Raw genomic sequence first — 56,359 nt, 5'->3', positions numbered from 1 at the left:
GTCGGGCAGGTGGGTGATCTCCGCGTCGGGGTGGGCCGCCGCCGTCTCCGCGTAGTCGCCGAACGCCACGACCAGGCCGTCGGAGATCACCAGCAGGCCGTCGGCGAAGAACCGCGTCGCCTCCGTCTCGGCGCCGACGTGCGTCCACGGATCGTCGACGAAATCGAGAAAGGTGCCCCGTACAGCTGTCTTCGCCACTGCTTCTCCTCAGGTCGGTGGTCCGCCGGCTGCACACCGGGGCGACGGACGGCACGGCCCCCGCGTCCGACGGCATGATCGCAGGCGCAGCGTCACGCCCCCGTGCGGACGGTCACCGCCCGCGCCCGCGGCCGCTCACCCCGCGCTCGGCCGCCGCACTCGACGGACCGAGGTCACACCAGCGCGGGCTCGGGCTCCGTCCGATCCGACGGTCGCCGCCGGGTCATGGAGGCGGCGGCGAGAACGGCCGCGATGAGGGCGGCCACCGCCGCGCCGGCCACGCCCGCCGCGGCCCCGGCCAGCAGGACCGCGGCCAGGGCGAGCAGGACGACCGTCGCGCGCACCGTCCACGGCGCGGCCACGGCCAGCGCGGCGTGCAGGCGCCGCAGGCGGTGGGGATCGGTGGCCCGGCAGCTGAGCAGGACCGCGGCGCCGCGAGCGGCGCCGAAGCCGGCTCCCAGGGCCAGCGCGGTCGGCACCGACCCGGTCAACGCCCCGTACACCGGCACCAGGTAGGTCGCCGCGGTCATGATGTACGTGGCGAACCCGGTGCCGATCTGCGCGCCGAACCCGGCGGCGTAGACCCACCGGCGGTAGCCGGCCATCCACCGCTCGTTGACCTGGCGGGGGTGCAGCGGCAGCCGGAAGGCCAGCCCCGGGAGGTCCGCGGCCAGGGCGACCAGCGCGCACACCGATGCCAGGGCCAGAACCGGCGGCCCACCGAAGGTCTCGTCGTCCACCAGCCGGCCGAGCAGTGCGCCCGCCCCGCCGAGACCGCCGAGCAGGAGGCCACCGCCGACGGCGCCGGCGACGAACCAGGCCGCCGTCCAGCCGTAGGCGTTGCCGCGCGCCCGCTCCGAGAACGGGGTGATGGCCGAGATCATCGACAGCCCGCACGGGGAGAACACCCCCCGGACGGCCGCGGCCACCACGAGCACCGCGGCCACCACGACCAGCAGCGTCATCGGACGTCCACCGTCAGCGAGCCGATGACGGGGTTCCCCGCGGCCGCGCCCACGTTGATGGCGAAGACGGTGAACGTGTGCCGACCGGGAGCGGTGGGCACGGTGACCACGAATCCGTGCCGCCCGCCGATGCCGAAGGCGGAGTTGACGTCGGGGCGCTCCCCGCCGGTGGGGAACCAGGCGATGCCGGTGTCGTCGCGGTAGACCGCGACCTGGATCGCGTCGTCGGGGCGGTCGGGGTCGTAGGCCCAGCCGGCCAGCCGGACGGCACCGCCGGTGTCCACCGCCGAGTCCAGGCTGCCGCGCGGGGAGCCGGTGCCGCGGACGGTGCGGACACCCAGCAGGCTGTTCCCCGCCCGGCCGTCGTCGTCGATGCCGAACACGGCGATCTCGTGGTCGCCCGGCGGCACGGTCAGCGTGACGGCGAAGCCGTGGCGGCCCCCGACGCCCAGCGCGGCGTTGACGTCGGGCCGGTCGCCGCCGGTGGGGAACCAGGCCACGCCCTGCCCGTTCCGGTACACCGCGACCGGGATCGCCGTGGCGGGGGCGTCCGGGTCGACGGCCCATCCGGTGACCCGCACCGTGCCGTCCGGTCCGGGCGTGACCCCGTCCAGGTTGCCGATGGGCGACCGGACGGCGGGCGGGCCGGCCGTGGCCGTCCGGGTCCCCAGCAGCGGGTTGGTCGCCCCGCCGCCCACGTTGATGGCGTACACGGCAACCCGGTGCTGGCCCGGGTCGGCCGGGACGACGACGTCGAAGCCATGATTGCCCGGGACCCGGTAGGCCGCGGCCACGTCGGAGCGCGGCACCCCGGTCGGGAACCAGCCCCGGCCACCGTCGTCGACGTACACCGCGATCTGGATCTCGGTGCCGCCCTGGTCCTGGTCGAGCGCCCACCCGGAGAGCCGGATACCACCGGGGACCGGGGTGACGCCGTCCAGCGCCCCGACCGGGTCCTGGCCGTTGCAGGGAGCAGAGTGCGTGGCCGTCCGGTTGTCGGTGGCGCTGGAGGCGGTGCAGACGCCGGCGTACTGCTGCCACGGCGGGGTGCACGAGACCATCCGGCAGACCACCGGGCCGCTCGCCGACTGCGGGACCTCCAGGCTGCACTGCCCGTAACGGAACTGGTTGCAGGCCACCCGGCGCTCGTCGCAGGTCCCGCTGGCGCACCGGCACTGCCAGGCGCCGTCGCCCTTGTAGGCGTTGCAGTCGATGTAGTAGCGGGCCGAGCCCCCGCAGAACGAGGAGTTGTCGGCCTTCCACCAGCCGCCGATGAAGGAGTTGGGCGGGCAGCTGTTGGCACCGCCGTTGATCGTGCAGCAGAACACCGAGTAGCCGTCGTTGCAGCCCGCGTCCAGACCGCACACGGTGTCGTAGGCGCTCGCCGGGCGGACCAGGTACCCCCACGGGTTGACGGCCAGCGCGGCGCCGGTCAGGGCGGCGCCGCCCAGGAAGCCCCGCCGGGAGGCCTGGGGGCGGCGGCCGGCGCGCCGGGTGAGCCGGCTGACCACCCGTTCGGACAGGGTCGTGGTCACGCGTCCACCTCGAGTCCGGCCAGCAGGGCGTTGACCCGGGCAGCGGCCGCTGCGGCCCGGCGGGCGTCGCCGATCACCACGTACAGGCACCAGGCCCGGGACGCTGCGGTGAAGAACAGTTGGCAGCCGGCCTGACCGGCCAGGCGGCGTTGCAACGCCTGCGGATCGAACGAGCCGGCGCGCACGGTGGGCAGCCCCACCGTGCGGAACAGGGCCGAGCCCAGGCATTCGGGCCCGAACTCCAGCAGGGCCACGAAGACATCGGCCGGGCCCATGATCTCCACCGCGCCGGACCCGTAGTCGCCGCGCTGGGCGGGCAGGGCGAAGGTGGCCAGGTGCATGACGGGGTGGGTCTGCTCCCCCGCCCAGCCGTCGGTGCCCCGGCCGTCGGGGGTGGCGGCGCGGGACCGCGGGGCGAAGGCGGCGGACGGCTCCGCCCGCCGGTAGATGCGGCCCTCCCACTCGTCCGGCAGGGTGGCGGCCAGGCCGAACCCGCTCAGGGTGGCCGCCGGCGGGGCGGGGACCGGCGTGGTCACCGGGACCCGCTGATGTCGTGCAGGTGCAGGTGTTCGGCCTGGGGCGGAGCGCCGTACAGGCTGGGGTGGCCGGGCGTGATGCCGGCGGCCAGGAGGGCATCGTCGACGTCGGACTCGCGTTCCACGTCCGCCCGCGGCTTGCCGGGCATCCGGGGCAGGTCGAGCCCGGCGGCACCGTCGCCCACGGCCTGCCGGATCAGGGTGGCGACCTGCCGCAGCGAGGAGCCCGAGCCCTCGCCGACCACCCGGCCGCGGCGGCCGTCCACCACCATGACGTACGGCGACCCCGGCACGGCGTAGTCCTCCCAGGCCCGGGTGGACAGCACCAGGTCGACGCCGGGCGGGCACAGCTCGCGCAGCAGCGAGACCGACTCCTCGTGCGCGTCGTGGGCGACGACGAGCAGCCGGGCCGACGGGGGCAGGGCGACGGTGCGGGCGGCGAGATCGGCGAAGAACACCGCGCACCCGGCGCAGCCGGACGACAGGAACAGCAGCACGGTGTCCCGCGGCACCCCCAGTACCCGGACGGACAGGATCTCCCCGTCGAGCCCGACACCGGAGACGTCGTGTCCCACCGGCCATTCCGCGTCGTCGCGGCCCGCGCCGGCGGGCGGGGCGGGCACCGTGTCCACCGTGCGGAACGGCGGCGGGGTGTTCGCGGCCACGGGGGCGCTGCCGCCGTCCAACTGGTGCAGGCGCTGCAGCACGGTGGCGTAGGCCCGCAGCAGACCGACCACCAGGACGGCGAGGACGGCCACCACCACGCACAGCAGGATCAACACGATCGTCATCAGGGGGTGGCCACCTTCGCTCGGGCCGACATCAGGGCGGGCAGGGCGGTCATCAGGGCGCCGAGCAGGGCGGCGAGCACCCCGACCACGATCACCAGCGCGACCCCGGCCGTGACCCCGGCCGAGGTCGTAGCTGAGGCCACGGCTGCGGTGAACGCGGGTTGTGGCGCGAGGACGGCGGCCACCCCGACCAGCGCACAGGCCCCGTTCACCACCACGTGCAGCCGGCTGACCGGCTCCCGGGCGGTGCCGAAGCAGCCGCAGTCGCTGTCCGGGGCGACGGTGAGCAGCCGCACGGCGACGGCGGTGAGCAGCAGGTAGGCCAGGGCGAGCGCGGCGGCGGCCCGGGCCCCGCCGCCGGCCAGCACACTCACCGCGACGACGATCTCCAGCCCGCCGAGCAGGCGGACGGACAGGTGCCCGGAGAGGCGGTCGGCGATGGCCAGGTCCAGGGCCCGGGCGGCCCGGGCGGTGGGGGCGGGGCGCAGCACCTTCGCCACCCCGGCGGCACCGAGCAGCAGCGCGCAGGCACCCAGCAGACCGATCACGCCACTCCCTGTCACCCAATGTGCGGGAAAGATGGCTGACCGTACCCACGGCGGGACGAACGGGACAAGGGTTCAGCGGGAACGGATGTCACCGATCGGACGAACCGACGGGCCGCCCGGCCTCACTCCCCGGGGGCGAGGGCAGCCGCCCGGGTGAGCACGTCGTCGAGCATGGCCGGGGTGAGCCGCCCGGTGAAGGTGTTCTGCTGGCTGACGTGGTAGCTGCCCAGCACGGTCAGGCGGCGGCCGTCGGGGTGGCCGACGGCCACCTCGGCGCCGTGGCCGAAGACCGGGCGGGGGCGGGGCACCGACCAGCCGAGCTCGGTCATGGTGATCATCAGCGCCTGCCAACCGAACCCGCCGAGCACCACGGCCACCCGCAGGGTCGGGCCGAGCAGGGCCAGCTCCCGTTCCAGGAACGCCGAGCAGGTCCGCCGCTCCTCCGGGGTGGGCTTGTTGTCCGGCGGGGCGCAGTGCACCGGCGCCGTCATCCGCAGACCGGTGAGCCGTTGCCCGTCGCCCTGGTGCGTGGACGTCGGCCGGGCGGCGAACCCGGTGCGGTGCAGGGACGCGAACAGCACGTCGCCGCTGCGGTCACCGGTGAACATCCGGCCGGTCCGGTTGCCGCCGTGCGCGGCGGGCGCCAACCCGACCACCAGCACCCGGGCCGCCTCGTCACCGAAGGCGGGAACAGGCCGGGCCCAATAGGTCTCGTCGCGGTAGGAGGCGCGTCTGACCCGGCCCGCCTCCTCCCGCCAGGCGACCAGCCGCGGGCAGGCCGCGCAGTCGGCGACCATCAGGTCGAGTTCGCCGAGGGTGCGGGCGGCGGCCGCCCGGGCGGGCATCTGCGCGTCCATCACCCCAGCGTGCCAGCAGGCCGGCGGACCCGTTCGCGCGCACCGTCTCCGGGCCGCGAACGGGTCCGCCGCGTCAGACCTGCTGGGTCTTGAGCGAGGCGATGATGTGCTCGGCCTGCCGGATGGCCAGCGCCACGATGGTCAACGTCGGGTTGGCCGCCGCACCGGTGGTGAACACCGACCCGTCGGAGACGAACAGGTTGGGCACGTCGTGGGCCCGGCCGAACGCGTTCGTCACCCCGTCGTCGGGGCGCGCACTCATCCGCGCGGTCCCCATGTTGTGCGTGGACGGGTAGGGCGGGGTGCGGTGCACGCTGGTCGCGCCGACCGCCTCGTACAGCAGGGTGGCCTGCTGGTAACCGTGCTCCCGCATGGCGATGTCGTTCGGGTGGTCGTCGAAGTGCACGTTGGGCACCGGGAGACCGTGCTTGTCCGTCACCGAGGCGTTCAGGGTGATCCGGTTCGTCTCCTGCGGCATGTCCTCGCCGATGACCCACAGCCCCGCGGTGTGCGCGTAGCCCTCGAGGATCGAGGTGAACGCCGGCCCCCAGGCGCCCGGGTCGGCGAACGCGGCCAGGAAGGGCACCCCGAGCGAGATGGTCTCCATGTAGTAGCCGCCGGCGAACCCGCGGGACGGGTCGTGCCGCGACTCGTCGGCGACCAGACCGGCCATCGTCTCGCCGCGGTGCATGTTCACCGCCCCGTCGAACTGGGCGTACACCGAGCCGGTGGTGTGCCGCATGTAGTTGCGACCCACCTGGCCCGAGGAGTTGGCCAGCCCGTCGGGGAACATCGCGCTGGCCGACATCAGCAGCAACCGCGGCGTCTCGATGGCGTTGCCGGCCACGCAGACGATGCGGGCCTTCTGCCGCTGCAGGTTGCCGTCGGCGTCCAGGTAGAGGACGGCGTCCGCGCGGCCCTGCTTGTCGTGGGTGATCTGCACGGCATGACAGCTCGGACGCAGCTCCAGGTGGCCGGTGGCCAGGGCCCGGGGGATCTCCCGGACCAGGGTGCTCCACTTGGACTTGTTCTTGTCGCCCTGGAAGTTGAAGCCGTCCTGGATGCTGGCCGGTCGCCCGTCGTAGGGCTCGGCGTTCGTGCCGTACGGGCCGGTGGCGTAGAACCGGTAGCCGATCCGCTCGGCCCCGTTGGCCAGCACCTTGTAGTTGTTGTTGGCCGGCAACGGTTTCCGCCCACCGCGGTGGGTGCTGCCGATGTTGTTCTCGGCCATCGTGTAGTACGGCGCGAGGTCGTCCAACGTGATCGGCCAGTCCAGCAGGTTGGCACCGTCGACGTTCCCGTAGGAGCGCGCGGTGCCGAACTCGTGGGCGTGGAACCGGGGGGTCGCGCCGGACCAGTGGGTGGTGGTGCCGCCGACGGCCTTGACGATCCACGCCGGCAGGTTGGGGAAGTCCTTGGCGATGCGCCAGCTGCCCGTGGTGGTGCGCGGGTCGAGCCAGGCCATCTGGTTGAAGGCCTCCCACTCGTTGTTGACGTACTCCTCGTGGGTGATGTGCCGGCCCGCTTCGAGGACGACGACGTCCAGCCCGGCCGCGGTGAGCTGATCGGCCATGGTGCCGCCGCCGGCTCCGGACCCGATGACCACGACGACCTCGTCGTCGTGCCCGAAGGTGGTGCCGCTCATCGGACGCCCGCCGTCTCGGTCGAGCGGCCGGCCTGGGCCGCACCCTGGTGCGGGCCCTGCTCGGCGGACAGCGTGGCCCGCATCTCCCCGTCGACCTGGTCGGGCACCCCCGTCGGTGGCTCGGCCGGTTGGGTGCTGTCCGGGACGTCGGTGTCCGTCGGCAGCGCGACGATCGGGTCGCCCGGCTTCTCGGCGAAGGCCACGAACTCCTCCGGGCCGTCGTACTCCTCGATTCGGGGATCGGGCAGCCAGTCCAGGTCGTCGAATCCGCGGTGCAGGTAGCCGCCGTGCTCGAAGGAGGAGCCCTGGTATCCCAGCGCCGCCCACACCTCCGGGTCGTCGTAGAAGTTCAGCACCGTGGTGCGGCGGATGAAGCCGAAGAAGTCGGTGGACTCGATGTCCTTCAGCACCGCGTACGCGCGCTCGTCGTCCAGGTGGCAGAAGTCGCCGTCGGCCAGGTCGTCGAGGGAGTTCAGGCCCTGCGTCATCGACACCCGGAACCAGTTGGACGCCTTGGCCTCGGAGAGGATGAAGTCGGCGGTGCGCTCGTACGGCGCGTCGGGCACCTTGGCGTGCGGGAAGGCCACGCGGATGACCCGGATCAGCACGGTGCGGGCGCGGTCGGTGAACGAGGTCTCGTTCAGCGAGGGGAACTTCGCGGGAAACGTCATTGTTCGGCCCCTGTTCGTCGGTCCCACGTGTCGGTCTCACGTGGTCGGTCGCGCGGTGGAGGTGCAGGCACCAGGGACGGACCACACGGGCGAACCGACGACCCGACACTGGGCGCTGGACGATGACCTCGGTCACGTCCGGTACCGACGGTACAGCGGGCCCCGGACCCCGGCAGGGGAATCGCCGGTGGAGTCGGTGGACCTCGCACCAAGATCAGTTCGGCATCACCGGCGCATCATCGCGGCAGGGCCGCCTCCAGCGCGGCGATGATCTCCGGGGCGTCCGGTTCGGTGGACGGCCGGAACCGGTGCACCTCGCCCTGCGGGGTGACGAGGAACTTCTCGAAGTTCCACTTGACCCGCCCGGCCTTGCCCGACGCGTCCGGGGTGCGCTTGAGCTCGGTGTAGAGCGGATGCTCCGACCGGCCGTTGATCTTGATCTTCGCCAGCACCGGGAAGGTCACCCCGTACGTCGCGGAGCAGAACTGCGCGATGGCCTCATCGCTGCCCAGCTCCTGGAAGAACTGGTTGCTGGGGAAGCCGAGCACGGTGAATCCGCGCTCCCCGTACTGCTTCTGCAGCGTCTCGAGCTTGGCGTACTGCGGGGTGAGCCCGCAGCGCGAGGCGACGTTGACCACCAGCACCACCTGACCGGCGTAGTCCGCCAGGGAAGCCTGCTCTCCGGCCATGGTGGTGAACGGGATGTCCTGCAGGGTCGTCATCGGCCCAGATTAGGCGGCAGCTCCGGGGCCAGCGGTGGGAGCACCGGCATCCGGCGGCCCGGCAGCCGGCGCCGGGCCGCCGTGCCGATCGCCGGGCCCAGGCACAACGCCAGCAGGGCGACCGCCCCGCCGATCAGCCCCCAGCCCTGGACGCCCAGCACCAACCCGACCACCGGGAAGATCAACACCATGGCGACCACGGCGGCCAGCGCACCGTCCCGCCACATCGACCGGCCGGGCGCGAGGTGCACCGGGAAGAAGAAGCCCAGGGCGGTCATCAACACGCCCACCAGGAACACGAAACCGAGCATGGGACCTTCCTCAGCACTGTGGAGCCCTGGGCTCGACAGTAGCCACGTCCCGAGGGGGACCCGATGCTCAGGTCCGGCCGGTGTCGGGACGGCGGCGGCCTCACCGATGATGGTCCGGTGAACCCCGCACCTCTCGCCCAGTCCGTGCTGATCGTCATCCCCGCCTACGGCTCCGCCGCCCTGACCGACGCCGTGCTCGGCGACCTCGTCCGCGACGACCGCGACCTGCTGCCGCACAGCCGGATCGTGGTCGTGGACAACCGGGGTGACTACGAACCGGCCGTGACCGACGACCGGGTGTCGGTGTACCGGTCCGGGGAGAACCTGCGCTGGATCGGGTCGACGAACTGGGCGTTGGCCGATGCCGCGGAGCGCGGCGAAGACGTGTGCCTCGTCCTGAACAACGACACCCGCCTGTCGGCCGACCTGCCGTACTGGGTGAGCCTGGGCCTGGCCGAGTGTGACGGGGCTGCGGTGGCGGCGCCCTGCTACGACGACTTCTGGTTGCACCAGCGGCTGCGCCCGCCGGTGGACGACCCGGCGGACTTCGCCCCGGCCCGCGCCTACCGGGACGTGCCGTTCTGCGACGGAACCGGTCTTGCGTTCTCGATCGCCGCCTATCGGGAACTCGGCCCGCTGGACACCGTCGCCTTCCCGCGGCACGGCTACGGCGCCGACATCGACTACTCGCTGCGGGCCCGGGACGCCGGCATGCGGGCGGTCATCACCGAGTCCGCCTACCTCACGCACCTGCGGCGCGGCACCATGAACGGCCTGCCGGAGGAGACCCGGGAACGCGCCCGGCTGGAAATCGTCGACGGCATGGACGCCAAGTGGGGCGCCGACTGGCGGGCCCGGGCCGGGCTCAGCGAACACGCCTTCCCGCCCCACAACTTCGGCAGTGCCGGGAGCTGGTACCGCAGCGGCTGACGCCTCACCGCGCCTCGAACGACACCCGGTGCGGGATGGCCCGCACCAGCTGGACGTCGGCGGACCCCGCCGTGACCCCCGGTCCGCACTCGGCGACCACGACGCCGGTGACGAGCAGGGCCAGACCGGCGAGCAGGCAGGTTGCGTCGCGGCGGGTCCGGGTGATCGTGCTGCGCATCGGGTCCTCCTCGTCGGCGGCGCCCCGGTCGGGCGTCCCTCGACCCTCCCGCGGCCGCGGCGGCGAGGAGGTCCACCGATCGACGGACCGGCCGGGGGAACGTGAACTCCCCCCATCGGCGGCGCGGCGCGGGGCCGGCCCGTCCTGCTCAGCCCTCCGGGTGCCCGGGCGGCGTCCCGGGACGATCGCCCGGCACGCCCACCGGGAGGGGCCGTCGGTGACGTCGGCGGGACGCTCGCGCGGGGACCTCCGCCCGGAGCTCGGCGAGGATGCGGGTGGACAGCTCGACGGCGTCCTCCCCGGGCCGCGGACCACCGCCGGTCGGGGAGAAGAAGCGCACCCGGAGCCGGGGCCGCCGCGGGAAGGCGACCATGTCCGTGGTGCCCTCCACGGTCGCGCAGACGATCCGGGACGCGGGCTCCCCCAGCACGAGCCGGCCGGCGCCGCTGCGGGCGCGCAGGATCCTGCCGTGGGTCACCGTGCCCTCGGGGAAGATGCCGATGCATCCGCCGTCGGTGAGCACCTGGACCGCGGCGTCCATGGCCGACGCGTCCTTCTGGCCCCGCCGGACCGGGATCTGCCCCATGCCGTCCAGCACCTGCGCCAGCACCGGGATGCGCCACAGCGACGCCTTGGCCAGCGCCCGGATCTGCCGCCGGTGTCCCGCCGCCACGGCGATGGTCAGCGGGTCCCACATGCTGTCGTGGTTGGCGAAGATCACCACCGGCCCCGACCCGGGCAGCACGTCCAGTCCCTCCACGGTCAGCCGACCCCAGCCTCGGACGATCGGCCGGGCGCACGCCACGACGATGCGGTAGGTGCGGCTCGAGCGCTCGGCGGGCCCGCTCGACGGTTCTGGGGGCGGGGGCAGCTGATCCATCGGGTCTCCGTCCCTGTGACCCGGGGGCGTCCGCGGGCACCACATTTTCGCACCCGTGCGGCCCGGGCCCATCCGGTGCCGCCGACCCGGGGTTGCTCAACGGATCACGCCGGGAGTGCGACGGGTCCTGCATGCCACCCTCAGCCCTGCCGACACCGTCCGCTCAGGACAGGCGTCCCTCCCGTGCCCCCCGGCGGGGTCGGGACAGGACAGCGGCGGCCAGCACCACGCAGGCAACCCCCAGACCGACGACGACACCGGCGATGACCCGCTGGCCAGACGAGTCCCCGGTGACGACCCGGACGACACCGAACCCGGCCTCCAGCACTCCCAGCAGCACCACGCAGGCGAGACCGATCCGATCCTGGGCGGCGGCGAGTCCCTTCGAAGTGCGTCTGCGCAGGGGGCTGGCGAAGAAGGGCAGCGTGGCCAGGAACGCCTGCGGGAGCCCGGACCCCAGGACGGCTCCTCCGCCGATCAGCGCGTCCAGGGCGGTGCCCAGTGCAGCGCCCAGGACGCCGGCCATGACCAGCCGCAGGAAAGGGCGATGCCAGAACATCAGAGTGACCTCCTCATCGGCGGTGGTGGTGTGGTGGTGGTGGTGGTGGTGGACCCTGCCACAGGTCAATGAGGCCCCGGGCGGTCGATCCCCGAAGATCATGACCCTTGCCCCGCGAACGACCGGGCCCGATACTCCGGACCACCCGCACTCCATGGACGTCAACTCCACGAACACCCAGGACGGGAGTACCGAGATGACCCTGCAACCGCCCCGATTGACTCCGGCCGGCCTGTGGTGGTGGGGGCTGGGGCTCACCGCGGTGGCGATCGCCATGTCCTGGCTGTACTTCCCGGTCGTGGACACCCTGCCGCGCTCGACCCAGGCGTACGCCTTCCTCACGCAGGCCTACCTGTCCCCGTTGTTGACGGTCGGGCTGCTCGTCGGGCCCATCCTGATCGCGGCCGGCCTGGTCCTGCGCGCCGTGCTCCCGGCCGAGCGGTCCCCGCGCCCGAGCGACGAGGACCGCCTGCCGACGGTGTTCTGATCCGTCGCCAGGAGGCGCGTGTGCGTCGGCCCGGGGCACGCCGGTGGCCGAACGCAGAACTGCCCCGCCTCACGGCGGGGCAGTTCGGGAGCAGCGGGATTGTGGAGCTGCGGGGAATCGAACCCCGGACCTCTTCGATGCGAACGAAGCGCGCTACCAACTGCGCTACAGCCCCGACACCGCAGCATGCTGCGACCGGATGACAATAGCAGTGTGGGGCGCCCCGGCCGAAACCGGGACGCCCCACGGGGTCTGCTGGTGCCGACTACTGGCCGACGGCCCGCCGGTACTCGATGGGCTCGTAGTGGACGAGATCGTCGAAGGCCGGATCGTCGTCGTCCACGGCCACGATCTGCCGGGTGCGGTGCAGGTTGACCGGGGACGCCGGGCCGGGGATCGGGCCGAGATCGGTGCGTGCGCCGGCGGTGTGCTCCGGGCGGATCTGCCGGGCCCGCTGCAGGCGGGCCATCCGGCGCTGGCGGACGGCGTCCTCGATGCGCACCTGGCGGCGCAGGTAGACCAGGTACCCGACGAGGAGCACCCCGGCCAGCGCGCTGCCGATCCAGGCCACCGGGGTGAGGATCAGGGCGATCGCGGCCAGGGCCACGGTGGCGATGAGCAGGGTGAAGGCGACCCGACGGCGTCGGCTGTAGCGGAAGGCCTGGGCCACGGCGGCGGCATCGGGATCGAACCCGCCCCGACCGGCACGCCGCGGGATGGGGCGCATCTGCTCGTCGGCAACGTGCTCGTCGGTCTCCGGGCGCTGCTCGTCGTCCCCACCCCACTGCTCGGCGTCCGCGTCCTCGTACATGTCGGGCGCAGCCTCCGGCGCCTCGTCGAGCCCGGTCTCCAGCTCGGCCGGGGCGGCCGGGTGGGATCCGCGACGGATGCGGCCGAAGCGCGCGAAGCGACCCTGGGGCTGCTCCTGCTCGTCCTGGGTGACCTCGGGCTCCGGGGTCCGCCGCCGGGCGGCCTCGGCCTGCGCGGCCTGCCACTCCTCTGCCGCGTCCGCGGGGTGCTGCTGGTCGAATCCTGACCCGACGCTCACCGGTACTGCCTCCTCGCGCATGGAACGATCGCCTCTCACGGAATTGAAGCTGCCGACAGCGGCCGACGGGACCGCGCCCGCGACACGCGTTCGACGACGGGCCGACACCGAGCGGCCGTCACGGGCCAGCACGCGGTGCCCCTCGCCCTCGTACCGCATCTGCGGGACCCGGGCCCGACTGCGGGACACCATGGGCACCAGGACCACGAGCCAGGCGACGACGAGCCCGACCACGAGCAGTGACGTCAGGATGTTCACGCGGCCTCCCAGGACCCGATGGTGCGAGAGACCAGCCGACCGCCGGTTGATCCCAGCAGTCACGGTAGCCACGCGGGCACCCCGAACAGCGCAGACACGCGCAGTTCGACGCAACACCAGCCCCCGAACGGGTGGTGGCCGCTCGATCGGTCGTCGAGGGTTGCGCGACGCACCCGGCGGCACCCCTTCAGGGGGCGCTCACCGCCGCCCGGTTCCGCCCCCCGTGTCGCGCCAACGGGCGAGCAACTGCTCCAGCCCGTGCGGGAGTTCCTCGGCCGTCACCGCGAAGAGCAGGTGGTCCCGCCAGGCCCCGGCGATGTCGAGATACCGCTCCAGCAGGCCTTCCTCGCGGAATCCGAGGTGTCGGACGACGGCCTGGCTGGCCAGGTTGTCCGGGGCGATGGTGGCCTCGATGCGGTGCAGACCGACGGGCCCGAGCGCGTGCGCGACCGCGAGGGCGACGGCGGCGGTGGCCACCCCCTGGCGGTGCACGGCCGAGTCGACCCAGTACCCGACCCATCCGGAGCGCAGCGCGCCCCGCTGGATCCCGCCCAGGGTCACCTGGCCCACGAACCTGTCGCCCACGGTGATCGCGAAGGGCACCACCTCGCCCCGCCGGGCGCCGCCGGCCAGCAGGAAGCGGTGCGAGCGCCAGAGTGCACCGCTGTGCCGGTCGGCCCAGCTCAGATCACTGGACGCGTCGAACGGTTCGATGAGCGCGCGGTCCCGCAGCCGGAGGGCGCGCCAGGCGCGTCCGTCCGATCGCCGCAGCGGGCGCAGCTCCACCGGGCCCGCCGCGCACTGCACCGGGCCCAGTCGCGCCGGCCAGCCCGGGTGGCGACTGCTCGATCCGCCGGGACCGGCCGTCGGCGCCACCGATCAGGCCCGCTGGGCCAGGAAGGAGACGTCGACCTCGGATCCCACCGGCACATCGGTGGTCGCCTCGTCGATCAGCACCAGACAGTTCGCCTCGGCCAGGGAGGCCAGCAGATGGGTGCCACCGCCACCGAGGATGTGCACCAGGTAGTGGTCGTCGTCGTCGCGCAGCAACTGGCCGCGCAGGAACTGCCGACGTCCGGCCGGCGACGCGATCGGCTCCAGGGTGCGGGCGGTCACTGTGCGGCGGTAGGGATTCCGCCGTCCCAGCATCACGCGCAGCACCGGGCGGACCATCACCTCGAACACGACGAGCGCCGACACGGGGTTCGCCGGCAGCAGGAAGGTCGGCACACGGTCCTGACCCAGCAGGCCGAAGCCCTGGGCCGACCCCGGCTGCATGGCCACTCGGGTCTGGTCGATGGTGCCGAACTCCGCCAGGGCCTCCACGACGACCTCGGCGTGGTGGCCGCCGGCTGCGCCGGCCAGCACCACGGCCTCGGACACCAGCAGGCGCGACTCGACGAGGTCGCGCAGCCGCCGCGCGTCACCGGGGGCGATGCCCACCCGCGTCACGTCGGCGCCGGCGTCACGGGCCGCGGCGGCCAGGGCGAAGGAGTTGACGTCGTAGACCTGGCCCGGGCCCGGAGTGCGGGCCACGTCGACCAGCTCGTCGCCGAGAGAGATGACGGACAACCGCGGTCGCGGGTGCACCAGCACCTTGCTGCGGCCCACCGCGGCGAGCAGGCCGACCTGCGCGGCGCCGATGAAGGCACCGGACCGGACGGCCACGTCACCGGGCTGCACGTCCTCCCCGGTGCGCCGCACATAGGAACCGGACGGCACGGGGCGGGTGATGGTGATCCGCGCCCCGCCGCCGGCCACAGCGGACCGCGGCACCACCGTGTCGGCGACCGTGGGCAGCGGAGCCCCGGTGGCCACGAACACCGCCTGCTGCGGTTGGAGACGGTGGGGGGTGCGCACTCCCGCCTCGATCTCGCCGACCACGGGCATCACCACCGGGTTGTCCGACGAGGCGCGGACCACGTCGACCGAACGGACCGCGTAGCCGTCCACCGCCGCCTGGTCGAAGGACGGTAGCGCCGCGCTGGCCACCACTTCCTCGGCGCACAGCAGACCCTGCGCCTCGGAGATGGCCACCCGGACGGGCGGCGGGGTGAGCGCGGAGGCCAACAACCGGTCGAGGTGTTCGGCGACGGACCTCATCGACCGACCCGCCACGCGACGATCTCCGTGCTGCGGCGCGCCGCCGGGACGGATGTCTGCGCATTCATGCGGGCCACGCTAGTGCCTGACCGCGCTCCGTCGCCGCGACCGGCCCGGCACACAACGTGCGTCACGGGACGAAACACCCCCACCGACGGGGGGCGCCGGACACCTGCGGACGCGCCGCACGGACCCGATCCTCACCCTGCGGTACGACGCCGGGACCGCCGGACCGTTCCTCACCCGGGTGCCTACGCTCGCGGGATGGACCCGGTGGCCGAGAAGATCGCGCTCCGCACCGCCCTCCTGGCGGGGCGGCGAGGACGGTCCACCGTCGATCGGGTCGCCGCGCAGGACGCCCTCGACGCCCATCTGCGGGACCTCACGCGCGGCCGGTCCGCCCTCGCCCTCTTCCTGCCGCTGCCGACCGAACCGGTGTCCCGCCGCACCGTCGACGCACTGGCCGGGACGCACCGCGTCCTGCTCCCCGTCGCCACGGCCGGCCGGCCGCTCGACTGGGCGGAGGCGGGCGGCGGTGTGCGGCGGGGGGCCTTCGGCATCGACGAACCGGCCGGCCCGACGGCCGGACCGGACGCCCTGGAACGGGTGGATCTTGTGCTCGTCCCCGCGCTGGCCGTGGACCGGTCCGGGCGCCGGTTGGGTCGGGGCGGCGGCCACTACGACCGCACCCTCGCCCTGCTCGCCGGCCTGCCCGTCCGCCCGATGATCGTCGCCGTCGTCTTCGACGCCGAGGTCCTGGACTCCATCCCGGTGGAGGAGACCGACCGGGTCGTCGACGCCGTCCTGACCCCGACGGGCGGCCTGTCCCCCACTCCGCACCACACCCCGTGAGACCGTCCTGAGCAGGGCGGTTGCGCTCCTTCTGACCGCCGGAGCATCATCGTCCTGGCAGTCTCCCCCGGGGAGTGCCAGTCATCGTCGTCCCATGTGCCCGTCCGACGCCCTTCCACGGCGTCGCCGGACACACCGCGGGCCGCCCGACGGGTGCCAGACATCCGCCGCCGGCCCGTCCCTCTCGGAGGAACCGTGCCCACGTATCAGTACGCCTGCACCGAGTGCGATCACCGCTTCGAGGCCGTGCAGGCCTTCAGTGACGCCTCGCTGACCACCTGCCCGGTGTGCGGCGGCAAGCTCCGCAAGGTCTACGGGTCCGTCGGTGTGGTGTTCAAGGGCAGCGGCTTCTACCGCACCGACTCCCGTTCGGGTGCGGTCGACGCCGCGGCCAAGTCTGACAAGGCCGACGCGGCGAAGTCCGACGCACCCGCCAAGAAGACCGAGGCCACCCCGGACAAGAGCGCGGACAAGGCGTCCTCGACCCCGGCGGCGAGCAGCTCCGGTGGCTCGTCGGGCTCGGGCAGCAGCACCGGCGGAACGGGCAAGGCCGCCTCCTGATCGGATCCGGGTGACCCGCCCGGACCCACCGGATCCCCACACGCCGTCGGCACACTGGGCTGATGCCGACACTCCGTCTCCGCTCAGGCCCGGCCGCCGGACTGCTCACCGCTCTGCTCCTGGGTACCGCCGCGTGCTCCGGGGACCCGACCCCGATCGCGTCGTCCGCCGGCTCGACCGCGGCATCCGCCAGCTCGGCCTCGGCCTCCACCGTGGCGCCGACCTCGACGGTGACCACCGGGTCGACCTCCGGGTCCTCCGCAGCCCCGTCGTCCTCGTCGCTGTCCCCGACGGGCAGCCCGGCCGCCCCGTCCGGAGTGATCTCCGTCCCGGCCGCGCTGGACGTCGCCGAGCTCTCCACCGGGCTCACCGCACCGTGGGGGCTGGGCTTCCTGCCCGACGGCTCCGCGCTGGTCACCGAGCGCGACTCGGCGCAGCTCCTGGCCGTCCCGGCCGGCGGCGGCGCAGCCACCGTGCTGGGCACGGTCGACGGGGTCGTCCCCGGCGGCGAGGGCGGCCTGCTCGGCCTGGCCGTCTCCCCCGGGTACGCCCAGGACGGTCGGGTGTTCGTCATGTACACCGCCGCCGACGACAACCGCATCTCGGCCCTGACCCTCTCCGGTGGTGCGATCACCGACCAGCAGACCGTGCTGGAGGGGCTCCCCAAGGGACAGACGCACAACGGCGGGCGGCTGGCGTTCGGACCGGACGGGTCGCTGTACGCCGGGACCGGGGACAGCGGAAACCGTGACCTGGCGCAGGATCTCGGTTCGCTCGGCGGCAAGATCCTCCGGATGCAGCCGGACGGCAGTCCGGTCGCCGACGCCCCGTTCCCCGAGGCCCCGCTCGTGTTCTCCCTGGGCCACCGCAACGTGCAGGGCCTGGCGTTCGACGACCGGGGTCGGCTGTGGGCGGCGGAGTTCGGGCAGAACACCTGGGACGAGCTGAACCAGGTCGTGGCGGGCAGCAACTACGGCTGGCCGGTGGTCGAGGGACCCAGCGACAACCCGTCCTACGCCCTGCCCGAGCGGACGTGGCCGACCGACGAAGCCTCCCCGAGCGGGATCGCCATCGCCGGCGGTTCGGTGTTCATGGCGGGCCTGCGCGGCGAGCGACTGTGGCAGATCCCGATCACCGCCGACGGCACCGACGAGCCCGTCGCCCTGCTGACCGGCGAGTACGGCCGGCTGCGCACCGTGCAGACCGCGCCGGACGGCGGCCTCTGGCTGATCACCTCCAACACCGACGGGCGGGGGTCCGCCGCGGACGAGGACGACCGCATCCTGCGGTTGACCCTGACCTGACCTCCCTGCGGGACGGGTTGTCCCCATCCGCTGATCCATCCACACCCCTCGCACGGGCCGGGAGCGAGCGGACCGACGGTCCTACCGTCGCCCCATGCCGCCGCGTCCCGACCCCCTGCAGGCCCCGTGGCCGCAACGGGTGGTGGCGGCCGTGCACTCCCGGACCCGGGGTGGGCGGCGGTGGCGGTCGGTCCGCCGACTGACGGCCGCCGCGTTGATCGTGCTGGCCGGGGCGTTGGCGATGGCCCCACCGCCGGCCGACGGCCGCTCGCCCGGTCTGGTCCTGCTGCGGGACCTCCCGCTCGGGACGACGCTCACCGAGGCCGATGTCCGGCTCGCCGCGGTGGCCGACCCACCCGACGGGGTGTTGGTCGACCCGGCGACGGCCGTCGGTCAGGTGCTCGGGTCGGCCGCCCGCCGGGGCGAGGTGCTCACCGACCGCCGGTTGACCTCGGCCCTGTGGGATCCCGGGGACGGACGGGTCGCCGTCCCGGTCCGGCCGGCCGACGCGGGCGCGATCGCCCTGCTCGCGCCCGGTTCCGTGGTCGCCGTCGTGGCGGTCGACGAGGCCGGCGCGGCGCGCACGCTCACCGATCGCGCCGTGGTGCTGGCGCTGCCGGCCCCGGCGCAGGGTCAGCAGCCGCTGGTGGTGCTGGCCGTTCCGCTCGACCAGGCCGACGCGGTCGCCGCGGCCGGGCTCACCGACGCCCTGGCCTTCCGGTCCGCCCGGTGATCCGTCGGGCCGTCGAGCCGTCGGGCCGTCGAGCCGTCGAGCCGTCGAGCCATCGGGCCATCGGGCCATCGGGCAGCAGACGATCTTCGTCGGGAGCGGCGCGGGGACCGGCGCCGGCCTCCCGGCGCGCGGTGAGGATCACCCGACAGATGCATCCGGCAGCCCGGGATGGTGCAATGGCCCCGCGCGCCGACGTCGTCGAGCACCATCGGCACTCTTTCGTGGGGAGACATCATGCTCAAGGGGTTCAAGGACTTCATCCTGCGCGGCAACGTGGTCAGCCTGGCCATCGCCGTGGTCATCGGCGCGGCGTTCACCGCGGTCGTCGGCGCCTTCACCGCCGCCATCATCGAGCCGTTGCTGGCTGCGGTCGGTGGCGTGAACGCGGACGGGTTGGGCTTCTCCATCCGGTCGGACAACCCGACGGCGACCTTCGTCAACATCGGTGCCCTGATCACCGCGATCATCACGTTCCTGATCACCGCCGCCGTCGTGTACTTCGTCTTCGTGGCGCCGATGAACGCCATCAACGAGCGGATGAACGCCCGGAAGACCCCGGTCAAGGCCGACCCCACCGAGATCGAGCTGCTCGTGGAGATCCGCGACCTGCTCAAGCACGGCGAGAGCGTCACCTCCAAGAGCGAGGTGGCCGCCCTCACCGACGACCCGACGACCGTGGACTCGTCGGGCATCAGCAGCACGAAGGCCTGACACCGGCCGGGAACGGGCCGACGCGGGTCAGCCGCCGTGGTGCGGCGGCCGGTTGGCCCGGTACCACTCCTCGCCGAACCCCTCGCTCCGTCCGGGGTCCCGCTCGTCGCTGCTCGCCGCGGACGATCGACCGAACACCTCGTCCAGGCGGCGGGACGCAGCTCGGCGGCCGGCTCCGTCATCCCGTCGCGGGGCCTCGACGCGCTGTCCGGCCGGGACCTCGGGTGCGGGTGCGGCCGCCTCCGGCGATCGGTCCTCGACCTGGTCCGTACCCCGGTCGTCCTGCGGGTCGTCCTGCTGGTCCGGACCGTTCACCGTCATGGCGCCAGTTTTCCATCCGCCGACCCGCTGCCGCCCACCGCACGACCAGGTCGGTCATCATCGGAGCGGGGACAGAACCGGCCCACTGTCGCCGCTCCCCCACACCCTGCATCCGCCCGCCCCGGGCTCGACCGGAAGGACCCCCATGAGTGCGATCGACCAGGCCCTGGACAAGGTCAAGGACGTGGCCGGAGAGGTCTCCGGGAAGGTCCGCGAGGTCGTCGCGGACGTCACCCATCAGGTCGCCGAGGTGACCGAACCGGCTTGGGAGAAGACCAGGGACCTGGCCGGGGCGGTCACCCAGCAGGTCGGCTCGGCCGCGGGACCGGCCTGGGACAAGGTGTCCGACGTGGCCGAGACCGTCACGGCCCGGGTCGGTGGGTTGGCCGGCGAGGTCAAGGAACGGGTCTTCGGCGCCGCGGAGCACGCAGCGGATCGAGCCGATGATGTTCGTGACGGCGTCGCGGACGCGGCCGACACGGCGGGCGATGCCGTCGCCGACGCGGCCGGGTCGGCCGCCGAGGCAGTGCGGGACGGTGTCGACGAGGCGTCATCGACCGCCGAGGCCGAGGCGAGCGAGAGCGAGTCCGCACCGACCGACGGGTCGATCACCGAGAAGAGCTGACCGCCGACCGGGCCGTCGGCAGCTCGCGGGGTCACCCGCGCTGTCCGACACCCGGGGCCGAACCCGGACGGGTCAGACCTCGGGGTCGGAGAGCTCCTCGATGACGTGGATGGCCAGCGGGTTGAGGGTGGCCAGGCCGTCGCGGATGGCCTGCCGGCTACCGGAGATGTTGGCGACCAGGGTCGAACCGGACACGCCGACCAGCCCGCGGGAGACCACGGCGTCGACGACCCCGGCGGCCATCCCCGACCAGCGCAGGGCCTGGGAGATGCCCGGCAGCTCGCGGTCGATCACCTCGGCGGTGACGTCCGGGGTGACATCGCGCGGGGAGACGCCGGTACCGCCGACGGTGACGACCAGGTCCACCCCACCGATGACGGCGGTGTTCAGGGCCGTGCGGATGGCGACCTCGTCGGACGGCACCACCACCGTGCCGTCGACCACGAACCCGGCCTCGGCGAGCAGTTCGGTGACCAGTGCGCCGGCTCCGCCGTCGTCCTCACCGTGCAGCAGGTGATCGGTGATGCTGACGATGAGCGCGCGGCCGGCATGGGTAGGGGTCGTCACGGTGTGGCCTCCTGGTTCGGGGCACCGCCGGGTAACCGCCCGAGCGGGGCAGACCTAGGGTAGAGCCCTCCCGGGCGCCGCACGGACCCACCGGCCCCCACCCGCTCCCCGACCGCCCCGGCGCGCCGCGCCGTCCGCCGCCCGAAGGACCCCCGATGGCCTCCCGCCGCACCACCGCCCGCGATCTCGCCCAGATCGCGATCTTCGCCGCCCTCATCGCCGCGCTCGGCCTGCCCGGCCGACTCGACCTCGGCGGCAGCAGCGGCGTGCCGATCACCTTCCAGACCCTCGGGGTGATGCTCGCCGGCGCCGTCCTGGGTGCGCGCAAGGGGTTCCTGGCCGTCCTGGTCTTCGAGGTGCTCACGCTGATCGGGCTGCCCCTGCTCGCCGGCGGGCGGGGCGGGCCGGCGGTCTGGGCGTCGCCGACCGGTGGCTACCTCGTCGGGTTCCTCCTCGGCGTGGTGGTCATCGGCCTGCTCACCCGTCCTTTGCTGCCCCGCTACCCGCTGTGGGCCGGCATCCTCGCCACCGCCGTCGGCGGCATCGTCGTCATCTACGCCGTCGGCATCCCGTGGACCGCCTGGCGGACGGGCCTGCCCCTGAGCACCGCCGCGTCCGGCGCGGCCGTCTTCCTGCCCGGTGACGTGATCAAGGCCGTTGTCACCGCCCTGGTCGCCCGCCAGGTCCACCGGGCGTACCCCGGCCTGATCACCGGTCGGCGGGCGACCGACCCCGCCCGCCGCCGCGCGGGCACCGCGGCCTGAGCACGCCGCGGCCCGTGCGCATCGTCCCGGGTGGCCGCCCCGACGACCCGGCCCTCACCGTCGACGGGCACACCTGGGACCACGCGCGGCTGGCGCGGGAGATCGACCGCCGGGCCGCTGATCCCGGCAACCAGCTCGACGCCCGCGGGTCGTTTCTCGCCGCTGCTCTGGTCAACGTGTTCGCCGCGGCCGCGAGTGGACGCCCGGTGCTCGTCGGGCCCGCCGGTCCACCCCCGGCAGCACCGATCCCGCCGGGGGCGTGGCTGGTGGCCACGACCTCCGGATCGACCGGGCGGCCCCGCTGGGTCGTGCGGTCCGAACGGTCCTGGGCGGACTCGCTGCCCGCGTTCACCGCGCTCACCGGCCTCGGGCCGACCGACACCGTGGCCCTGACCGGACCGGTGTCGACCACGCTGCACCTGTTCGCCGCGGTCCACACGCTGTGCCTGGGCGCGCACCTCACCGACCGACCCGAGGCGGCCACCGCGGTCCACGCCGTCCCGACCGTGCTGAGGTCGCTGCTGGACCTGCCGACGGACGCGCCGCTGCGTCGCGTGGTGACCGCCGGCGCCGGCCTGCCGGCGGACCTGACGCACCGGATCCACACCCGCGGGTGGGATCTGGTCGAGTACTACGGCGCCGCCGAACTGTCCTTCGTGGCCGCCGGACGGCCCCCCGGTCCCCTGCGCGCCTTCCCCGGGGCGGAGATCGACATCCGGGACGGGGAGATCTGGGTCCGCTCGCCGTACCTGGCCGACGGGTACCTGGGCCTCGACAGAGCGGGCCTCGGGCCCGGCTTCGAACCGGGCGCAGGTGCCACCGGGGCGCTGCGCCGGGACGCAACCGGGTTCGCCACCGTCGGCGACCACGGGGTGCTCGTGGACGGCGGGCTCACGGTGGCCGGCCGGGGGGACACCGCGATCACCACCGGCGGAGCCACCGTGCTCGCCGAGGACATCGAGGCCGCGGTCCTGGCCCACCCCGCGGTCGCCGAGGCCGTGGCGGTCGGGACGCCGTCGCCGCGCTGGGGCGAGCTGGTCACCGTGGTGGTCCGGCTGCACCCGGACGCCGACCCGACCGGGCTGCGCGCCGCCGCCCGCGCGGCCCTGTCCCCGGCCGCCCGCCCCCGCCGCTGGCTCGTGGCCGCGGAGCTCCCCCGCACCCCCGGCGGCAAGATCGCCCGCGGCGCGGTACGGGACGCCCTGCGCGACGGAACGCCGGACTGGGCGAGGCCGCTACCGTAGGCGACCGTGCCCCACCCGTGCCCTGATCCCGGTGCGCCGGTGATCGTGCAGGCGCGGCGCACCCCGGTCGGCAGCGCCGGACATGCCCTGGCCGACCTCGACGTCATCGCCCTGGCCGCTCCCCTGCTCGCCGACGCCGCCCCGATCGCGGACCGCCTGGATCGACGCGTCGACGACGTGGTGCTGGGCAACTGCCTCGGACCGGGTGGGGACATCGCTCGCGTCGCCGCCCTGGCCGCCGGTCTCGGGGCCGACGTCCCCGGGGTGACGGTGGACCGGCAGTGCGGTTCCGGTCTGGACGCCGTGCTGCAGGCCGCGAGCCGGATCCGGTCGGGGGACGCGGAGCTGATCCTGGCCGGCGGGGTGGAGTCGGCGAGCACCGCGCCGTGGCGTTCCTGGCCGCCGCGGGACGGCCGGCCGGCGCAGCGGTACAGCCGGGCCCCGTTCGCCCCCGCCGGCTTCCCCGACCCCGACATGGGCACGGCCGCCGACGACCTGGCCCGCCGCCGGGGCCTCGGCCGGGACCGACAGGACGCCTGGGCCGAGCGCTCCCACGCCCGGGCGATCGCCGCGCGGACCGCCGGCCGGTTCGCCGCCGAGCTGCTCCCGATCGGAGGCCTGGACCACGACGAACGGCCCCGCCCCGGCCTAGACGCCGCCCGCCTGGCCCGCCTGCGCCCGGCGTTCGGGCCGGACGGGACGGCCACCGCCGGGAACTCCTGCGGCATCTCCGACGGCGCCGCCCTGCTCACCGTGACCACCCGGGCCGCCGCTGGGCGGGCGGGCCTGCCCGGCCCGCGCATCGTGGCCGCCGCCGTGGCCGCCGGTGACCCCGCCCTGCCCGGCGCGGCGCCGGTGCCCGCGGTCCGCGCGCTGTTCGACCGGCCGTCCGTCCGGGCCGCCGGGGTGCGGCTGTCCGACGTCAGCGCGGTGGAGATCACCGAGGCGTTCGCGTCCGTCGTGCTGGCCGTCGTGGACGAGCTGCACCTGGACCCGGAGACGGTCTGCACCGACGGTGGCGCGATCGCGATGGGCCACCCGTGGGGTGCTTCCGGGGCCGTGCTGCTGGTCCGGCTGGCGGCGCGGATGCGGACGGACGGGCACCGCTGGGGCCTGGCTGCCTGCGCGATCGGCGGCGGCCAGGGCATCGCGATGCTCCTCGAACAGGACGACCATGGCTGAGATCGTCTTCGCCGGCGTGCACCACTCCTACGGCGACCGCACGGTGCTCGACGGGATCGACCTGACCCTGACCGAGCGCCGGATCGGCATCGTCGGGGCCAACGGTTCCGGGAAGTCGACGCTGGCCCGCATGATCAACGGGTTGGTCGAGCCGACCCGGGGACGGGTCACCGTGGACGGGCTGGACACCACCCGCCGGGGACGGGAGGTCCGCCGCCGGGTCGGCTTCGTGTTCACCGACCCGGACAACCAGATCGTCATGCCGACGGTGGCCGAGGACGTCGCGTTCTCCCTCCGCCGGTCCGGGCTGCCCAGGGCGGAGGTCCACGCCGAGGTCGACGCGGTGCTGCGCCGGTTCGGTCTGGCCGGGCACGCCGAGCACCCCACCCATCTGCTCTCCGGCGGGCAGAAGCAGCTGCTCGCGCTGGCCGCCGTGCTGATCACCCGACCGGCGGTGGTCGTCGCCGACGAACCGACCACCCTGCTGGACCTGCGCAACGCCCGCATGGTCAGCGCCCTGCTCGCCGGACTGGACGAGCAGGTCGTGCTGGTGACCCACCAGCTGCCCCTGCTGGACGGGTTCGACCGCGTCGTCGTCCTGGACGCCGGGCGGGTGGTCGCCGACGGCACCCCGGCTGACGCCGTGGCCGTCTACACCGCCCTGCTGGACGCCTGAGGTGATCGGGCTCTACCACCCGGGCCGGTCGATCCTGCACCGGGCGCCGGCCGGGCCGAAGCTGCTGCTCATGCTGCTGGCGATCATCGCCACCGTGCTGATCGCCGAGCTCTGGCAGCTCGCGGCGGCCGCCGCGGCCGTCGTCGCGCTGTACGCGCTGGCCGGCATCCCGGGCCGGGTGGCGTGGGTGCAACTGCGCCCGATGCGCTGGTTCCTGGTCGTCATCGCCGCGGTGCAGATCGTGCTGGCCGGGCCGGAACGGGCCGTCCTGGTCTGCGGCGGCCTGCTGGTCACGGTGGCCGTGGCCGCCCTGGTCACCCTGACCACCAAGGTCACCGCGATGCTCGACGTGTGCCAGGCGGTGCTGCGGCCGCTGCGGCGGGTCGGGATCGACCCGGACCGGGTCGGGCTGCTGCTCGCGCTGACCATCCGGTGCGTGCCGCTGGTCGCGCAGATCGTCGGCGAGGTGGGCCAGGCCCGCCGGGCCCGCGGGCTCGGCTTCTCCGTGCGGGCCATGGTGGCGCCCGCGGTCGTACGGGCCCTGCGCACCGCGGACGCCCTGGGCGACGCGCTGATCGCCCGCGGCGTGGACGACTGACCGGGGCCCGGGTCCGTTCCTCCTCGGCCTCCCGCCGGCCCACGGTCACCGTGCGGCCCCACCGACTTCCCACCCCGCTGACCTGGTCGGACAGCCGCAGTGGGCCAGCTCTCCCGGCCGTTTCCGCCGCCGACGGTGATCAGCGGGGTACTCTGGCCATCGAGTCGCGCCGACGGTGCGCTCGGGCCGTTGCTGATGGCGCCAATGCCGGTGTCGTTCTCCCGCAGGTGAGCGCCAGCACACGGCGACCTCCCTGCTGTCGCAGGACGCCCCGTGTGGTTGACGACAGCACGTCCCAAAGGATTCTCTTGACGAACCCCACTTCCGCGCGCTCCGACGGCGGTAGCCGTGGACGCTCCCGCAACCAGCCCCGGCGTGGCCGTGGCGCCGGTGCCGGCGGCAGCACGACGGTGACCTCCTCCTCCAGCCCCGGGTACAGCGGCAGCGCGTTCTCCGTCGGTGCGTTCAGCTCCGGCAGCCCCATCGCCGCGGTCGCCCCGGTCGGCGGCCAGGCCCAGCGGTCCGGCGGCGGCCAGCGGTCCGGTGCCCCGCGCACCGGTGGCCGTTCCGACGCCCCCCGCAGTGACGCCCCCCGGTCCGACCGCAACGGCGGCCGGGACGGTGCCGGACGCGATGGGGGCCGCTCCGGCGCCCCCCGCAACGGTGGTGAGCGTCGCCGCCCGGCCGATGCGCCGCGCAGCCGGCCCCAGTCCGATCGGCCGAAGTCCGAGCCCGCGGCCCAGCGCCGTGCGCAGGCGCCGGCTTCCACCCTGTTCGACCATCTGGTGATCGAGCCGGTCACCGCCGACTCCGTCACCTCGTTCACCGAGCTCGGTGTCGACGCGAAGCTCATCGCCCCGCTGCGCAAGCTCGGTGCGGAGACCGCGTTCCCGATCCAGGCCGCCACCCTCCCGGTGTCGCTGTCCGGGCGCGACGTGCTCGGCCGCGGCCGCACCGGCTCCGGCAAGACCATCGCCTTCGCCATCCCGTTGGTCACCCGGGTCGCCGCCGCGCCGGTCGCCCGGTCCGCGCGCAAGCCCCGCGGTCTGGTCCTCGTGCCCACCCGCGAGCTGGCCCTGCAGGTGCAGCGCACCATCGATCCGCTGGCCGCCGCCCTCGGCCTCAAGACCATGGTCGTCTTCGGCGGTGTCGGATACGGCAACCAGACCTCGGCGCTGCGTTCCGGTGTCGACATCGTCATCGCCTGCCCCGGTCGCCTCGAGGACCTGATCGCCCGGAACGACTGCGATCTGGGCAACATCGCGGTCACCGTGCTCGACGAGGCCGACCACATGGCCGATCTCGGGTTCCTGCCCGGCGTGCGGCGGCTGCTGCGCGCCACGCCGGCGAACGGCCAGCGGCTGCTCTTCTCGGCCACCCTGGACAACGGGATCTCCGTGCTGGTCAACGACTTCCTGACCAACCCGGCCGTGCACGCGGTGGACGACGAGTCGTCCAAGGTCGAGACCATGACCCACCACGTCTTCGCGGTGAACAAGGACGACCGCAACCAGGTCGTCCGCGAGCTCGCCTCCGGTGGCGCCCGCCGCCTGCTGTTCACCCGCACCAAGCACGGCGCCAAGAAGTGGGCCGCCGCGCTCACCAAGAACGGCATCCCGGCCGTGGACCTGCACGGCAACCTGTCGCAAGGGGCCCGCGAGCGAAACCTCGACGCGTTCTCCTCCGGCCGGGCGAGCGTGCTCGTCGCCACCGACATCGCCGCCCGCGGCATCCACGTGGACGACATCGAGCTGGTCGTGCACCTCGACCCGCCGACCGAGCACAAGGCCTACCTGCACCGCTCGGGCCGCACCGCCCGCGCCGGCGCCGGCGGCACCGTCATCACGCTGATGCTGCCCGAGCAGGCCGACGACGTCCGCAAGCTCATGAAGCAGGCCGGCATCACCGCGGCCACCACCCGCATCACGCCCGGTCACCCGGAGATCCACAAGCTCGCCGGCTGACCCGCCGCTCGACACGACCCGGCCCCGGAACGCATCGCGTTCCGGGGCCGGGTCGTCTGCTGTTCGGGTCCGGCGTCTCGCCGACGATCAGGTGGTCGCCCGGACCACCTTGCCGGTGTCGTCCACGACGGCGCAGAACGTCCGATCACCACAGGAGATGTCCCGCGGGCGGCCGACCGTGTCGACCACCACCGGCGCGGCCCAGCCGACCCCCTTGTTCTGGCTGACCTTCCCGTCGGCCGTGACCACGACGCAGACCGCGAACGACGAGCACGACACGGCCACCACCGGGGACGCGCCCACCACCTTCGCCGGGGCGGACCAGGTACCGGCCTGGAGTGCGGAGACCCGGCCCGCTCCGTCGACGGCGAAGCAGAGCCCACCGGCCCGGCACGCCAGTGACACCGCGGGGCCGCCGGTCGCATCACCCATGGGCTTGGGGGTGTTCCAGCGGGATCCGTCCCAGGTCGCGCTGGTGCCTCCCCCGCTGCTGCCACGACCCGTCGCCACGCAGGACGTCGGCCCACTGCAGGACACCAGGGACATCTGCAGGTCGGACGTCCGCGTCCAGGTCGCGCCGTCCCACCGGTAGGTCCCGTCGCCCACCGCCGTGCAGAACGTCGGGCCGGTGCACGACAGACCGCGGATGTCGACGTGGTCCGACGGATCGCCGATGGAGCTCTCGGCCCACGTCGAGCCGTCGAACGTGAACACCGCGCTGAACTGCCCGGCGACCGTCGCCAAACAGAACGAGGCGGAGGCGCAGGACAGGGCGCTGATCACCACCGGACTGTCGAGCGGCGTGCCCAGCGCGGTGGTCGTCGTCGGACCGCCGGGACGCAGGACGTGGGCATCGAGACGGTCGGCCGCCACACACACCCCGTCGGTCCCGCAGCTGATGCGGTCGAACTCCTCCGGATCGTCGGACAGGACGCTCGGGGCCCGCCAGCTCCCGGACCAGGTGCTGGCCCGGTTGTCCGCCACCGCCCCGCAGAATTCCGCTGCTGTGCAGGAGATCTCGGGGACCCCGCCGGGCAGCGGCGCCGGCGACGTCGACCAGGCGGACCCGCTGAACACCGCGGTCGTCGTGGCGTCGGCGGTCAGGCAGAAGGTGGCCGACGAACAGTGGGGAATCCCGGCCACCGGTGCGTTCACCCCGCCGCTCCAACGGGACCCGTCGAAGACGAACGACTGGCGCCCCGCGGCCGTGTCGCCCACGGCCAGACAGAAGGTGACCGACGCGCAGGACAGCTCCGCGTTCGTCAGGGGGGCAGCGCCGGCGGAGGACCATGCCCCCGCCGCAAACGCCCACAACGTTCCCTGGTGGAGCGCGAAGCACCGACCGGCGACCGGGCAGGACGGGGGGACGTCCCACAGGAAGTCCCGCTCCGGGGTCGGGGCGACGGCCCAGGCGGACCCGTTCCACACGGCGTAGCCGCTCGAGATCCCGTCCGGCGACGCCATGCAGAAGGTCGTGGTCGGGCAGGTGACCGCACGGGCACCCCAGTCGGGGATGTCCTGACCGTTCCAGGTGGTGCCGTTCCAGAACGAGATCAGCCCCGAACCCACACTGTTCCCGTCCTCGCTGAGGGTCGTACTTGCACAGAACTTCTGGGAAACGCAGGAGACGGAGGTGACCGTGAAGTAGCCGTCGAGGGCAGGGACGATGCCACTGCCCCGGTCGTCGAGCCTCGACCACCCCTTCCCGTCCCACCGGACGAAGAAGCCGGTGCCCTCCCCCGCCAGACAGAACGTCGCCGACACACAGGACACCGGCCCGTACTGCGCGGAGCCCTGGGTGTTCACCTGCACCGGCGGCGCCCAGGTGAGGCGAGAGGAACCCAGCACGTAGCCGACGATCTCGACCCGGACCGGCGCCGCAACGGACGAGACGTTCCGGACGGCGACCGCCCCGGCGGAGCTCAGCGGGACCACCACGCTCACCGATCCGGGCCGACCGGAGGTGAACGGCAGGGTGGGCGCGGTCGATCTCGGCGCGCCGGCCGCCACCGCGTTCAGGTACCCGGAGCCGGTGGCCGAACCCACGCTGACCAGGAGCACAGCCGCGTCCACGCCGGTCTGCGGGACGGTGGCCACTCCGGACACCTGGACCTGCTGCGTACCGCCGGCACCGACCGTGCCCGCAAAGATCCCTGCAGGGGCGACCTTCTGGAGAGTGCCGGCCACCGAGGGCTCACCGGCGAGCAGATACCCCACCGCGGTGGCCGTGACGGTGATGGGCGCCGTCGAGGTGTTGACCAGCGTGATGCCGGACGGCGCGGTCCGCACCCACGAGAAGGACGTCTGGGGTCGGCCGGCGGAGAACACCACCGTGGGCGTGAAGGGGCGGGAGGCCCCCGCCGGGTAGGTCACCAGGGTTCCGCCCGCGGCGGCACCGGCGACGGTGAACGACGCCGCTACGACCGCCGCGGAAACCGGGAGCCCGGACGGCTTGACCGTCACGCTGCCGCCGGGCGCCACCGAGGTCGAGCCGAAAACGGTGGGGGCGACGGTGCCGAACGCTCCCGCGGTGGTCGGCGAACCCGTGGTGTAGTACCCGTCCACGTCCACCCGGACCTGGACCGAACCCCCGGAATCGTTCCGGATCTCGATCGTCCGCGAGGCCGAGGCAGGCAGGACGGCCGTGGAGCTCGTCGACTGCCCGGCCGCGAAGGTCACCGCGGCGAGCTCGGCGGAGGAGCCACCGGGCGTCCGCAGGTCCACGGATCCGGAGGTGGCCGGCGCGGCCACGGACACGGCCAGCGAGACCGGGGCGCCGGCGGGCACGTTCGGCAGGTTGATCTGACGGACCGCGTGGGCCGGCATGGTGGACGAATGGACGGCCGGCGCGGGCGCCCGCACGTACAGACCCCCGCCCGGAGTGACGGCACCGGCCGCGGGCGCCGCCGACGCTGTTCCGGGCGGGACCACCAGCGCCACCAGCATTCCGATCGCCAGCACGATCGATCGCCCGGCCTTGTTCATCCGACTGCCCCCTGTGTCCGTCGTGCTCGCGACGGGGGGACGCACCTGCGCACGTCGAGGGACGTCTCCGCCCACGCCGTGTACGCAGCCGGGTCCACCCCCGGTGGCCACGCGAGATGGCCGATCCCCCCCGAAGCCGGTACTCACGCTCCGTTGCATCGGAACGATAGAGGCACCCCTATGGCTGAGCAAGAGGTGTCGAACGGGTGACTGGACATGTCCTGAACGGGGACGACCACTCCTCTGCCGATCGGTGGGTACCGAGATTCACTCGCGCTGCGCGCCCCATCCTTCAGCGGACCGCCCGGCCACCCCGCCCTGCACGCGCCATGATCACGGCCGTGACGGCGACCTCGATCGCGCCGAGCACGGCCAGCACGATGCCGAGCTTGTCCAGGGTGACGATCGGCGTCCGGACGCCGCGAGTGGTGAGGGCGAGGACAACCCCGATGACGATCAGGGTGCCGCCGGTGAGCAGGTGCAGTTTGTCGGTAGACACGGGGGCTCCTTGATGGACGAATGCCGGAAGAGCGGGCTCGGACAGGGAAACAATCAGGGGGACAGGGGCAGGTGAGCATTCCGGGCGAAATCGGGAGGTCCCTCGGCCATGGTGCGAACCCCGTGATCTCCGTCCGGGAATGCACGTCCCTCCGACGCGGGGCAGATCCACCGGAGGTGTGGTCGGAAGTTTCCGCTGACGTCCACCCTGCCGACGGGCGACCCCCCGGTCAAGGGGGCGCCGGCCGCGCGACATGCCGCTCCGGCGGAAGGTCGCACTGGTCCTGAGCTGCGCAGACAGCGCAATCGGGCCCGCTGGGACACCTCACGTGCGAACCGTGGCGGGTTCACGCCATCCCGGTCCACAGCCGCCCGGGAGAGCACGGACACCTCAGGGAGAAGAGAGCCGGCGTCGCCGACCCGATGGTCAGGACGGGAATGCATCCGGACGGGATCCGGTCCGGGCGGAATGCCTTCCGGGTTGATTCTCCGACGGGGTCGAACGGCTACAGCCAACCGAGGGCGGCCGCGCGGACGCCCGCCGCGAAACGACTGCTCGTCCCCATCAGGGCCATCGCCGCACCCACCCGGCGTTGCACGGTGCGGTGCGAGAGGCGCAGCCGCCGGGCCACGGCCTCGTCGGTCAGCCCTTCGGACAGCAACTGGAGGATCTCCCGGATCTCGGTGACCCGGAGGGCCTGCGGTGAGTCGTCCCCGATCACGTGGGCGGAGTCCCACAGTGCATCGAACTGACGGATGAGGCTGTCCACCATCGCCGGTTCCCGGACGAGGAGGGCCGGGCCGCCGTCCGCGTCGACGACGGCCGGAATGACCGCCGCCTCAGCGTCCACCACGATCATCCGCTGCATCGGCCGGCCGGTGGTTCGCACCTGCACCCCGGTCGCCGCCCACTCGGCGAAGTACCGCAGGCCCTCGGGCGCCTGCACCGCGGCCAGGCCACACAGGGAGCGCAGAGCGACGCCCCGGCGCAACAACGCCTGGTCGTCCTCCCAGTGCTCCCGCAGGAAGTCGTCCGGGTACGGCCCACCGGGCAGGGTGCACCGAACCTCGTGGACAGCGCCGTCCCACAGCTCGTCCAGGACGGCGACGACCCGGGACGAATCCGCCAGTCGCTCGACGGCGACCGGCTCGGGACCCGGGCCCCCCTCGGCCCCGGTCATCTCAGTCGTTGCTCCCCGCGAAGCATGCCTCCACCGCCGCCGGGTCCACCGCGTCGAGCGTGGCCGGCTGCCAACGGGCGTCGTCGTCCTTGTCGATGATCTTGGCGCGGACGCCCTCGGCGAAGTCGGGGCGGGCGGCGAGGCGGGAGCAGACGTTCAGGTCCTGGTCGAGAACCCCGGCCAGATCCAGGGTCTCGGCCCGCCGCACGGCGATCGCCGTGACAGCCAGGGCGAACGGGGACATCCGGCCGAGGGTCGCGGCGGCCCCCCGTGCCGCCGGCTCGGGCCGGGCCGCCAGGGCGGCGATCATCGTCGGGACGTCGTCGCCGACGTAGCAGGCGTCGATCCAGGCCCGGTCCCCCTCGAGCGAACCGGGGACGGCGCCGTCGGCGGACAGTGCGGGCAGCTCGCCGCCGCGGAGCCCGTCGAGCAGGTCCGGCAGGTCGGCCGACGGTACGAAGGCGTCGGCCAGCCCCAGGGTGATCGCGTCGGCGGCGCCGAACCGGGAGCCGGTCAGCGCCGCGTGCATGCCGCACTGCCCCGGCGCCCGCGCCAGCAGGAACAGCGCGCCCACGTCGGGGCACAGGCCGATGGCCGTCTCGGGCATGCCCACCTGGGTCCGTTCGGTGACCACCCGCAGCGAGCTGTGGGCCGAGACCCCCACCCCGCCGCCCAGCACGATCCCGTCCATGAACGCCACGACCGGTTTCGCGAACGTGGCCAGGTCGAGATTCATGGCGTACTCCAGGCCCAACACCTCGCGGGCGACCGCCGCTCGGGCGGCCTCGTCGGGAGCCGGCCCCGGCGCACCGGGCCCGAGTGCGGTGGCCAGGGCCCGGATGTCGGCCCCTGCGCACAGCCCACGCTCCCCGACGCCGTCGACCAGGACGACCTGCACGGTGGGATCGTCGCGCCAATCGGCCAGCGCCGCGCGGACGCCCGTCATCATCGCCGGGGTGAGGGCGTTGAGCCGACGGGGCCGGTTCAGCTGCAGGTGGCCCAACGCCTCCTCGACGGTGACGAGCAGCTCGGCCTCGTCGAGTGTCACGCCGGGGCCCGGTCCAGCGCGGGCGGCTCGGTGGCGTCCGGGTCGGTATCCGCCCGGGTCACCGGGTCCAGGCCGAGGCCGTCGTGCTCCAGCGGCGCCGGGGTCAGCGGCTCGCGTACGGCACCGCCGCCGGAGTCCACCCAGAGCCGCACCGCGCTCTCCCGCTCGACGATGCCGCCGGGAGCCGGATCCTGGGCCGTGACGACCGCGGCCGGGCCGGCCAGCGCATCCAGCGGCGGGCCGTCCGGATCCGGCGCGGCCACGAGCAACTCGGACGAGACCACCACCGACCGCGCCGCTTCCAGCGGCAGGCCGACGACATCGGGCACGGGGACACCGGGCATCTGCATGGGGGCACCGTATCTTCCGCGCGCATTCCCCGAACGGCCCGGTTCACGCCCGCGGCAGCCCCCGGAACAGTGACGGAAACGAGACCCGTTGCGTCGGCACCGACACTCGCCGTGACGATCACGCGGGTCTACATTGACGCGCGGGGAGGCCCCGACGCCTGGGCATGGCGGTCGCGACCTCCAAGCAGCACCGCGAGGCGAGGAGACGCCATGGCCACACCCGCACGTTCCGACGACGTCAACCCCATCAAGCAGCACGCCGGGAAGGCCACCGCGATCTCCATCGCCGCGGCTGTCGGCGGTTTCCTCTTCGGCTTCGACACCGCCGTCATCAACGGGGCCGTCGAATCGATCAACGGCCGGTTCCAGCTCGGCACTTTCGCCAGTGGTTTCGTGGTGGGCATCGCGCTCATCGGCTCGGCCGTCGGCGCCTGGTTCGCCGGGCGGATGGCCGACCGCCTCGGCCGCCCGCGCGTCATGCTCATCGGCGCAGTCCTGTTCCTGGTGTCGTCCATCGGTTCCGGTGTGGCCTTCGCCGCCTGGGATCTCGCCGTGTGGCGATTCATCGGTGGCCTGGGCATCGGCGTGGCCTCGGTCATCGGGCCCACCTACATCTCCGAGGTCGCCCCGGCCCACCTGCGGGGGCGGCTGTCGTCGCTGCAGCAGATGGCCATCGTCATCGGCATCTTCGTCTCGCAGCTGTCGAACAACTGGCTGCAGGGCATCAACGGCGGCGCCTCGGCGGAGATCTGGCTGGGCCTGGAGGCCTGGCGCTGGATGTTCCTCGTCGGGGTGATCCCGTCGGTCGTCTACGGCGTGCTGTCCCTGGGCATCCCCGAGTCGCCCCGGTTCCTGGTCGCCCGCGGCAAGGAGGACGCCGCCACCCGCGTCCTGACCAAGGTGCTCGGCGACTCCCCGGCCGCCATCCAGGAGCGTGTGGCCGACATCCGCAAGTCGCTGCAGCGGGAGGACAAGCCGAGCTTCGCCGACCTCCGCGGCCCGCGGTTCGGCCTGCACCCCATCGTCTGGGTCGGCATCCTGCTGGCCGCGTTCCAGCAGCTCGTCGGCATCAACGTGATCTTCTACTACTCCGTCACGCTCTGGCGCGCAGTCGGTTTCGACGAGAGCCAGTCCTTCACCATCTCGGTGATCTCCTCGGTGACCAACGTCGTCGTCACCATCGTGGCGATCTTCCTGGTCGACCGGATCGGCCGCCGCATCCTGCTGCTGGTCGGTTCGATCGGCATGTTCCTCTCGCTCGGCACCATGGCCCTGGCCTTCTCGCAGTCGATCACCACCATCGGCGCGGACGGCAAGGAGGCGGTCAGCCTGCCCGGCGCCTGGGGCACGATCGCCCTCATCGCGGCCAACCTGTTCGTCGTCTTCTTCGGTGGCTCGTGGGGCCCGGTGATGTGGGTGCTGCTGGGTGAGATGTTCCCCAACCGCATCCGCGCCCAGGCCATGGCCATCGCCACCGCGACGAACTGGATCGTCAACTTCGCGGTGACCGAGACCTTCCAGCCGCTGGCCGATCTCAGCCTGGCCGTCGCCTACGGGATGTACGCCGCGTTCGCCCTGCTGTCGTTCTTCTTCGTGTTCGCCAAGATCCCGGAGACCAAGGGCATGGAACTCGAGGACATGACGATGGAGACCCGTCAGCGGGTCAGGAAGAGCTGATCCGTCCGTCCAGGACCGCAGACACGAAGGGGCCCCGCTCACGCGGGGCCCCTTCGTGCATCGCCGTGTCGCTCAGCCGCGCGACTCCAGCAGGCGGAGCCAGACCTCGCTGACCGTCGGGTAGGACGGCACCGCGTGCCACAGGTCCTCCATGCTCACCTTGCCGACCACGGCCACCGTCGCGGAGTGCAGCAGCTCGGCGATGTCCGTGCCGACGAACGTCGCGCCGACCAGGGTGTCGGTGGCCCGGTCGATGACGAGCTTCGCCCGGCCGGTGTACCCGTCCTCCAGGAGCGCGGCGCCGGCCACGGAGGCGATGTCGTACTCGACGGTCTCTACGTCGATCCCGGCGTCCCGCGCGGCCTGCTCGGTCGGGCCGACCGAGGCCACCTGCGGGTGGGTGAAGGTCACCTGCGGCACCTGTCCGTGATCGGCGCGGTCGGTGGTCCGCGGCCCGTCCACCGGCTTGCCGGCGGCCCGGGCGGCGATCACCGCCCCGGCGATCCGGGCCTGGTACTTGCCCATGTGGGTCAGCAGCGCGCGCCCGGTGAGATCACCGACGCCGTAGAGCCAATCGCCGCCCACCCCGACCACGCTCAGGTGGTCGTCGACGGTGACGAAACCGTGGCTGTCGGACGTGTCCACCCCGACGGTGTCCAGGCCCAGGTCACGGCTTCCCGGGGTCCGCCCGGCCGCGACGAGGAGCTCGTCCACGACGATGCTCCGCCCGCCGAAGGAGACCTCGATCTCCCCGCCGTGGATGTTCCCCTCGCCGGTGTCCTGCGGATCGCGGCGGGAGACCGCGTCCACCCGGGCGCCCAGATGCACGGTCACGCCGGACTTCCGGAACGCCTCGAGCACCAGCTCGCCGGCGAACGGCTCGTTCTTCCCCAGCAGCGTCGGGGCGCTGCCGATGACGGTCAGCTCGTCCACGCCCAGGGCGCGCAACCACGTCGTCGCCTCGCAGGCCACCACCCCGCCGCCGATGACGGCCATCCGCCGCGGCACCTGGTGGACGTTCGTCGCGTCCCGCGAGGTCCACGGCAGGGCGTCGCGCAGACCCGGCAGGTCGGGCACGGTGGCCGTGGTTCCGGTGGCCAGCACCACGGCGAGACGAGCCGTCAGCGTGCGGACGGAGCCGTCGGACGCCGTCACCGCGACCGTGCGGACCCCGGCCAGCCGGCCGCGCCCGCGCACGACGTCGATGCCGATGCCGTTGGCCCACTTCACCTGGGAGGTGTCGTCGTGCTCCGCGAAGGAATCCCGACGGGCCAGGGTGGCCCCGGCGTCCAGGGAGTGGTCGCCGACCAGGCTCTGCACCCCGGGCAGGTGCCGGGCCGTGGCCAGCACCTCGACCGGGCGCAACAGGGCCTTGCTGGGCATGCACGCCCAGTACGAACACTCCCCGCCGACCAGTTCCTGCTCGACGATGACCGCCGTGCGGTCACTGCCCTGGATCGCGTACTGGGCGGCGATCTCCCCGGGCGGACCACCGCCGATGACGATGACGTCCCAGGTGTCCTGCGTGTCGGCTGCTCCGGCCGGGGTGGCGTTGCTCATGACCCCACGGTAGGCGGACGACTCCGAGCGGCACAGGTGGGGACCGATCGGACCGGAACAGCAGTCAGCCCCCGCTCGCCGGGGCGAGACGGGGGCTGACGTGCGGTGGCCAGGGCCGGGATCGAACCGGCGACCTTCCACTTTTCAGGCGGACGCTCGTACCGACTGAGCTACCTGGCCATGAAGCGGGCCGGACCCGAGAGAACTCGGATCCGGCCCAGGTACTGCGACCCCGACGGGACTTGAACCCGCGACCTCCGCCGTGACAGGGCGGCGCGCTAACCAACTGCGCTACGGGGCCTGGTGAACCTCGTCGTGCTGGACAACCGTACCGGATGAATCCGGTCCGACTTGCCGTACCCCCAACGGGATTCGAACCCGTGCTACCGCCTTGAAAGGGCAGCGTCCTAGGCCGCTAGACGATGGGGGCTGGGCCGGTAAAACCCGCCTCCAACGGCTGGCCGTTGGGAGCTTGGAAAGCATACGGCAGGCCGTCGGTGACTTCCAAAACGATACCCGCACCCCGGCGCGGGCACGACGATCGACGGGTCCACCCACCCCTCTCCCATCGGATCGGGGGTGACGAACCGCCGGGGGTTTGCTAGCGTTCCCGGCGATAGGTCATGAGTGTCAGCGCGTAGCTCCGGCTTGCTGACCGGCAACCCTCCCCCGCGGCGGGGTGCCCCGGATGACGACCTGGCCCGGCGCGCTGCGCGTTCGGGCAAGCGCGGACCCGGCGAACACCCTGGTCCCCGGCATGAGGGACATCTCCGATGACTCTGCTCCTGGATCGCCCCGATCTGGCCGCCGCCCTGGACGCCGTCCCCGCCCTGCGCTGGACGACGCCGGCCCGGCCGGCCCCCCGCGTCGTCCGCCACCCGCACGCCCCCGGTCTCGAGCTGTCCGGCGCCGGACGCACGGTGCCGCTGGCCGGCGGCGGGCACATCGAGTACGCCAACCTGGACGCGGCCGCGTCGGCTCCCGCGCTGGCCGCGGTGGAGCGCACGGTGGCCGCCGTCGTCGAGCAGTACGCCAGCGTCCACCGGGGCGCCGGCTGGCACTCCCGGGTCTGCACCGAGCTGTACGAGGGCGCCCGGCGGCCCGTCCGGGACTTCGTCGGCGGCCGACCCACCGACGCGGTGATCTTCACCCGGAACACCACCGACTCGCTGAACCTGCTGGCCCACTGCCTGCCCGCGCGGACGACCGTGGTCGTGTTCGAGACCGAGCACCACGCCGCCCTGCTGCCCTGGGTGCATCACCACGTGATCCGCCTCCCGGCCCCGGCCTCCCCCGCCGAGGCGGTCGCCCTGGTCGACGACGCCCTGCGCCGGCGGCCCGCCGGCCCCGCCCTGCTCGTCATCACCGGCGCCTCCAACGTCACCGGTGAGCTGTGGCCCGTCGGTGAGCTGGCCGCGGTGGCCCGCTCCCGGGGGGCCCGGGTGGCCCTCGACGCCGCCCAGCTCGCGCCGCACCGCCCGTTCTCCATCACCGAACTGGGCGTGGACTACGTCGCGCTGTCCGGGCACAAGCTGTACGCGCCCTACGGCACCGGGGCGCTCGTCGGCCCGGCCGACTGGCTCGACCAGGCTGATCCGTACCTGCTGGGCGGCGGGGCCACCGCCACCGTCACCGACGACGCGGTCACCTTCAAGCCGGTCCCCGAACGGCACGAGGCCGGCACCCCGAACGTGCTGGGCGCGGTCGCCCTGGCCACCGCCTGCCACCTGCTGGCCGGAGCCGACCACGAGGCCCTGGCCACCGCCGAACACCTGCTCACCGACCGCCTGCGCGACGGCCTGTCCGCGATCCCCGGCGTCACCGTGCACACCCTCTTCGGCTCCGGCGGGTCGGGCCGCCCGGACGGCCCGGGATCGGAGGCGGACGAGGTCCCGGGCATCGGGGTGGCGACGTTCACCGTCACTGACCGGCCCGCCGCCCTGGTCGCCGCCGCCCTGTCCGCCGAGTACGGCATCGGCGTGCGGGACGGCGCCTTCTGCGCCCACCCGCTGGTGCGCCGACTGCTCGGGGCGGCCGGGTGCGCCGACTCCGGCGCCGACGGGCAGGCGGTCCGCGCGTCCATCGGCCTGGGCACCACCAGCGAGCACGTCGAGCGGCTGATCGCGGCCGTCCGCCGGATCGCCCTGCACGGTCCGCGCCTGCAGTACGTCGTGCGTGACGGACGCCCCGTCCCCGCGATCGACGACCGCGCGACCCCGGTCATCGCCCCCTGGCAGTGAGCCCGCCCGCATGACCCACGCCTGCGGCACAGGCAGACACGACGAAGCCCGGATCCGCTGCGGATCCGGGCTTCGTCGTCGGTCGGAATCGACCGGGGTCGACCAGCTGCGTCAGGTGCGGGCGTGCCGTCCGGGCGTCCCGTCCGGCGCAGTCCCGTCCGTCGACGGTGCGGCCGTCGGGCGGGCGGCGAGATCGGCGACCCGCAGCTGTCCCGGATCACCGGTGGCGGCGTGCGCGCCCCCTCCCGAGGTACCCGCGTGCACCTCCCGGGCCGTCGATCCGGCGGCCGGAGCGTCGGCCGTGGCGCCGGTCGTACTCGTCTCCGTCGTGGTGGCCAGACCGGACGGCGGCAACGTCTCGGCGGCGAGCGAGGCCTCCTCGGCACGCCGCTCGTCGATCGCCGACATGGTGCGCAGCGGGATCTCCTTGAGCGTCAGGACGAGCAGGAACGCCAGCACCATGACGATGCCGCCGACCAGGTAGACCAGATGGGTCGAGTCCACGAAGGCCTGCTTGAACGGCTCGGCCAGCAGCGGATCCACCCGACCCAGGAACGAGGAGTCGTTGTTCAGCGCGTCCTGGATGGCGGCCTGCGCCCCGGTGTCCCCCCGGCCGGCGGCCACGAGGTTGATCGCCAGCTGGTGGCTCGGGCTGGTCGGGTCGGCGACCGCGGAGGCCACGGCCTGCTGGTAGGCCGGGGCCTGGGCCAGCGTGGCGGTGGACGCGGCGATGTTGGACGGCACGGAGTTGAACAGCAGCGACAGGAACACCGCGACACCCAGGGTGCCGCCCATCTGCCGGAAGAAGGTCACCGAGGAGGTGGCCACACCGATGTCGCGAGCCGGGACGGCGTTCTGCACCGCGATGGTCAGCGTCTGCATGTTCAGGCCGAGGCCCACACCGACCATCAGGAAGTAGATGTCCAGCTGCCAGTAGGGGGTGCCGATCTTCACGGTCAGCAGCAGGAAGAACGCCGCGGCCAGCAGAGCCGTCCCGATGACCGGGAACATCTTGTACTTGCCGGTGCGGGAGGTGATCTGCCCGGAGGCGATCGAGCCGCTCATGATGCCGATCATCATCGGCAGCAGCAGCAGACCGGACGCGGTGGGCGAGGCGCCCTTGACCAGCTGCAGGTACAGCGGCAGGCAGCTCAGCGCACCGAACATGCCCACACCGACGAGCACGCCGGCGCCCAGGCCGGTGCTGAACACCCGGCTGCGGAACAGGCGCATCGGGATGAGCGCCTCGTCCTTCATGCGGAACTCGATGGCCACGAACGCGGCGATGCCCAGCACACCCAGCACCATCATCGAGATCGAGGCCGCGGAGGCCCAGCCCCAGGTCCGGCCCTGCTCGGCGACGGTCAGGATCGGCACGATGCCGACGATCAGCGCGGCGGCGCCCCACCAGTCGATGCGATGACTCTGCTTCATGTGCGGCAGGTGCAGGTTCTTCCACACGATCAACAGCGCGATGGCCCCGATCGGCACGTTGACCAGGAACACCCAGCGCCAGCCGGTGATCCACAGGATGGTGTCGGCGCCGGCGAACAGCCCGCCGACCAGCGGGCCGATCACCGAGGAGGTGCCGAAGACGGCCAGGAAGTAGCCCTGGTACTTGGCCCTCTCCCGGGGCGGCACGATGTCGGCGATGATCGCCAGCGCGAGGGAGAACAGACCACCGGCGCCCAGACCCTGGAAGGCGCGGAACGCGGCCAGCTGCGGCATCGAGGTGGCGAACGCGCAGGCGAACGACCCGACGACGAACAGCACGATCGCGGTGACGAACAGTGGCCGACGCCCGTAGATGTCGGACAGCTTCCCGTAGAGCGGGGTGCTGACCGTGGAGGTGATCAGGTAGGCGGTGGTCACCCACGCCTGCACCGACAGACCGTTGAGGTCGTCCGCGATGGTGCGGATCGAGGTGCTGACGATGGTCTGGTCGAGCGCGGCCAGGAACATGCCGGCGAGCAGACCGGCCAGGATCGTCATGATCTGCTTGTGGGTGAAGCCGGTGGGCGACTCCACCGCGGTGGCGGTGGTGCCCTTCTCGGGCGTCGTGGTGGACATCAGCGGTCTTCTTCCGTGCCGGTGGAGCGGGTGGGGGCGGCGGCGCGGGCGGCGCCGGTCAGCATCGCGACGATCTCGTCACGGTGGTCGTGCAGGTCGAGGGCGTACCGACTCATCAGCCGGAGGAGCTCGGAGCGGTCGTGCAGGCTCCAGCCGGCCAGCACGGGAGCGGTGGCCCAGCCCCGCCGGACCTCGTGCTCGGCCAGCCGGGCCCGGCCGGCGTCGGTGACGACGAGCAGCGAGGCCCGCCCGTCGTCGGGATCGGCCCGGCGTTCGAGCAGCCCGGCCTTGACCAGGGCGGCGACCTGGCGGGAGACGGTGGAGGGATCGGCGTTGATCCGGTCGGCGAGGTCACCGGCCCGCAGCGGTCCGTGCGCGGTGACCTTGCCCAGCAGGATCGACAGGTGCATCTCCCCCTCGGGGGTGTCCACCAGCCGGGCCTTGATGCCGGCGTACTGACGGACGACGGACAGGATCGCGCCGGCGATCTCCGAGTGCAGGGTGTCCTCGTCCATGGCCCCGGAACCGGCGGGGGCCGGACGGATGGAGCAGCCGCAGCTGCCGGTGGCCTCCGGCAGGGCGGTCGGGTCGACCGTCCGGTCCAGCAGGTGTTCGCTCATCAGCCCTCGTCGATAGTTGCTTGCGGCAGACATCTAGTTGCCGGGCGCAATCATCTACCCGTCGAGCCGCGCCGTCGACCAGGTTCCCTGTGACGTCGGTCTCCGGAGCCGCCCGCCCCGATCAGCACGGGGCGGGCGGACGAGTCTGCGCCGAGCTAGCCCAGTGCGGGATGCAGGTCGCGGAGGGCGAACCGCTTGCGTCGCGCCACCACCGCCACCGTGATGGCCAGCGCCAGCACGGCGAACGCGGCGAGCACCGCGACATCCCGCCAGAGGTGCTCGGCCAACCCGCCGGTGAACGCCACCCGGAGCGCGTCCACCAGATACGTCATCGGCAGGAACGGATGGATCGCCCGGAGCGGAGCGGGCAGCGTCTCGGCCGGGTAGATGCCGGCCGCGCTCGTCAGCTGCACCATGAGCAGCACCAGCGTCAGCGCCGACCCGACCACCCCCAGCGCCGTCCGCAGCAGGTGGGCGATGGCGGTGAAGCAGGCCGCGGCCAGCAGGATCACCAGGAACGTCGGCCCGACGTTGACCGGGTCCAGCCCGAGCGCCGCCCAGCACACGCCCAGCAGGATCAGGGCACCCGCGCCGCCCACCGCCAGGATCGGCAGCCAGCCGGCCATCGCCAACCGCAGCGCCGAGGCGCGGCCGACCAGGGCGCGCCCGGAGATGGGCCGCAGCACCAGGAAGGCGGTGATGCCGAACACCCACATCGCGATGGCGAAGAAGAACGGGGCCAGCCCGCGCCCGTAGTACACCGCGGCGTTGTCCACCGTGGTCTGCACGTCCACCGGCTCGGAGAGCACCTGGGCGGCGGAGTTCGACTGGTCCTCCGTCAGCGCCGGGATGCGGGCCGCGCCCTGGTTCAGCTGGTCGGCGAGCTGGGTGGCACCGGCCTGCAGCTGGGAGATGCCGTCGGTGAGCGAACCGGCCCCGGTCTGCGCGGTACCGATGCCGTCGGACAGCGACTGCGCCCCGGTCTGCAGGGTGACCAGGCCCTGGCCGAGCTGGTTCGCCCCGTCGACCAGGCCGAGCAGCCCGGAGTCCAGACTCTGCGCTCCCGAGGAGGCGGTGGACAGTCCACTGGCCAGATCGGTCGCGCCGGACGCCGCCGAGGACACCCCGGCGTCGACGTCCGCTGCCCCGTCGGCGACCGCGGCGGCCCCGGTGGCCAGCTGGTCGATCTGGGACGCGGCGGCCGACACGTCGCCGGCCACCACGCCGCCGTCCGCGTTCAGGGCGGCCACGGCCGAGTCGACCGCGGTGGCGGCGGTGGCCACGTCGGTGGTGGCGGCGTTGAGCGCCTCGATGAGCGCGGTCTTGGTGGGCCCGGCCGGCAGCTGCTGGGCCAGCGTGGCCAGCTCGGCCAACCGGCCGGTGGCCTGCCCGGAGTCGGCGTCGATCAGGTCGGCGAAGGCCGTGTTCGCGGCGGTGATCCGGGGGATGGCGGCACCGATCGCGTCCAGCACGGGGACGGCCGTCCCGGCCAACTGAGCCGTGCCGGTGGCGACCTGGTCGGCGCCGGACACCAGCCGGCCCGACCCGGTCGACAGCGTGCCCAGACCGGAGGACAGCTGCTGGGCACCGGCCTGCGCGTCGGCGACCCCGGAACTCAATTGGGCCGATCCCTGCTGCGCCGTGGTGGCTCCGGTGGCGAGCTGGGTGGCGCCGTTCTGCGCGTCGGTGAGTCCGTTCAGCAGCTGGGTGGCGCCGTCCTGCGCGGAGACCAGCCCGCCCGCCAGGTCGGACCCGCCGGTGACGGCGGTGCCGGCTCCGGACGCGAGCTGACCGGCGGCGTCCCCGGCGGCCGTGACGTCGCTGCGGATGTTCTGCAGGTTGGTGAACACCGCGTCGAAGTAGGCCCCGATGGCGGCCTTGTCGATGGCCGCGGTGAGCCGGTCCTTCACCGAGTCGGTCAGCGTGCCGATGACGTAGCCGTTGGCGTCGTCGCGGCGCAGCTGGAGCACCGCACGCTGCGGGTCGATGCCCGGGCCGCTGGCCAGGTTCCCGGAGAAGTCCGACGGGACGGTGATGACCAGGTAGTACCGACCCTGGGCCAGGCCCGTCTCGGCCTCGGACTGCTCGACGAAGTTCCAGTCGAAGATCGGGTTGTTCTGCAGCTCGGCGACGAACTGGTCACCGGCGTCGACGGTGCGCCCGTCGACCGAGACGGCCTGGTCCTGGTTGACCACCGCGACCGGCACCTTGTCCAGCCGGCCGTACGGATCCCACGTCGACCACAGGTACAGCGCGCCGTAGAGCAGCGGCACCAGCAGGACGAACACCAGGGCCAGGATCGGCAACGGGCCCTTGAACCGTCGCAGCTCGAAGCTGCCGAGCCGGAAGGCGGAGATCATCGGGCGTCCTTGCTCTCGGTACCGGTGTTCGGGGTGCCGGTGTTCGGGGTGCGGGTGGCCGGGTCGGTCCCGGCGGACGCGGCCACGGGGAAGGCGACCGGCGCGGTGGGCGGCCCGGCGGGCAGCTCGGGTCGGGCGAGCAGCTCGGTCGGCGGCTCGACGGGCGGCTCGGGGGGCGCGAACGCCGGGTCGGCCACGATCGGGCCGTCCGGGGAGGCCGGGGGCGGCGGGGCCACCGACTCCGGGGCGGCACCGGCAGCGGCGGCGGAGGACGGGTCCACGACGGGCGGGATGCTCGCGGGGGCGGCCACCGGGACGACGACCACGGCCTCGACCGGGCGGATCAGGGCGGTCCGGTCGCGGGGCGGCAGGGTGATCATCGTGGCGACGACGTTCTTCACCGGCCAGCCGTCGACGGTGGAGACCAGCACGGCCGGGCCGACGAGCGACAGCCGACTCAGCGCCTTGGCCACCCGGTGCTGGGCAGGAGCGTCGAGACCGCGGTCCAGATCGTCGAGGACGATCAGATCGCTGGGTCGGACGCAGGCCACGGCCACCGCGAGCAGGGTGGCCTCCTCCTGGGTGAGATCACGGACGAGCAGGTACTCCGGCACGGCCAGACCGAGCACCCGCGCGGCCTCGGCGTACCGGACCCGGCCGGCGGAGGTCCGGACCCCGTCGATCAGGCATCGCTCGTCCACCGACTCGGCGACGGTGAGCGACGCCTCGAGGGCGACCACGTCGCCGAGCCGGGCCACCGCCGTCAGCTGCCGGACGGCGGGTGCATCGGTAATGGCCAGCACGCCGGCCACCGCAGCGGTCCCGGCGGTGACGGCCAGCCGGCCGGTCACCGCGAGCAGCAGGCTGGACCGGCCGGAACCCTGGGGGCCGACGACGGCGGCCACGGTGGCCCGCCGCACCAGCAGCTCGACCCCCTGGAAGATCCACTGCCCGTCGGCGGCCACCCCGAGGCCGGTGGCCTGCAGGGCCGGTTCGGGCCGCGCCACCCCGACCGGGACGATCTCCACCGGGGCATCGACGGGGGCGACGAGTTCGGTCGGGGCTCCGTCGGGCGGGTCGATGCCGACCGGACCCTGCGACGGGGAGGCCAGCGGCGGCGCCTCCATGGGCGCCGACCAGGCCAGCGCGGTCGGCGGGACCGGGTCGGCGGCCTCGTGCCGCCCCGCGCGCTCGGCGGGGTCGGCCGGACCCGCGCCGTCGGGACCGTCGGTGGGTCCGGACGCCGGTGGTCCCAGGGGTGGGACACCGTCCTGCACCCCCGGGTCGGTCAGCTCGGCCTGTTCCGGGTCCGCCCGGTGCTGACCCGCCCGAGCGGCGCGCTTGCTGAACAACCCCACGGCGGTCCCCTCGTCTCTCCCCGGCAACGGTCGCCGGGCGTTCCCTGTCCTGCACCCACCCCACCGCGGACCGTCCGGGCACCGGAGCGGGGTCGGACCGCGGGCCTGCCGGTAGGCTCGGTCCGCGGCCGCTCCGGCCGTCGGGGCCTCTAGCTCAATTGGCAGAGCAGCGGACTTTTAATCCGCGGGTTGTGGGTTCGAGTCCCACGGGGCCCACCCTTCCCGACCGGGTGACCCGGTCCACCGGCGGGTCACCGCCCACTCCCCCGCCGGACCACCGGACCCACGCAGCGACATGCTGCGACTCTAGGAGTCGTTCCGTCGGGTCGGTGTGCAGGCGCGAGCGGGTGACAGGGCCCCGTGACGACGGCTCAACGCCCGGCGGACGGGAACGCCACCCGCAGCCGGACGTCCGGCCCCAGGCGGGTGACCTCGACCAGCTCGCCGTCCCGCCGGTCGGTCAGCGTGCCCGCCGCACCGCCGGCCACGGCCGGGGTCCCCGCCCCGAGCACCGTCGGCGCGAGGTAGAACAGCGCCTCGTCGACCAGCCCGGCATCGAAGAAGGACGCGGCCACCCGCGGGCCCCCCTCCACCAGGACGTGCCGCCGGCCCCGCCGGTACAGCTCGGCCAGCACGCCGGCCAGATCGAGACCCGTGTCCGTCGCGGGTGTCTCGTCCGCCGTGACGATCCAGGTGGGCGCGGCGTCGTCGCGGACCCGGGCGCCGGCCGGGGTACGCCCGGCCGAGTCCAGCACCACCCGCAGCGGCTGCCGCCCGGTGGGCCGGCCGTCGGCGCCCCGCGCGGTCAGCGCGGGATCGTCGGCGAGCACCGTGCCCACGCCGACGAGCATGGTGTCCACCTCGCCCCGCAGCCGGTGCACATCGGCCCGGGACTCCGCCGAGGTGATCCACCGGCTGGTGCCGTCCGGGGCGGCGACCCGTCCGTCCAGGGTCATGCCCGCCTTGACGGTGACGTACGGCCGCTGCCGGGCCACCGCGGTGAGCCAGACCCGGTTGACCTGCCGGGAAGCGACCACCGCCGCCGCCGCCGCCGGGTCGTCCGCACCCACCGCACTCAGGTCCACCACCTCCACGCCGGCGGCACGCAGGTGCTCGATGCCGCCCGCGGCGGGCAGGAACGGATCCCGGACAGCCACAAGCACCCGCACCACCCCGGCGGCCAGCAGGGCCGCCGAGCACGGGCCCGTCCGGCCGGTGTGGTTGCACGGCTCCAGCGTCACGACGGCGGTGGACCCCGCCGCGGCCGCACCGGCCTCGGCCAGCGCCACCACCTCGGCGTGCGGCCCGCCGGCCCGTTCGTGCCAGCCCCGGCCGACCACGCCGCCGGCCGGGTCGAGCAGCACGCACCCCACCACCGGGTTGGGCAGGGCGGTCCCGGCGCCCCGGGCGGCCAGGGCGGCCGCCTCGTCCAGTGCGGCGATCTCGACGGTGCTCACGGCGGATGTCACCGGTCCAGTCTCGACCCCCGCCCCGACACCGGACGCAGCGGCCGGGAACGGTGAAGATTCAATTACCTTGGCTCTACACTTTCGCAGGTGAGCTCCGACCCGTGGCTGTCCGCGTCCCAACAGGCGGCCTGGCGGGCGTTCCTGACCATGAGCGGCGAGCTGAACGAGCGGATCGAGCGCGATCTGCATGCCGCCGCGGGCATGCCGCACGCCTACTTCATCATCCTGGTCTCCCTGTCCGAGGCACCCGACGGATGCCTGCGGATGAACCAGCTGGCGACGGCGGCCCGCTCGTCGCAGTCCCGGTTGTCGCACGCGGTCGCCCGGCTCGAGCAGTCCGGCTGGGTGCGCCGCACCCCGGCCCCGGGTGATCGTCGCGGCCAGATCGCCGAGCTCACCCCGGCCGGCCGGGCCGAACTGGAACGCGTCGCCCCCGGGCACGCGGAGACGGTGCGCTCCATGGTGTTCGACGGCCTGGACGACGACCAGGTGGCCGAACTGCGACACATCTGCGAGATCGTCACGGCGCGGCTCACGCAGGACACCCTGCGCCCCGGCCACCGCCACTCCTGATCGACCGGCCGGCCGTGATCCAGCGCGCTGCACCGGAGCTCCCGGACGCGGCCCCCGGGTGGGGGCCGATGCTGGCCCGCATGGTGCCCACCGTGCCGATGCCGGTGGGCGCGTTCGAGCACCTCCCCGACCGCGGCGCCCTGGATCCGACCTGCGCCGCCGCCGGTGCCTACGGCGGGATGCTCACCACCTACTGCGGCGGCGGCGACACCTCGGGCCGCGCCCGGTACGACATCAGCCGCACGCTGAGCGTGCCCGAGCACGCCGGCTGGTTCGACATCCATTGCCACGTCGGCGATGTGGACGGCACACCGACCCCGCTGGCCGCGGTGCTCAAGCCGGTGCTGGCCGACGGGGAGTACGCCCTGCTCGGCGGGCGGATGTGGTGCGACCTGGCGGTGACCGGCGAACCCGAGAACTTCGGGCTCGCCGTCCTGCTCTTCCCCCACCGCGGCCGCTGGCCCGACGACGGCGAGATCGACGTGGTGGAGGCAGCTCTCACCTCGACCGCGGTGGGTGGCGCCTTCCACCACGCCGACCCGGCCGGGACCACTGATGTCCTCCGGCGACCGGGGGTGCGGCTGGCCGATCGGGTGCAGGCCCTCGTCGAGTGGCGTCCGCCGCGGCCCGACCGGGGCGATCCCGGGTCGGTCCGCATCCTCACCGCGGTCGCCGGCGGGCCGTACCGGCTGCTGCACCAGACCCGCACGGCCGTCCCCCGGGTACCGATGGCCTTCCTGCTGCAGTCCGGATCGCACACCCCCGGGACGCACGGGGAAGGCCACCTGCGGGTGTACGGGATGAAGGTGTGGGCCTGGGATCCCGCGCAGCCGGAACCGCCGTGGACCACGACGCACTTCCCGTTCGACGCGGGCCTGTCCCCCGGGCGTCAGCACAACGGGACCGGCGTCGTCGCGTCCGGTCTGCGGTTCCGGGTCACCATCCCGGGCGCGTTCACCGGGTTGCTGTGGGAGCACCCGGGGCGGGAACCCCGGACGGTGCTGGCCCAGCTCTGGCTGGGCGGGACCCTGCTCGTGCAGGAGAGCGTGACCGTCTCCCCCGGCCGCAACGTGCTGCATCTGTCCGGCGCACTGCTGCACCCCGGTGCCACGTACCAGGTCCAGGTCGTGCAGACCGACGGGACGGCCGACTTCACCGCACTCCCCGACGCGTTCGACCTGCCGGTCACCGCCGGCCCGGTGACCACGGCGGGGATCGAGTCCCCCGGCCGGTACGGCACGGCCACCGACCGACCGGCCGCCGAACCCGGCCGGGCCTGGCGCGGGATCGGGCCGATCGTCGAGACGGTCTGACTGCCCCGGCGCCCCGCCCGGACGAACGGCCGCGCGCCGGCCTACAGCGGCCAGCCCGTGCTCTCCGGCCGGCTCGCCTCGTCCGAGCAGTAGTCGGCGTACCCCACCCAGGGCAGCGCCCCGACCCGGATCCTGGCCACGTCGCCGTCGGCGGTCAGGTCGAAGGCCAGATGGCTGGACTCGTCGCTCGTCCGGTTGTCGACGAGCACCACGGGGCCGCCGGCCGGCGAGTCGCGCCGGATCACCGTCAGTGCGGAGCCGTAGGCCGCGTCCAGGTCGGCGGCGGTGCTGCCGACGGCGATGCCCTGCGGGGTGCTGGCCTCCGGTCCCTGCATCACGAAGGCCAGGACGGTCCCCGCCGCCGTGGTCGTCACCGCCAACCCGTCGTCGGCCCAGATGTGCAGGGAGCAGTCCTCGGTCTGCGGCGCCGAGAACGGCGTGGTCAACCCCAGGCTCGTCTCCACGTCGCTGACGGAGGAACGCAGGACGGTCAGCCCGGCGAAGCCGTCCCCGGACACCGACGGGCCGGAACCGGGATCCGGTCCGGGGCCGGGTCCCGTGGTGGCGCATCCCCCGACGGCCAGACCGAGCACGATCAGCATCGGCGCCAGGCGCCGGTTCGTCATCATGCCGGACGGAGGATCGGCGCGGGCCGGTGATACACCGGGACCCGCAACGCACGACGCCCGCCACCTGGTGACCAGGTGACGGGCGGTGCGGGCGGAGCCGCTTTGGGGAATCGAACCCCAGACCTTCTCATTACGAGTGAGACGCTCTACCGACTGAGCTAAAGCGGCAGCGGGGAAAGTGTAACCGCTGCCGGCCACACCCCCGCTCACGCCCGGGTCAGCGGACCCAGTCCGAGCCCCACCGGTCGAAGCTGTCCTTGGTCGGCGGCGCGGAACGGGCCATCCGCGACCCGTCCTCGTACAGACCGGACCTGCTGCGCGCCATCGTCCAGACGGCGTGGGCGGCGGCGTCGCCGAACTCGGCCAGGGCCTTCGTGTTCAGGTTGCCGATGGTGTCGCCGGCCTGGTGGTAGTTCGGGTCGTAGGCCACCCCGGCCGTGCCGCCGAAGATCGCGGCCTCCGCTTCGGTCTTGATGCCTTCCGCCCCGCTGAACAACCCACCGGCCGGGATGCCCGCGGTGATGAACGGACCGTAGTCCGAGCGTCCGTCGAACGCGGTCGGTGCGGTGGCCAGGTCCTGGCCGGCGAAGTAGTCGGTGAACAGGGTCTCGATCTGGGCGGATCCGGGCGGGGCGGCGCCGTCCAGCTCGGAATCGGACAGGTCACCGTCGTAGACGAACCGCACGTAGTTCGGGGACCCGACCATGTCGAAATTGAGGTTGGCGTAGATGGTGCCGAGCTCGTCGTCGGACAGGGTGTCGACGTAGTGCTCCGAGCCCAGCAGCCCGGCCTCCTCCGCGCCCCAGAACGCGAAGCGCACCTGCTTGCGGGGGGCGACACCGAGCTTGGCCATCTCCTCGGCGATCTCCAGGATGGTGGCCGTCCCGCTGCCGTTGTCGTTGATCCCCGGCCCCGCCACGACGGAGTCCAGGTGGGCGCCGACCACGACGACCTGGTCCGGGTCGCCCTTCCTCGTGTCGGCGAGCACGTTGTAGGTGACCGCCTCCGGGTCGTACTCGGTCTGGGTGGACACCTGCAGGGTGACCGGGCCGGCCAGGGCCGCGGCGTAGAGCGCGGCACCGTCCGCGTAGTCGACGCCCACCACCGGCACCTCGACCGGTTCGCCCAGGGTGACCCCCTCCAGCAGTCCGTCGCGGCCCGGCTGACCCTCGTTGAACACGACGACCGCGTCGTACCCGGCGGTCACCGCGTTGGCCGTCTTGATGGCGAACGTGCACGTGCCGCGCTGGACCAGGGCGATCTGGTCCTCGGTCGCCGAGGCCGGCACGAAGTCGCTCGGCAGGCAACCGGCAGCCACCCCCGGGGTCTCCGGCGGGGGGACCTGGATCCCGCCGGCCGGCACGACCGTGCCCGTCACCTCGCCGTTGCCGGAGTACTCGAGCGTGGCGTTCTCGTAGCTGCCCGCGGCGGGTGAGACCTGGGCCAGCGTCGAGGGACCGAGGGTGCGGAAGAACGGGAAGGTGAATTCCTGGACGGTGACGTCGTAGCCGGACGCCTCCAGCCGGGCCTTCACGTAGTCCACCGACTCGGCGTAGCCCTGGGTGCCGGAGGCCCGGTTGCCGTCGTTGCGGTTGGCGATGCGCTGCAGGACGCGCTCGTGGGCGAGGATCCCGTTGACGGTGACCGCGTTGCGGAGCTTCTTGGTGTTGACGTCGTCCAGGGCCGATGCCGAGGACACGGGGACGATCAATGACCCCAACAGCAGGGATGCCACGATCGCGGCGGACTTGCGCACACTGCCTCCATCGACCTCGAGGGTGTCGGCCGACGACGGCGGTGGGGTCGGCCCGAGCGCCCACTCCCGGGGTGCGGGATACGCACGGTCGGGGATGTGAAGGGCGCGTGAGGAAGCTAACACTTCGCACAGCGAAGGCACAGACCCGAACGGGTCCGCAGCAGCGCTGGTCGGTCAGTCGGTCGAGCGAACCCGGTCGTCAGTCCCGGGACTCGTAGGCCTTGCGCGCCCCGCACACCGAGGCCTTCGGGCAGACGGTCTTCGTGCCGTCGGCAGCCAACTTGATCACCAGGGACTCCCCCGGCACCGAGTGCCCCACCACCCGACCCGGGCCCTCCGGGGTGTCCACCTGCTCACCCACGGCCGGCGCGGTGGCGGCGAACTCCTGGTAGAGCGGGTGCTCGTACTTCAGGCAGCACATCAACCGGCCGCACGCCCCCGAGATCCGCATCGGGTTGGCGGGCAGGTCCTGATCACGGGCCATGGCCAGGGTCACCGGCTCGAAGTCCTTGAGGAAGGTGGAGCAGCAGGTGTCCCGTCCGCACGACCCGATCGCCCCGGTCACCCGCACGGCGTCCCGGGCCGCGAGCTGACGCAGCTCGATGCGACTGCCCAGGGTGGCCGACAGGTCCCGCAGCAGCGAGCGGAAGTCGACCGTGTCCGGCGAGGAGTAGAAGATGACGATCTTGCCGGCCGAGGGCTGCGGATCGACCGCGAGCACCTTCATCGGCAGGCCGTGCGCGCGGATCAGCTTGCGGGCGGCGACCAGCGTGGATGCCTTGGTCTTGCGCAGCAGCTCGGTGGCGACCAGATCGGACGGGGTGGCCATGCCGGCCAGTCGGGGGAAGCCCTCGGTGTCCTCGGAGCTGTACTCCGACGCCCACATGACGGTGGCGGCCACCGGCCCCTGGGCCGTCGGCACCATCACCACGTCCCCCACCTCGGGGCGGAGGTCACCGGGGTCGGCGTAGTGCAGCTGGCCGTTCCGGCTGAAGGCCACGGCGCAGAGCATTCCCATGGCTGCAGACGGTACCCGCCGCGGGCGGACCCGGGGCCCGGACCGGCGACGTCAGGGCCGAGTGCCGGCTCCGGACAGCAGGGCCGTCATCATCGCCTCCACCGCGATCTGCGGTTTGACGTTCAGGTCGATGGCGTCCCGGCAGGCCAGCACCGCCTCCAGCCGGGCCAGCGCACCGTCCGGGCCGAGCCGCGCGGCGGCGGTGTCGACATCGGCGGCCACGTCGGGGTTGGCCAGCGGCACCGGCGCCGCGAAACAGCGGACGAGCACGTCCCGGTAGAAGCCGGACAGGTCGACCAGCGCGCGGTCGAGCACGTCGCGCTCGGTCCGGGTGGCCCGGGCCCTCTGCCGCCGTTCCAGATCCTTGACCACACCGGCGGTCCCGCGGGCGGCGCCGACCGCGCCGCGACCGGTGCCACCGGCACCCAGCGCCGTCTTCAGCTCCTCCAGCTCCACCGAGTCCCGGCGGCCCGCCATCGCGGTGGCGGTGCCCTTCGCGGCGCCCAGCAGATCGGCGGACTCGGCGAACACGTCGGCCAGCCGGCGGATTGCGCCCGGCACGGCCAGCACCTTCTCCCGCTCGGCCCGGGCTTGCGGGTCGGTGGCCAGCCGGCGCGCCCGTCCGACGTGACCGCCGGACACCGCGGCCGCCCACTGCGCCATCTCCGGGTCGATGCGGTCGCGCCGGACGAGCACCTCGGCGATGGCCGGCACCCGCGGGGTGCGCAACGCGATGACCCGGCAGCGGGACCGGATGGTCACCGAGACGTCGTCGGGATGGGTCGACGGGGCGCAGAGCAGGAAGACGGTGTGCGGGGAGGGCTCCTCGACCGCCTTGAGCAGGGCGTTCGAGGCTCCCTCGGTGAGCCGGTCGGCGTCCTCGATGAGGACGATCTGCCAGCTGCCGGTGGCCGGCCGGCGCGCGGCCAACTGCACCACCGCGCGCATCTCCTTGACCGGGATGGTCAGCCCTTCCGGGGTCACCGTCCGCACGTCGGAATGGGTGGCCGCGGCCACCGCGTGGCAGTGCTGGCACACCCCGCACCCGCGGTACGGGCACTGCAGGGCGGCGGCGAACGCCCGCGCGGCCACCGAGCGGCCGGAGCCCGGCGGGCCGGTGAACAGCCAGGCGTGGGTCATCGCGGCGGTCGGGACGGACGGGTCACCGTGCGCGGCGTCCACCGCGGCGCGCAGCACGGCGATGGCCTCGTCCTGCCCCACCACGTCGGCGAAGGCTCCCGACGCGCCGCCCACCGCTGCCGCTGCGCTCACGGTGATCAGTCCCCGGCGGGCAGGGCGCGGCCGATCGCGACCAGCGAGTCCAGCCGGGTCACGTTGGCCGGACGCACCGGGCTGGTGATCACCTCGGTGACGACGAGCCCGGCCCGGGCGGCGAGCACCGAGAGCGTCTGCGGGGTGTAGTGCCAGATGTGCTGCTCGGGCTTGAGCGTCCACCACCGGGTGCGCAGCAGGCGGGCGGGCAGCGAGGAGAAGTAGGGGACGGACAACGCGAAGACCCCGTCGTCGGCCAGCCGGGACCGCACCTGGCGGAGGAACTCCAGCGGGTCCGGCACGTGCTCCAGGGTGTCCCAGAAGCAGACCACGTCGGCCTCGTCGGTGGGGGCGTCCTCCAGCTGACCGCAGAACACGTCCAGTCCGAACCGGGCCCGACTGTGCTCGGCGCCCGTCCGGGACAGTTCCACCCCGCTGACCTCGTACCCCTTGGCGCGGGCCGCGTCCAGGAACAGCCCGTACGCGCTGCCGATCTCCAGCAGCCGGGCCGGGGCGGGGCGCTGGGCGGCGATCAGCGCGAGTCGACCGGCCGTCCAGGTGCGCTGCAGCAGCATCGCCGGGGACAACCGGCCCTGGTCGCCGTAGACGCCGCCCTCGAAGTAGGCCGGCTCGTCGTAGAGCCGCTGCAGGGCCTCGGGCGTCAGCCGCGGGGAGACGAAGACCAACCGGCAGGTCGGGCAGCGGACCACCCCGAAGGGATCCAGGCGGTAGAGGGCGCGACCCGGGATGCCGCACAGGGCGCAGAGCACGTCCTGCGTGTCGGCCGCGGTCCACCCGGAGGCCTGCCCGTGCCCCTGGTCGACCTGGGGGGACTGCACCACTGCGACCTCCACTGCTCGCGCGCCGACCGCGGATCGGCGGGCCCAGGCCACCGTAATGCAGGCGTCCCCGCCGACCGGCCCGCCGTCCGGCCGTGCCCCCGGCCCGGCCGGGTCACCCCGACCGGACCTGCGGAGGTCGCGGGAACTACAGGTCGAACTCGGCGGGGTCGATGCCCACCGCATGGCAGGCCTGCTTGACCGCGGCCCGCTCGTGCTCGTCGAAGGTGCCGTCGGCGCCGCCGATGATGATGCCGATCTGGATGACCGCGCGGGCCTGGTCGGGCTTGCTGCGCAGCTTGCCGATGGTCGCGATGGCCTCGACCTTCCCGAAGTCGAAGTCGCTCTCCAGCTTGGAGCAGTACCAGTCGAACTTCTGCCGGAGCTCGTCCGGCGGGAAGACCTTGAGCACGTCGTTGCTCATGATCAGACCGGCCGTCTTCTGGCGCTCCTGCGCGTCGATCGACCCGTCCGCGGCGGCGATGAGGGCGCAGATCGCCATGGTGCCGTTGGCGAACTCCTTGTTCTTGAACTGGCCGGCCTTGGTTGCCAGCTGGGTGTTCATCTCGCGGGTCTTGAGCTTGAGGGAATCCCAGAACGCCATCGTCAGTCCCTTCGATGTGCGCCGTGCGGCGCGCTGCCGCACGGTCCTGCGCGGTGCGGGGTGCTCCCCCGTCGCCGACCAGTGAACTCCGCCCGGCACCGGCAGGTTCCGCCCGCCACCCGGGAGTGTCGTGCGGATGCGGCCGGCGGGGCGATGGTCGAGAACGGATCAGACCGGCTGGGGGTCGGCCAGCACCGGTGAGCGGGCCCGCAGCACCGAGGCGATCCGCTCGGTCAGCTCGTCGGGCACCGTCGGGCCGCCGTCCGGGGCGGCGGCCCCGTCGGACAGGTGCACGATCAGGTAGCGCTCGGGGGTGTAGGACGCCCGGTCGCGGAACGCCTGCTCGGGATCGACGGTGTCGTCCTCTTCGGCGGTGAGCCGGCCGCCGTCGGGGGCGCCGGTGGCGGCCGTCTCCGGCGGCACCCCGGACACCTCCGGTTCGGGCTCGGCGACCGGCGGGGATCCGGCATCCGGGTCCGGACGGGCGGTCGCCACCGCCCGCTCGGTGACCTGCAGGGTGACCTGCTCGGCCGGGGTGCCCCCGACCAGTGACGGATCGCCGTCCGTGGTCCCCGCATCCGGGCCGGTCGCCGCGCCGTCGGTGGGTGCGGCGTCCACGGCCGGTCGCGGACGGGCCGGTCCCATCGCCAGGTGGGAATGGGTGCTGGTCAGGATGGGCCCGGACTCCCCGGCGGTCACGTCCACCAGCACGGTCAGGTCCGGGCGCAGTCCGCCCGCCGCCCACATCGCCAGCCGCCACAGCCGCGCCTCGGCCTGCCCGTCCTCCGCGCGGTACCGCACGATCATCGCGTCGATGAAGCCGTTGCAGACCACCACGTCACCGGCCTCCAGGGCGGGCCGGATGCGGTGGGCGCAGGCGTCGGCCAGGTCGGCCGCCGCCCGCAGGGCGCTGGACGGGGTGTCCCCGCCGACCGGGTGGACGGTGACGTCCAGCCCCTCGGCGACGGTGCGCCAGCCCTGCTCGCGCAGGTGCTGGGTGAGCACCGCCGCCACCGCGGCGCAGGCCTCCCGATCGCGACCCTCGACGGCCAGCAGCACACCGGCGTGGTCGTCCGGCTCCTCCCAGATGGATCGGCGCCGGGTCCACTTGCGGATCAGGCCCGAGGTGAACCCACCGATCTGCCGTCCGGCGAGGAAGCTGACCCCCAGCGCGATCACCCCGCCGATGGCCAGCACGATCGCCGGCCCGGTGAACAGTGCGGTGAAGTCGCCGATCTCCAGCACGTGAGTGCCGATCGCCCCGGCCAGCACCGGGGCGACGGCGATCGTGCCGAGCAGCACGATGCGCACCGAGGACATGACGAACGCGAAGACCCGGCCGCGCAGCTGGTCGGAGACCTCCTGGCCGATCATGGTGAAACCGGTGATCCACGCGATGCCGGCGAACATGCCCATCAGCGCGGCCGTCGCCATGGCGCCGAACAGGTCCTGCAGCAGGCTCATCGCGATGAGGCAGAGCCCGGCCGCACCGATGGCCGGCGTGAAGATCATCCGGCGCGGGACGGTGGGCAGCACCCGCGGGCCGAGCAGCATGCCCAGCGCCAACCCGGTGAACACCGACCCGAACAACAGGGAGAACCCGGCGTCGCCGGCG

Annotated in this window: 55 protein-coding genes, 6 tRNA genes and 1 riboswitch (2 of these 62 cut by a window edge); of the genes, 19 read left to right on the top strand and 42 right to left on the bottom strand. The window is 73.5% G+C overall.

The features are described from left to right. The 11 genes from guaD to J2S58_RS16660 form a co-directional block, all read right to left on the bottom strand. Positions 1-198: the 5' end (the start) of a guanine deaminase gene (gene guaD / locus J2S58_RS16710; protein ID WP_205257377.1), read on the bottom strand. Its footprint begins 1,200 nt before the window's first position; 198 of the gene's 1,398 nt are visible here — the first part of the coding sequence; the start codon lies at positions 196-198; its stop codon lies off the left edge, out of view. Between the two features lie 173 nt (positions 199-371). Further along, positions 372-1,163: a hypothetical protein gene (locus J2S58_RS16705; protein WP_205257376.1), complete on the bottom strand. Its 792-nt coding sequence runs from the start codon at positions 1,161-1,163 to the stop codon at positions 372-374. Further along, positions 1,160-2,698 carry a twin-arginine translocation signal domain-containing protein gene (locus tag J2S58_RS16700; protein ID WP_205257375.1) on the bottom strand — a complete coding sequence of 513 codons (1,539 nt, stop codon included), beginning with the start codon at positions 2,696-2,698 and terminating at the stop codon, positions 1,160-1,162. The genes J2S58_RS16705 and J2S58_RS16700 overlap by 4 nt, the downstream gene beginning before the upstream one ends. Then, complete coding sequence (locus J2S58_RS16695; protein WP_205257374.1) at positions 2,695-3,234, bottom strand: hypothetical protein; 540 nt, start codon at positions 3,232-3,234, stop codon at positions 2,695-2,697. Before J2S58_RS16695 ends, J2S58_RS16700 begins: the two co-directional genes overlap by 4 nt. Then, positions 3,231-4,025: a hypothetical protein gene (locus J2S58_RS16690; protein ID WP_205257373.1), complete on the bottom strand. Its 795-nt coding sequence runs from the start codon at positions 4,023-4,025 to the stop codon at positions 3,231-3,233. Before J2S58_RS16690 ends, J2S58_RS16695 begins: the two co-directional genes overlap by 4 nt. Next, a complete protein-coding gene (locus tag J2S58_RS16685; protein ID WP_205257372.1) occupies positions 4,025-4,573 on the bottom strand; it encodes a MauE/DoxX family redox-associated membrane protein in 549 nt (182 codons plus the stop codon). Before J2S58_RS16685 ends, J2S58_RS16690 begins: the two co-directional genes overlap by 1 nt. A gap of 122 nt (positions 4,574-4,695) precedes the next feature. Further along, positions 4,696-5,430, bottom strand: coding sequence for a uracil-DNA glycosylase (locus J2S58_RS16680; protein WP_306828976.1), 735 nt, complete (start codon positions 5,428-5,430; stop codon positions 4,696-4,698). 73 nt (positions 5,431-5,503) lie between these two features. Then, positions 5,504-7,075: a GMC family oxidoreductase gene (locus J2S58_RS16675; protein WP_205256286.1), complete on the bottom strand. Its 1,572-nt coding sequence runs from the start codon at positions 7,073-7,075 to the stop codon at positions 5,504-5,506. Continuing rightward, on the bottom strand, positions 7,072-7,746 hold the full coding sequence (locus J2S58_RS16670; protein ID WP_205256287.1) for a hypothetical protein: 675 nt from the start codon (positions 7,744-7,746) through the stop codon (positions 7,072-7,074). Before J2S58_RS16670 ends, J2S58_RS16675 begins: the two co-directional genes overlap by 4 nt. A 236-nt stretch (positions 7,747-7,982) precedes the next feature. Beyond that, complete coding sequence (locus J2S58_RS16665; RefSeq protein ID WP_205256288.1) at positions 7,983-8,468, bottom strand: glutathione peroxidase; 486 nt, start codon at positions 8,466-8,468, stop codon at positions 7,983-7,985. Next, positions 8,465-8,779, bottom strand: coding sequence for a hypothetical protein (locus J2S58_RS16660; protein ID WP_205256289.1), 315 nt, complete (start codon positions 8,777-8,779; stop codon positions 8,465-8,467). Before J2S58_RS16660 ends, J2S58_RS16665 begins: the two co-directional genes overlap by 4 nt. Before the next feature lie 117 nt (positions 8,780-8,896). On the opposite strand from J2S58_RS16660, the gene J2S58_RS16655 reads away from it, so the two are divergent. Further along, entirely contained in the window at positions 8,897-9,709 is an 813-nt protein-coding gene (locus J2S58_RS16655) for a glycosyltransferase family protein (protein WP_205256290.1), read from the top strand. Between the two features lie 4 nt (positions 9,710-9,713). Here the strand turns inward: J2S58_RS16655 and J2S58_RS16650 are convergent, their stop codons facing one another. The 3 genes from J2S58_RS16650 to J2S58_RS16640 form a co-directional block, all read right to left on the bottom strand. Next, a complete protein-coding gene (locus tag J2S58_RS16650) occupies positions 9,714-9,887 on the bottom strand; it encodes a hypothetical protein (RefSeq protein WP_205256291.1) in 174 nt (57 codons plus the stop codon). Positions 9,888-10,035: 148 nt separating this feature from the next. After that, positions 10,036-10,767, bottom strand: coding sequence for a lysophospholipid acyltransferase family protein (locus J2S58_RS16645; RefSeq protein WP_205256292.1), 732 nt, complete (start codon positions 10,765-10,767; stop codon positions 10,036-10,038). Between the two features lie 163 nt (positions 10,768-10,930). After that, complete coding sequence (locus J2S58_RS16640) at positions 10,931-11,326, bottom strand: hypothetical protein (protein WP_205256293.1); 396 nt, start codon at positions 11,324-11,326, stop codon at positions 10,931-10,933. Between the two features lie 154 nt (positions 11,327-11,480). Between J2S58_RS16640 and J2S58_RS16635 the strand changes: the two genes are divergently transcribed. Next, positions 11,481-11,813 (top strand): hypothetical protein, encoded by a 333-nt coding sequence (locus J2S58_RS16635; protein ID WP_205256294.1) that lies wholly within the window; start codon positions 11,481-11,483, stop codon positions 11,811-11,813. A gap of 102 nt (positions 11,814-11,915) precedes the next feature. On the opposite strand, the gene J2S58_RS16630 is transcribed toward J2S58_RS16635, so the two are convergent. From J2S58_RS16630 to glp, 4 genes are all read right to left on the bottom strand, one after another. Beyond that, positions 11,916-11,988, bottom strand: a tRNA-Ala gene (locus J2S58_RS16630). Positions 11,989-12,078: 90 nt separating this feature from the next. Next, the gene (gene sepX / locus J2S58_RS16625) at positions 12,079-13,119 is read right to left on the bottom strand and encodes a divisome protein SepX/GlpR (RefSeq protein WP_205256295.1); all 1,041 of its coding nucleotides are present in this window, start codon (positions 13,117-13,119) and stop codon (positions 12,079-12,081) included. 198 nt (positions 13,120-13,317) lie between these two features. Next, on the bottom strand, positions 13,318-13,905 hold the full coding sequence (locus J2S58_RS16620) for a GNAT family N-acetyltransferase (RefSeq protein ID WP_306828968.1): 588 nt from the start codon (positions 13,903-13,905) through the stop codon (positions 13,318-13,320). 93 nt (positions 13,906-13,998) lie between these two features. Further along, positions 13,999-15,222, bottom strand: a complete 1,224-nt coding sequence (gene glp / locus J2S58_RS16615; protein WP_205256297.1) for a molybdotransferase-like divisome protein Glp — start codon at positions 15,220-15,222, stop codon at positions 13,999-14,001. A 264-nt stretch (positions 15,223-15,486) separates the two neighbouring features. On the opposite strand from glp, the gene J2S58_RS16610 reads away from it, so the two are divergent. From J2S58_RS16610 to mscL, 5 genes are all read left to right on the top strand, one after another. After that, positions 15,487-16,074 (top strand): 5-formyltetrahydrofolate cyclo-ligase, encoded by a 588-nt coding sequence (locus J2S58_RS16610; RefSeq protein ID WP_205256298.1) that lies wholly within the window; start codon positions 15,487-15,489, stop codon positions 16,072-16,074. Positions 16,075-16,269: 195 nt separating this feature from the next. Continuing rightward, on the top strand, positions 16,270-16,635 hold the full coding sequence (locus tag J2S58_RS16605; protein WP_205256299.1) for an FmdB family zinc ribbon protein: 366 nt from the start codon (positions 16,270-16,272) through the stop codon (positions 16,633-16,635). Between the two features lie 62 nt (positions 16,636-16,697). Then, entirely contained in the window at positions 16,698-17,939 is a 1,242-nt protein-coding gene (locus J2S58_RS16600) for a PQQ-dependent sugar dehydrogenase (RefSeq protein WP_205256300.1), read from the top strand. Positions 17,940-18,033: 94 nt separating this feature from the next. Next, positions 18,034-18,672, top strand: a complete 639-nt coding sequence (locus J2S58_RS16595; RefSeq protein ID WP_205256301.1) for an SAF domain-containing protein — start codon at positions 18,034-18,036, stop codon at positions 18,670-18,672. Positions 18,673-18,906: 234 nt separating this feature from the next. Continuing rightward, entirely contained in the window at positions 18,907-19,383 is a 477-nt protein-coding gene (gene mscL / locus J2S58_RS16590; RefSeq protein WP_205256439.1) for a large conductance mechanosensitive channel protein MscL, read from the top strand. A gap of 27 nt (positions 19,384-19,410) precedes the next feature. On the opposite strand, the gene J2S58_RS16585 is transcribed toward mscL, so the two are convergent. After that, positions 19,411-19,704, bottom strand: a complete 294-nt coding sequence (locus J2S58_RS16585) for a hypothetical protein (protein ID WP_205256302.1) — start codon at positions 19,702-19,704, stop codon at positions 19,411-19,413. A 145-nt stretch (positions 19,705-19,849) separates the two neighbouring features. Between J2S58_RS16585 and J2S58_RS16580 the strand changes: the two genes are divergently transcribed. Next, positions 19,850-20,329, top strand: a complete 480-nt coding sequence (locus J2S58_RS16580) for a hypothetical protein (RefSeq protein ID WP_205256303.1) — start codon at positions 19,850-19,852, stop codon at positions 20,327-20,329. Between the two features lie 72 nt (positions 20,330-20,401). Here the strand turns inward: J2S58_RS16580 and J2S58_RS16575 are convergent, their stop codons facing one another. Then, the gene (locus tag J2S58_RS16575; RefSeq protein WP_205256304.1) at positions 20,402-20,896 is read right to left on the bottom strand and encodes a MogA/MoaB family molybdenum cofactor biosynthesis protein; all 495 of its coding nucleotides are present in this window, start codon (positions 20,894-20,896) and stop codon (positions 20,402-20,404) included. Positions 20,897-21,051: 155 nt separating this feature from the next. Between J2S58_RS16575 and J2S58_RS16570 the strand changes: the two genes are divergently transcribed. The 6 genes from J2S58_RS16570 (at position 21,052) to J2S58_RS16545 (ending at position 27,324) form a co-directional block, all read left to right on the top strand. After that, complete coding sequence (locus J2S58_RS16570; protein WP_205256305.1) at positions 21,052-21,660, top strand: biotin transporter BioY; 609 nt, start codon at positions 21,052-21,054, stop codon at positions 21,658-21,660. Positions 21,661-21,674: 14 nt separating this feature from the next. Then, a complete protein-coding gene (locus J2S58_RS16565; protein WP_205256306.1) occupies positions 21,675-22,904 on the top strand; it encodes a class I adenylate-forming enzyme family protein in 1,230 nt (409 codons plus the stop codon). Positions 22,905-22,943: 39 nt separating this feature from the next. Further along, positions 22,944-24,086 carry a thiolase family protein gene (locus tag J2S58_RS16560; protein WP_306828962.1) on the top strand — a complete coding sequence of 381 codons (1,143 nt, stop codon included), beginning with the start codon at positions 22,944-22,946 and terminating at the stop codon, positions 24,084-24,086. Next, positions 24,079-24,762: an energy-coupling factor ABC transporter ATP-binding protein gene (locus J2S58_RS16555; RefSeq protein WP_205256308.1), complete on the top strand. Its 684-nt coding sequence runs from the start codon at positions 24,079-24,081 to the stop codon at positions 24,760-24,762. The genes J2S58_RS16560 and J2S58_RS16555 overlap by 8 nt, the downstream gene beginning before the upstream one ends. Position 24,763: 1 nt before the next feature. Then, positions 24,764-25,360, top strand: a complete 597-nt coding sequence (locus J2S58_RS16550; protein ID WP_306828960.1) for an energy-coupling factor transporter transmembrane component T family protein — start codon at positions 24,764-24,766, stop codon at positions 25,358-25,360. A gap of 308 nt (positions 25,361-25,668) precedes the next feature. Further along, positions 25,669-27,324: a DEAD/DEAH box helicase gene (locus J2S58_RS16545; RefSeq protein WP_240188685.1), complete on the top strand. Its 1,656-nt coding sequence runs from the start codon at positions 25,669-25,671 to the stop codon at positions 27,322-27,324. Positions 27,325-27,411: 87 nt separating this feature from the next. On the opposite strand, the gene J2S58_RS16540 is transcribed toward J2S58_RS16545, so the two are convergent. From J2S58_RS16540 to J2S58_RS16520, 5 genes are all read right to left on the bottom strand, one after another. Continuing rightward, on the bottom strand, positions 27,412-30,309 hold the full coding sequence (locus J2S58_RS16540) for a hypothetical protein (RefSeq protein ID WP_205256309.1): 2,898 nt from the start codon (positions 30,307-30,309) through the stop codon (positions 27,412-27,414). A gap of 292 nt (positions 30,310-30,601) precedes the next feature. Continuing rightward, positions 30,602-30,808 carry a DUF5708 family protein gene (locus tag J2S58_RS16535; protein WP_205256310.1) on the bottom strand — a complete coding sequence of 69 codons (207 nt, stop codon included), beginning with the start codon at positions 30,806-30,808 and terminating at the stop codon, positions 30,602-30,604. Positions 30,809-31,313: 505 nt separating this feature from the next. Beyond that, on the bottom strand, positions 31,314-31,988 hold the full coding sequence (locus tag J2S58_RS16530) for a helix-turn-helix transcriptional regulator (protein ID WP_205256311.1): 675 nt from the start codon (positions 31,986-31,988) through the stop codon (positions 31,314-31,316). A gap of 1 nt (position 31,989) precedes the next feature. Continuing rightward, complete coding sequence (locus J2S58_RS16525) at positions 31,990-33,036, bottom strand: enoyl-CoA hydratase/isomerase family protein (RefSeq protein WP_205256312.1); 1,047 nt, start codon at positions 33,034-33,036, stop codon at positions 31,990-31,992. After that, entirely contained in the window at positions 33,033-33,386 is a 354-nt protein-coding gene (locus J2S58_RS16520; RefSeq protein ID WP_205256313.1) for a PASTA domain-containing protein, read from the bottom strand. Before J2S58_RS16520 ends, J2S58_RS16525 begins: the two co-directional genes overlap by 4 nt. Before the next feature lie 210 nt (positions 33,387-33,596). Between J2S58_RS16520 and J2S58_RS16515 the strand changes: the two genes are divergently transcribed. Beyond that, on the top strand, positions 33,597-35,063 hold the full coding sequence (locus J2S58_RS16515; protein WP_205256314.1) for a sugar porter family MFS transporter: 1,467 nt from the start codon (positions 33,597-33,599) through the stop codon (positions 35,061-35,063). Positions 35,064-35,135: 72 nt separating this feature from the next. Here the strand turns inward: J2S58_RS16515 and J2S58_RS16510 are convergent, their stop codons facing one another. The 4 genes from J2S58_RS16510 to J2S58_RS16495 form a co-directional block, all read right to left on the bottom strand. After that, positions 35,136-36,623 carry a dihydrolipoyl dehydrogenase family protein gene (locus tag J2S58_RS16510; RefSeq protein ID WP_205256315.1) on the bottom strand — a complete coding sequence of 496 codons (1,488 nt, stop codon included), beginning with the start codon at positions 36,621-36,623 and terminating at the stop codon, positions 35,136-35,138. A gap of 106 nt (positions 36,624-36,729) precedes the next feature. Then, a tRNA-Phe gene (locus tag J2S58_RS16505) sits at positions 36,730-36,803 on the bottom strand. Positions 36,804-36,850: 47 nt separating this feature from the next. Further along, positions 36,851-36,924 (bottom strand) — tRNA-Asp (locus tag J2S58_RS16500). Positions 36,925-36,980: 56 nt separating this feature from the next. Continuing rightward, positions 36,981-37,053: transfer RNA gene (locus J2S58_RS16495), tRNA-Glu, on the bottom strand. 189 nt (positions 37,054-37,242) lie between these two features. Further along, positions 37,243-37,357: riboswitch (SAM riboswitch) on the top strand. A 39-nt stretch (positions 37,358-37,396) separates the two neighbouring features. Here J2S58_RS16495 and J2S58_RS16490 point away from each other — a divergent pair. Continuing rightward, positions 37,397-38,863, top strand: a complete 1,467-nt coding sequence (locus tag J2S58_RS16490) for an aminotransferase class V-fold PLP-dependent enzyme (protein WP_205256316.1) — start codon at positions 37,397-37,399, stop codon at positions 38,861-38,863. 111 nt (positions 38,864-38,974) lie between these two features. Here J2S58_RS16490 and J2S58_RS16485 read toward each other — a convergent pair whose 3' ends face one another. From J2S58_RS16485 to J2S58_RS16470, 4 genes are all read right to left on the bottom strand, one after another. Next, the gene (locus J2S58_RS16485) at positions 38,975-40,933 is read right to left on the bottom strand and encodes an MDR family MFS transporter (protein ID WP_205256317.1); all 1,959 of its coding nucleotides are present in this window, start codon (positions 40,931-40,933) and stop codon (positions 38,975-38,977) included. Further along, entirely contained in the window at positions 40,933-41,553 is a 621-nt protein-coding gene (locus tag J2S58_RS16480) for a MarR family winged helix-turn-helix transcriptional regulator (protein WP_205256318.1), read from the bottom strand. Before J2S58_RS16480 ends, J2S58_RS16485 begins: the two co-directional genes overlap by 1 nt. Before the next feature lie 155 nt (positions 41,554-41,708). Continuing rightward, entirely contained in the window at positions 41,709-43,913 is a 2,205-nt protein-coding gene (locus J2S58_RS16475) for a YhgE/Pip domain-containing protein (protein WP_205256319.1), read from the bottom strand. After that, on the bottom strand, positions 43,910-45,271 hold the full coding sequence (locus J2S58_RS16470; RefSeq protein ID WP_205256320.1) for an ATP-binding cassette domain-containing protein: 1,362 nt from the start codon (positions 45,269-45,271) through the stop codon (positions 43,910-43,912). Before J2S58_RS16470 ends, J2S58_RS16475 begins: the two co-directional genes overlap by 4 nt. 143 nt (positions 45,272-45,414) lie before the next feature. Here J2S58_RS16470 and J2S58_RS16465 point away from each other — a divergent pair. Further along, a tRNA-Lys gene (locus J2S58_RS16465) sits at positions 45,415-45,487 on the top strand. Positions 45,488-45,642: 155 nt separating this feature from the next. Here the strand turns inward: J2S58_RS16465 and ribD are convergent. After that, positions 45,643-46,728, bottom strand: a complete 1,086-nt coding sequence (ribD, locus tag J2S58_RS16460) for a bifunctional diaminohydroxyphosphoribosylaminopyrimidine deaminase/5-amino-6-(5-phosphoribosylamino)uracil reductase RibD (RefSeq protein WP_370881878.1) — start codon at positions 46,726-46,728, stop codon at positions 45,643-45,645. Positions 46,729-46,827: 99 nt separating this feature from the next. On the opposite strand from ribD, the gene J2S58_RS16455 reads away from it, so the two are divergent. Further along, positions 46,828-47,313, top strand: a complete 486-nt coding sequence (locus J2S58_RS16455) for a MarR family winged helix-turn-helix transcriptional regulator (protein WP_205256322.1) — start codon at positions 46,828-46,830, stop codon at positions 47,311-47,313. 80 nt (positions 47,314-47,393) lie between these two features. Next, positions 47,394-48,626, top strand: a complete 1,233-nt coding sequence (locus tag J2S58_RS16450) for a hypothetical protein (protein ID WP_205256323.1) — start codon at positions 47,394-47,396, stop codon at positions 48,624-48,626. 41 nt (positions 48,627-48,667) lie between these two features. Here the strand turns inward: J2S58_RS16450 and J2S58_RS16445 are convergent, their stop codons facing one another. The 8 genes from J2S58_RS16445 to J2S58_RS16410 all read right to left on the bottom strand — a co-directional run. Continuing rightward, positions 48,668-49,255, bottom strand: coding sequence for a hypothetical protein (locus J2S58_RS16445; protein ID WP_205256324.1), 588 nt, complete (start codon positions 49,253-49,255; stop codon positions 48,668-48,670). A gap of 95 nt (positions 49,256-49,350) precedes the next feature. Then, positions 49,351-49,423: transfer RNA gene (locus J2S58_RS16440), tRNA-Thr, on the bottom strand. A 49-nt stretch (positions 49,424-49,472) separates the two neighbouring features. Beyond that, positions 49,473-51,011, bottom strand: a complete 1,539-nt coding sequence (locus J2S58_RS16435) for a M28 family metallopeptidase (RefSeq protein ID WP_205256325.1) — start codon at positions 51,009-51,011, stop codon at positions 49,473-49,475. 199 nt (positions 51,012-51,210) lie between these two features. Continuing rightward, positions 51,211-52,029, bottom strand: coding sequence for a PSP1 domain-containing protein (locus tag J2S58_RS16430; RefSeq protein WP_205256326.1), 819 nt, complete (start codon positions 52,027-52,029; stop codon positions 51,211-51,213). 51 nt (positions 52,030-52,080) lie between these two features. Then, complete coding sequence (locus tag J2S58_RS16425) at positions 52,081-53,301, bottom strand: DNA polymerase III subunit delta' (protein ID WP_306828943.1); 1,221 nt, start codon at positions 53,299-53,301, stop codon at positions 52,081-52,083. Between the two features lie 5 nt (positions 53,302-53,306). Beyond that, entirely contained in the window at positions 53,307-54,143 is an 837-nt protein-coding gene (locus tag J2S58_RS16420; protein WP_306828940.1) for a class I SAM-dependent methyltransferase, read from the bottom strand. Positions 54,144-54,288: 145 nt separating this feature from the next. Then, the gene (locus tag J2S58_RS16415) at positions 54,289-54,744 is read right to left on the bottom strand and encodes a tellurite resistance TerB family protein (protein ID WP_205256328.1); all 456 of its coding nucleotides are present in this window, start codon (positions 54,742-54,744) and stop codon (positions 54,289-54,291) included. Between the two features lie 168 nt (positions 54,745-54,912). Then, positions 54,913-56,359 carry the 3' portion of a bifunctional MFS transporter/dTMP kinase gene (locus J2S58_RS16410; RefSeq protein ID WP_205256329.1) on the bottom strand. The gene runs 860 nt beyond the window's last position, so 1,447 of the gene's 2,307 nt are visible here — the last part of the coding sequence; its start codon lies beyond the right edge, outside the window; its stop codon occupies positions 54,913-54,915.

Source organism: Nakamurella flavida (assembly GCF_030811475.1).
Lineage (GTDB): Bacteria > Actinomycetota > Actinomycetes > Mycobacteriales > Nakamurellaceae > Nakamurella > Nakamurella flavida.
Note: the sequence above shows the minus strand (reverse complement) of the source record. Positions and strands in the feature narration are given on the sequence as shown.

Bases quoted from the DNA above. Each gene is read 5' to 3' on its own strand.
- J2S58_RS16705 (WP_205257376.1), bottom strand. From the start codon at position 1,163: ATGACGCTGCTGGTCGTGGTGGCCGCGGTGCTCGTGGTGGCCGCGGCC.
- J2S58_RS16445 (WP_205256324.1), bottom strand. From the start codon at position 49,255: ATGATGACGAACCGGCGCCTGGCGCCGATGCTGATCGTGCTCGGTCTG.
- J2S58_RS16675 (WP_205256286.1), bottom strand. From the start codon at position 7,075: ATGAGCGGCACCACCTTCGGGCACGACGACGAGGTCGTCGTGGTCATC.
- J2S58_RS16665 (WP_205256288.1), bottom strand. From the start codon at position 8,468: ATGACGACCCTGCAGGACATCCCGTTCACCACCATGGCCGGAGAGCAG.
- J2S58_RS16690 (WP_205257373.1), bottom strand. From the start codon at position 4,025: ATGACGATCGTGTTGATCCTGCTGTGCGTGGTGGTGGCCGTCCTCGCC.
- J2S58_RS16585 (WP_205256302.1), bottom strand. From the start codon at position 19,704: ATGACGGTGAACGGTCCGGACCAGCAGGACGACCCGCAGGACGACCGG.
- J2S58_RS16645 (WP_205256292.1), bottom strand. From the start codon at position 10,767: ATGGATCAGCTGCCCCCGCCCCCAGAACCGTCGAGCGGGCCCGCCGAG.
- J2S58_RS16515 (WP_205256314.1), top strand. From the start codon at position 33,597: ATGGCCACACCCGCACGTTCCGACGACGTCAACCCCATCAAGCAGCAC.
- J2S58_RS16635 (WP_205256294.1), top strand. From the start codon at position 11,481: ATGGACGTCAACTCCACGAACACCCAGGACGGGAGTACCGAGATGACC.
- J2S58_RS16640 (WP_205256293.1), bottom strand. From the start codon at position 11,326: ATGTTCTGGCATCGCCCTTTCCTGCGGCTGGTCATGGCCGGCGTCCTG.
- J2S58_RS16480 (WP_205256318.1), bottom strand. From the start codon at position 41,553: ATGAGCGAACACCTGCTGGACCGGACGGTCGACCCGACCGCCCTGCCG.
- J2S58_RS16555 (WP_205256308.1), top strand. From the start codon at position 24,079: ATGGCTGAGATCGTCTTCGCCGGCGTGCACCACTCCTACGGCGACCGC.
- J2S58_RS16540 (WP_205256309.1), bottom strand. From the start codon at position 30,309: ATGAACAAGGCCGGGCGATCGATCGTGCTGGCGATCGGAATGCTGGTG.
- J2S58_RS16430 (WP_205256326.1), bottom strand. From the start codon at position 52,029: ATGGGAATGCTCTGCGCCGTGGCCTTCAGCCGGAACGGCCAGCTGCAC.
- glp (WP_205256297.1), bottom strand. From the start codon at position 15,222: ATGAGGTCCGTCGCCGAACACCTCGACCGGTTGTTGGCCTCCGCGCTC.
- J2S58_RS16580 (WP_205256303.1), top strand. From the start codon at position 19,850: ATGAGTGCGATCGACCAGGCCCTGGACAAGGTCAAGGACGTGGCCGGA.
- J2S58_RS16600 (WP_205256300.1), top strand. From the start codon at position 16,698: ATGCCGACACTCCGTCTCCGCTCAGGCCCGGCCGCCGGACTGCTCACC.
- J2S58_RS16475 (WP_205256319.1), bottom strand. From the start codon at position 43,913: ATGATCTCCGCCTTCCGGCTCGGCAGCTTCGAGCTGCGACGGTTCAAG.
- J2S58_RS16485 (WP_205256317.1), bottom strand. From the start codon at position 40,933: ATGTCCACCACGACGCCCGAGAAGGGCACCACCGCCACCGCGGTGGAG.
- J2S58_RS16450 (WP_205256323.1), top strand. From the start codon at position 47,394: ATGGTGCCCACCGTGCCGATGCCGGTGGGCGCGTTCGAGCACCTCCCC.
- J2S58_RS16660 (WP_205256289.1), bottom strand. From the start codon at position 8,779: ATGCTCGGTTTCGTGTTCCTGGTGGGCGTGTTGATGACCGCCCTGGGC.
- J2S58_RS16415 (WP_205256328.1), bottom strand. From the start codon at position 54,744: ATGGCGTTCTGGGATTCCCTCAAGCTCAAGACCCGCGAGATGAACACC.
- J2S58_RS16650 (WP_205256291.1), bottom strand. From the start codon at position 9,887: ATGCGCAGCACGATCACCCGGACCCGCCGCGACGCAACCTGCCTGCTC.
- J2S58_RS16570 (WP_205256305.1), top strand. From the start codon at position 21,052: ATGGCCTCCCGCCGCACCACCGCCCGCGATCTCGCCCAGATCGCGATC.
- J2S58_RS16530 (WP_205256311.1), bottom strand. From the start codon at position 31,988: ATGACCGGGGCCGAGGGGGGCCCGGGTCCCGAGCCGGTCGCCGTCGAG.
- mscL (WP_205256439.1), top strand. From the start codon at position 18,907: ATGCTCAAGGGGTTCAAGGACTTCATCCTGCGCGGCAACGTGGTCAGC.
- J2S58_RS16670 (WP_205256287.1), bottom strand. From the start codon at position 7,746: ATGACGTTTCCCGCGAAGTTCCCCTCGCTGAACGAGACCTCGTTCACC.
- J2S58_RS16595 (WP_205256301.1), top strand. From the start codon at position 18,034: ATGCCGCCGCGTCCCGACCCCCTGCAGGCCCCGTGGCCGCAACGGGTG.
- J2S58_RS16490 (WP_205256316.1), top strand. From the start codon at position 37,397: ATGACTCTGCTCCTGGATCGCCCCGATCTGGCCGCCGCCCTGGACGCC.
- J2S58_RS16510 (WP_205256315.1), bottom strand. From the start codon at position 36,623: ATGAGCAACGCCACCCCGGCCGGAGCAGCCGACACGCAGGACACCTGG.
- J2S58_RS16520 (WP_205256313.1), bottom strand. From the start codon at position 33,386: ATGCAGATGCCCGGTGTCCCCGTGCCCGATGTCGTCGGCCTGCCGCTG.
- J2S58_RS16680 (WP_306828976.1), bottom strand. From the start codon at position 5,430: ATGGACGCGCAGATGCCCGCCCGGGCGGCCGCCGCCCGCACCCTCGGC.
- J2S58_RS16610 (WP_205256298.1), top strand. From the start codon at position 15,487: ATGGACCCGGTGGCCGAGAAGATCGCGCTCCGCACCGCCCTCCTGGCG.